General features: G+C 64.8%; 56 protein-coding genes and 2 pseudogenes (2 of these 58 only partly in view). 36 read left to right on the forward strand and 22 right to left on the reverse strand.

Going from position 1 to position 55440, the window contains the following annotated elements:
- On the reverse strand, nt 1–714 hold the 5' portion of the coding sequence (locus KVG96_RS13695; protein WP_225927404.1) for an aldo/keto reductase. The gene continues 240 nt to the left of window position 1, outside the view; only the first 714 of its 954 coding nucleotides appear in the window; its start codon is at nt 712–714; its stop codon lies off the left edge, out of view.
- On the opposite strand from KVG96_RS13695, the gene KVG96_RS13700 reads away from it, so the two are divergent.
- The 8 genes and pseudogenes from KVG96_RS13700 to KVG96_RS13730 all read left to right on the forward strand — a co-directional run bounded on the left by KVG96_RS13700 (nt 677) and on the right by KVG96_RS13730 (nt 9089).
- Complete coding sequence (locus tag KVG96_RS13700) at nt 677–1447, forward strand: alpha/beta hydrolase (RefSeq protein ID WP_217892626.1); 771 nt, start codon at nt 677–679, stop codon at nt 1445–1447. The genes KVG96_RS13695 and KVG96_RS13700 overlap by 38 nt on opposite strands.
- A gap of 331 nt (nt 1448–1778) precedes the next feature.
- A complete protein-coding gene (locus KVG96_RS13705; protein ID WP_217892627.1) occupies nt 1779–2645 on the forward strand; it encodes a CAP domain-containing protein in 867 nt (288 codons plus the stop codon).
- A 118-nt stretch (nt 2646–2763) separates the two neighbouring features.
- Nucleotides 2764–4687, forward strand: a pseudogene (locus KVG96_RS27530) (type VI secretion system Vgr family protein); the annotation flags it as partial.
- 225 nt (nt 4688–4912) lie between these two features.
- Nucleotides 4913–6250, forward strand: a complete 1338-nt coding sequence (locus KVG96_RS27535; protein WP_367617498.1) for a T6SS phospholipase effector Tle1-like catalytic domain-containing protein — start codon at nt 4913–4915, stop codon at nt 6248–6250.
- Nucleotides 6243–6890: a DUF2931 family protein gene (locus tag KVG96_RS13715; RefSeq protein ID WP_217892628.1), complete on the forward strand. Its 648-nt coding sequence runs from the start codon at nt 6243–6245 to the stop codon at nt 6888–6890. The genes KVG96_RS27535 and KVG96_RS13715 overlap by 8 nt, the downstream gene beginning before the upstream one ends.
- A gap of 26 nt (nt 6891–6916) precedes the next feature.
- On the forward strand, nt 6917–7564 hold the full coding sequence (locus KVG96_RS13720; RefSeq protein ID WP_217892629.1) for a DUF2931 family protein: 648 nt from the start codon (nt 6917–6919) through the stop codon (nt 7562–7564).
- A 180-nt stretch (nt 7565–7744) separates the two neighbouring features.
- Complete coding sequence (locus KVG96_RS13725; protein ID WP_217892630.1) at nt 7745–8293, forward strand: hypothetical protein; 549 nt, start codon at nt 7745–7747, stop codon at nt 8291–8293.
- 367 nt (nt 8294–8660) lie between these two features.
- A complete protein-coding gene (locus KVG96_RS13730; RefSeq protein WP_217892631.1) occupies nt 8661–9089 on the forward strand; it encodes a nuclear transport factor 2 family protein in 429 nt (142 codons plus the stop codon).
- 93 nt (nt 9090–9182) lie between these two features.
- On the opposite strand, the gene mqo is transcribed toward KVG96_RS13730, so the two are convergent.
- The 3 genes and pseudogenes from mqo to KVG96_RS27795 form a co-directional block, all read right to left on the reverse strand.
- Entirely contained in the window at nt 9183–10829 is a 1647-nt protein-coding gene (gene mqo / locus KVG96_RS13735) for a malate dehydrogenase (quinone) (RefSeq protein WP_217892632.1), read from the reverse strand.
- A gap of 502 nt (nt 10830–11331) precedes the next feature.
- Complete coding sequence (locus KVG96_RS27790) at nt 11332–12195, reverse strand: methyl-accepting chemotaxis protein (RefSeq protein WP_437180517.1); 864 nt, start codon at nt 12193–12195, stop codon at nt 11332–11334.
- Nucleotides 12187–13119: pseudogene (locus tag KVG96_RS27795) on the reverse strand (MCP four helix bundle domain-containing protein); the annotation flags it as partial. The pseudogene KVG96_RS27795 and the gene KVG96_RS27790, both read right to left, overlap by 9 nt.
- A 30-nt stretch (nt 13120–13149) precedes the next feature.
- Between KVG96_RS27795 and KVG96_RS13745 the strand changes: the two are divergent.
- Nucleotides 13150–13464 (forward strand): DUF2388 domain-containing protein, encoded by a 315-nt coding sequence (locus KVG96_RS13745; RefSeq protein ID WP_217892634.1) that lies wholly within the window; start codon nt 13150–13152, stop codon nt 13462–13464.
- Nucleotides 13465–13578: 114 nt separating this feature from the next.
- On the forward strand, nt 13579–13980 hold the full coding sequence (locus KVG96_RS13750; protein WP_217892635.1) for a hypothetical protein: 402 nt from the start codon (nt 13579–13581) through the stop codon (nt 13978–13980).
- Between the two features lie 9 nt (nt 13981–13989).
- Here the strand turns inward: KVG96_RS13750 and KVG96_RS13755 are convergent, their stop codons facing one another.
- A complete protein-coding gene (locus tag KVG96_RS13755; RefSeq protein ID WP_217892636.1) occupies nt 13990–14718 on the reverse strand; it encodes a tellurite resistance TerB family protein in 729 nt (242 codons plus the stop codon).
- A gap of 218 nt (nt 14719–14936) precedes the next feature.
- Here KVG96_RS13755 and pcsA point away from each other — a divergent pair, with 218 nt between their 5' ends.
- A complete protein-coding gene (gene pcsA / locus KVG96_RS13760; protein ID WP_217892637.1) occupies nt 14937–15659 on the forward strand; it encodes a phosphatidylcholine synthase in 723 nt (240 codons plus the stop codon).
- Nucleotides 15660–15668: 9 nt separating this feature from the next.
- A complete protein-coding gene (locus tag KVG96_RS13765; RefSeq protein WP_217892638.1) occupies nt 15669–16055 on the forward strand; it encodes a DUF488 domain-containing protein in 387 nt (128 codons plus the stop codon).
- A 200-nt stretch (nt 16056–16255) separates the two neighbouring features.
- On the opposite strand, the gene KVG96_RS13770 is transcribed toward KVG96_RS13765, so the two are convergent.
- The 5 genes from KVG96_RS13770 to KVG96_RS13790 all read right to left on the reverse strand — a co-directional run bounded on the left by KVG96_RS13770 (nt 16256) and on the right by KVG96_RS13790 (nt 19493).
- Nucleotides 16256–17068: a class I SAM-dependent methyltransferase gene (locus KVG96_RS13770; RefSeq protein ID WP_217892639.1), complete on the reverse strand. Its 813-nt coding sequence runs from the start codon at nt 17066–17068 to the stop codon at nt 16256–16258.
- 30 nt (nt 17069–17098) lie between these two features.
- Nucleotides 17099–17371: a DUF4242 domain-containing protein gene (locus KVG96_RS13775; RefSeq protein WP_217892640.1), complete on the reverse strand. Its 273-nt coding sequence runs from the start codon at nt 17369–17371 to the stop codon at nt 17099–17101.
- 218 nt (nt 17372–17589) lie between these two features.
- Nucleotides 17590–18804 (reverse strand): cytochrome c biogenesis protein DipZ, encoded by a 1215-nt coding sequence (locus tag KVG96_RS13780; protein ID WP_217892641.1) that lies wholly within the window; start codon nt 18802–18804, stop codon nt 17590–17592.
- Nucleotides 18805–18867: 63 nt separating this feature from the next.
- Nucleotides 18868–19194: a hypothetical protein gene (locus KVG96_RS13785; protein WP_217892642.1), complete on the reverse strand. Its 327-nt coding sequence runs from the start codon at nt 19192–19194 to the stop codon at nt 18868–18870.
- Nucleotides 19195–19223: 29 nt separating this feature from the next.
- Nucleotides 19224–19493: a DUF2790 domain-containing protein gene (locus KVG96_RS13790; protein WP_217892643.1), complete on the reverse strand. Its 270-nt coding sequence runs from the start codon at nt 19491–19493 to the stop codon at nt 19224–19226.
- 305 nt (nt 19494–19798) lie between these two features.
- Between KVG96_RS13790 and KVG96_RS13795 the strand changes: the two genes are divergently transcribed.
- Together KVG96_RS13795 and KVG96_RS13800 are read left to right on the forward strand one after the other, a co-directional pair.
- On the forward strand, nt 19799–20539 hold the full coding sequence (locus KVG96_RS13795) for a response regulator (RefSeq protein WP_085586710.1): 741 nt from the start codon (nt 19799–19801) through the stop codon (nt 20537–20539).
- On the forward strand, nt 20536–21843 hold the full coding sequence (locus KVG96_RS13800; protein WP_217892644.1) for a sensor histidine kinase: 1308 nt from the start codon (nt 20536–20538) through the stop codon (nt 21841–21843). The genes KVG96_RS13795 and KVG96_RS13800 overlap by 4 nt, the downstream gene beginning before the upstream one ends.
- 60 nt (nt 21844–21903) lie before the next feature.
- Here KVG96_RS13800 and KVG96_RS13805 read toward each other — a convergent pair whose 3' ends face one another.
- A complete protein-coding gene (locus tag KVG96_RS13805) occupies nt 21904–22647 on the reverse strand; it encodes an HvfC family RiPP maturation protein (RefSeq protein WP_217892645.1) in 744 nt (247 codons plus the stop codon).
- Nucleotides 22634–23479 (reverse strand): HvfB family MNIO-type RiPP peptide maturase, encoded by an 846-nt coding sequence (locus KVG96_RS13810; RefSeq protein ID WP_217892646.1) that lies wholly within the window; start codon nt 23477–23479, stop codon nt 22634–22636. The genes KVG96_RS13805 and KVG96_RS13810 overlap by 14 nt, the downstream gene beginning before the upstream one ends.
- A gap of 350 nt (nt 23480–23829) precedes the next feature.
- Between KVG96_RS13810 and KVG96_RS13815 the strand changes: the two genes are divergently transcribed.
- Together KVG96_RS13815 and KVG96_RS13820 are read left to right on the forward strand one after the other, a co-directional pair.
- Nucleotides 23830–24876, forward strand: a complete 1047-nt coding sequence (locus KVG96_RS13815) for a class I SAM-dependent methyltransferase (protein ID WP_217892647.1) — start codon at nt 23830–23832, stop codon at nt 24874–24876.
- 81 nt (nt 24877–24957) lie between these two features.
- Nucleotides 24958–25815, forward strand: a complete 858-nt coding sequence (locus KVG96_RS13820; protein WP_217892648.1) for an NAD-dependent protein deacetylase — start codon at nt 24958–24960, stop codon at nt 25813–25815.
- Nucleotides 25816–25854: 39 nt separating this feature from the next.
- On the opposite strand, the gene KVG96_RS13825 is transcribed toward KVG96_RS13820, so the two are convergent.
- The gene (locus KVG96_RS13825; RefSeq protein ID WP_217892649.1) at nt 25855–26763 is read right to left on the reverse strand and encodes a LysR family transcriptional regulator; all 909 of its coding nucleotides are present in this window, start codon (nt 26761–26763) and stop codon (nt 25855–25857) included.
- A gap of 175 nt (nt 26764–26938) precedes the next feature.
- On the opposite strand from KVG96_RS13825, the gene KVG96_RS13830 reads away from it, so the two are divergent.
- The 3 genes from KVG96_RS13830 to KVG96_RS13840 are packed head-to-tail and all read left to right on the forward strand — an operon-like array spanning nt 26939 to nt 29520.
- The gene (locus KVG96_RS13830; RefSeq protein WP_217892650.1) at nt 26939–27637 is read left to right on the forward strand and encodes a CoA transferase subunit A; all 699 of its coding nucleotides are present in this window, start codon (nt 26939–26941) and stop codon (nt 27635–27637) included.
- Between the two features lie 24 nt (nt 27638–27661).
- Nucleotides 27662–28327, forward strand: coding sequence for a CoA transferase subunit B (locus tag KVG96_RS13835; RefSeq protein WP_114882207.1), 666 nt, complete (start codon nt 27662–27664; stop codon nt 28325–28327).
- Between the two features lie 11 nt (nt 28328–28338).
- On the forward strand, nt 28339–29520 hold the full coding sequence (locus KVG96_RS13840; RefSeq protein ID WP_217892651.1) for an acetyl-CoA C-acetyltransferase: 1182 nt from the start codon (nt 28339–28341) through the stop codon (nt 29518–29520).
- Nucleotides 29521–30587: 1067 nt separating this feature from the next.
- Here KVG96_RS13840 and KVG96_RS13845 read toward each other — a convergent pair.
- Complete coding sequence (locus KVG96_RS13845) at nt 30588–31856, reverse strand: Nramp family divalent metal transporter (RefSeq protein ID WP_437180518.1); 1269 nt, start codon at nt 31854–31856, stop codon at nt 30588–30590.
- Nucleotides 31857–32087: 231 nt separating this feature from the next.
- Between KVG96_RS13845 and KVG96_RS13850 the strand changes: the two genes are divergently transcribed.
- A complete protein-coding gene (locus KVG96_RS13850; protein WP_217892653.1) occupies nt 32088–32873 on the forward strand; it encodes a hypothetical protein in 786 nt (261 codons plus the stop codon).
- Nucleotides 32874–32942: 69 nt separating this feature from the next.
- Here the strand turns inward: KVG96_RS13850 and KVG96_RS13855 are convergent, their stop codons facing one another.
- Nucleotides 32943–33242, reverse strand: coding sequence for a hypothetical protein (locus KVG96_RS13855; RefSeq protein ID WP_217892654.1), 300 nt, complete (start codon nt 33240–33242; stop codon nt 32943–32945).
- A 186-nt stretch (nt 33243–33428) separates the two neighbouring features.
- On the opposite strand from KVG96_RS13855, the gene KVG96_RS13860 reads away from it, so the two are divergent.
- A complete protein-coding gene (locus tag KVG96_RS13860) occupies nt 33429–33992 on the forward strand; it encodes a DcrB/PsbP domain-containing protein (RefSeq protein ID WP_217892655.1) in 564 nt (187 codons plus the stop codon).
- A gap of 3 nt (nt 33993–33995) precedes the next feature.
- Here the strand turns inward: KVG96_RS13860 and KVG96_RS13865 are convergent, their stop codons facing one another.
- The 4 genes from KVG96_RS13865 to KVG96_RS13880 all read right to left on the reverse strand — a co-directional run bounded on the left by KVG96_RS13865 (nt 33996) and on the right by KVG96_RS13880 (nt 37662).
- Nucleotides 33996–34712 carry an alpha/beta hydrolase gene (locus KVG96_RS13865; protein ID WP_217892656.1) on the reverse strand — a complete coding sequence of 239 codons (717 nt, stop codon included), beginning with the start codon at nt 34710–34712 and terminating at the stop codon, nt 33996–33998.
- 167 nt (nt 34713–34879) lie between these two features.
- On the reverse strand, nt 34880–35992 hold the full coding sequence (locus tag KVG96_RS13870) for a succinylglutamate desuccinylase/aspartoacylase family protein (RefSeq protein ID WP_217892657.1): 1113 nt from the start codon (nt 35990–35992) through the stop codon (nt 34880–34882).
- A 156-nt stretch (nt 35993–36148) separates the two neighbouring features.
- A complete protein-coding gene (locus KVG96_RS13875; RefSeq protein WP_217892658.1) occupies nt 36149–36928 on the reverse strand; it encodes an ABC transporter substrate-binding protein in 780 nt (259 codons plus the stop codon).
- A 299-nt stretch (nt 36929–37227) separates the two neighbouring features.
- A complete protein-coding gene (locus tag KVG96_RS13880) occupies nt 37228–37662 on the reverse strand; it encodes a rhodanese-like domain-containing protein (RefSeq protein WP_217892659.1) in 435 nt (144 codons plus the stop codon).
- A 99-nt stretch (nt 37663–37761) separates the two neighbouring features.
- On the opposite strand from KVG96_RS13880, the gene ftrA reads away from it, so the two are divergent.
- Nucleotides 37762–38736 (forward strand): transcriptional regulator FtrA, encoded by a 975-nt coding sequence (gene ftrA / locus KVG96_RS13885; protein ID WP_217892660.1) that lies wholly within the window; start codon nt 37762–37764, stop codon nt 38734–38736.
- Nucleotides 38737–38761: 25 nt separating this feature from the next.
- Here ftrA and cobF read toward each other — a convergent pair whose 3' ends face one another.
- Together cobF and KVG96_RS13895 are read right to left on the reverse strand one after the other, a co-directional pair.
- On the reverse strand, nt 38762–39517 hold the full coding sequence (gene cobF / locus KVG96_RS13890) for a precorrin-6A synthase (deacetylating) (protein ID WP_217892661.1): 756 nt from the start codon (nt 39515–39517) through the stop codon (nt 38762–38764).
- A complete protein-coding gene (locus KVG96_RS13895) occupies nt 39517–40086 on the reverse strand; it encodes a histidine phosphatase family protein (protein ID WP_217892662.1) in 570 nt (189 codons plus the stop codon). Before KVG96_RS13895 ends, cobF begins: the two co-directional genes overlap by 1 nt.
- A 318-nt stretch (nt 40087–40404) precedes the next feature.
- On the opposite strand from KVG96_RS13895, the gene KVG96_RS13900 reads away from it, so the two are divergent.
- The 11 genes from KVG96_RS13900 to KVG96_RS13950 all read left to right on the forward strand — a co-directional run bounded on the left by KVG96_RS13900 (nt 40405) and on the right by KVG96_RS13950 (nt 50453).
- On the forward strand, nt 40405–41259 hold the full coding sequence (locus KVG96_RS13900; RefSeq protein ID WP_217892663.1) for a MurR/RpiR family transcriptional regulator: 855 nt from the start codon (nt 40405–40407) through the stop codon (nt 41257–41259).
- Nucleotides 41260–41261: 2 nt separating this feature from the next.
- Nucleotides 41262–41906 (forward strand): cysteine hydrolase family protein, encoded by a 645-nt coding sequence (locus KVG96_RS13905; RefSeq protein ID WP_085633873.1) that lies wholly within the window; start codon nt 41262–41264, stop codon nt 41904–41906.
- On the forward strand, nt 41903–43234 hold the full coding sequence (locus KVG96_RS13910; RefSeq protein ID WP_217892664.1) for a type I glutamate--ammonia ligase: 1332 nt from the start codon (nt 41903–41905) through the stop codon (nt 43232–43234). The genes KVG96_RS13905 and KVG96_RS13910 overlap by 4 nt, the downstream gene beginning before the upstream one ends.
- Nucleotides 43218–43970, forward strand: a complete 753-nt coding sequence (locus KVG96_RS13915; protein WP_217892665.1) for an N-formylglutamate amidohydrolase — start codon at nt 43218–43220, stop codon at nt 43968–43970. Before KVG96_RS13910 ends, KVG96_RS13915 begins: the two co-directional genes overlap by 17 nt.
- A gap of 77 nt (nt 43971–44047) precedes the next feature.
- Nucleotides 44048–45397 carry an APC family permease gene (locus tag KVG96_RS13920; RefSeq protein ID WP_217892666.1) on the forward strand — a complete coding sequence of 450 codons (1350 nt, stop codon included), beginning with the start codon at nt 44048–44050 and terminating at the stop codon, nt 45395–45397.
- A gap of 118 nt (nt 45398–45515) precedes the next feature.
- A complete protein-coding gene (locus tag KVG96_RS13925) occupies nt 45516–46532 on the forward strand; it encodes an arginine N-succinyltransferase (RefSeq protein WP_217892667.1) in 1017 nt (338 codons plus the stop codon).
- 49 nt (nt 46533–46581) lie between these two features.
- Nucleotides 46582–47616, forward strand: a complete 1035-nt coding sequence (gene astA / locus KVG96_RS13930; protein ID WP_217892668.1) for an arginine N-succinyltransferase — start codon at nt 46582–46584, stop codon at nt 47614–47616.
- 157 nt (nt 47617–47773) lie between these two features.
- Nucleotides 47774–48643 carry an isocitrate lyase/PEP mutase family protein gene (locus KVG96_RS13935; RefSeq protein ID WP_217892669.1) on the forward strand — a complete coding sequence of 290 codons (870 nt, stop codon included), beginning with the start codon at nt 47774–47776 and terminating at the stop codon, nt 48641–48643.
- A 186-nt stretch (nt 48644–48829) separates the two neighbouring features.
- Nucleotides 48830–49603, forward strand: coding sequence for a hypothetical protein (locus KVG96_RS13940; protein WP_217892670.1), 774 nt, complete (start codon nt 48830–48832; stop codon nt 49601–49603).
- Complete coding sequence (locus KVG96_RS13945; RefSeq protein WP_217892671.1) at nt 49600–50280, forward strand: transposase; 681 nt, start codon at nt 49600–49602, stop codon at nt 50278–50280. The genes KVG96_RS13940 and KVG96_RS13945 overlap by 4 nt, the downstream gene beginning before the upstream one ends.
- Nucleotides 50277–50453 (forward strand): hypothetical protein, encoded by a 177-nt coding sequence (locus tag KVG96_RS13950; protein ID WP_217892672.1) that lies wholly within the window; start codon nt 50277–50279, stop codon nt 50451–50453. Before KVG96_RS13945 ends, KVG96_RS13950 begins: the two co-directional genes overlap by 4 nt.
- Nucleotides 50454–50556: 103 nt before the next feature.
- Here KVG96_RS13950 and KVG96_RS13955 read toward each other — a convergent pair whose 3' ends face one another.
- Complete coding sequence (locus KVG96_RS13955; protein WP_217892673.1) at nt 50557–51639, reverse strand: diguanylate cyclase; 1083 nt, start codon at nt 51637–51639, stop codon at nt 50557–50559.
- A gap of 177 nt (nt 51640–51816) precedes the next feature.
- On the opposite strand from KVG96_RS13955, the gene KVG96_RS13960 reads away from it, so the two are divergent.
- The 3 genes in view from KVG96_RS13960 to glcD are tightly spaced (at most 22 nt apart) and all read left to right on the forward strand, a layout consistent with a single transcriptional unit that may run on beyond the window.
- On the forward strand, nt 51817–53271 hold the full coding sequence (locus KVG96_RS13960) for a flavin-containing monooxygenase (RefSeq protein WP_217892674.1): 1455 nt from the start codon (nt 51817–51819) through the stop codon (nt 53269–53271).
- A 22-nt stretch (nt 53272–53293) separates the two neighbouring features.
- A complete protein-coding gene (locus KVG96_RS13965) occupies nt 53294–54220 on the forward strand; it encodes an alpha/beta fold hydrolase (RefSeq protein WP_217892675.1) in 927 nt (308 codons plus the stop codon).
- On the forward strand, nt 54217–55440 hold the 5' portion of the coding sequence (gene glcD, locus KVG96_RS13970) for a glycolate oxidase subunit GlcD (protein ID WP_217892676.1). It continues 276 nt past the right edge of the window; the window shows 1224 of its 1500 coding nt (coding positions 1–1224); the start codon lies at nt 54217–54219; its stop codon lies beyond the right edge, outside the window. The genes KVG96_RS13965 and glcD overlap by 4 nt, the downstream gene beginning before the upstream one ends.

A 55440-nucleotide genomic window follows, 5' to 3' on the forward strand; every position in this document is an offset into this window, starting at 1 on the left:
CGGCCGGTTGCAGATCACCGCCACCCCGCGCTCGCGGCACAACGGCAGGATGCGTTTCTCCACGGCGCGGTCGTCGAGGGCGTAGTTGATTTGCAGGAAGTCCACCTGTTCGGCCTTCAGCACCGCTTCGACCTCGTCATGGGCCGACGGCGCGTAATGGGTGATGCCGATGTAGCGGATGCGCCCCCGGGCCTTCCAGTCGCGCAACGTCGGCAGGTGGGTCTGCCAGTCCAGCAGGTTGTGGATCTGCATCAGGTCGATGCAGTCGGTGCGCAGCAAATGCAGGGAGCGCTCCATCTGCGCGATGCCCTCTTCGCGGCCGCGTGTCCACACCTTGGTGGCCAGAAAGGCCGGCGAGCGCGGTTCGTGGATCGACAGCAGCCCGCCGACGGTCTCTTCGGCGCGGCCGTACATGGGCGAGCTGTCGATGACCGTGCCGCCCTTGTTGAACAGCTCGCCGAGCACCGCCGGCAAAGGCCGGTGCAGCGGATCGCCCGGCGCGGCGTCAAAGGCCCGGTAGGTGCCCAGCCCTACCGTCGGCAGCGCTTCGCAGGTCGAGGGGATGGCGCGGGTCTGCATGGTCTGGCCTCCTGCGGCACTGGGCGAGGCGCTGGGGCAAGGATCCGCTGGGCTACACTGCGACAACCCGCCTGCGCGCCCCGTTAAAGTTAGCCGAATGTCACGAACCCTGATGTCACTCGTCGCCTTGGCCATCGCCGCGTACCTGATCCTGTGCGCGGCGCTGTTCGTGTTCCAGCGTGCGCTGATCTATTTCCCCCAGCCTGCGGCGGTGGATTCGCCGGATACGCGACTCACGCTGGCGACGCCGGACGCCGACATCCGCGTGAGCGTCCGGGAACACCCCGGCCCCAAGGCGCTGATCTACTTCGGCGGCAATGCCGAAGACGTCTCGCTCAGCCTGGCGACGCTTGCCCGGGCCTTTCCCGGCCATGCCGTGTACCTGCTGCATTACCGGGGGTTTGGCGGCAGCGGCGGTTCCCCGTCCGAAGAAGCCATTGCCCGGGATGCCCTGGCGCTATTCGACCGGGTGTACGCCAGCCATCCCCAGATCGCGCTGATCGGGCGCAGCCTCGGTTCCGGCGTCGCCGTGCGGCTGGCCAGTCAGCGGCCCGTGCAGCGCTTGGTCCTGGTCACGCCTTACAACAACCTCGAGGAACTTGCCGCGCGCCAGTATCCGTGGGCGCCGGTCAAGTGGCTGCTCAAGGACCGTTTCGAGTCCGGTCGCTACGCGGCGCACATCCAGGTGCCGACGCTGCTGCTGGCGGCGAGCGACGACGAGGTGATCCCCCGCGCCAGCACCGAGCGGCTGTTGCGCAGCTTTCCCGAAGGCGTGGCGTCGCTCCGGGTGATCGCACCTGCGGGGCACAACTCGATTGCCGAGCGGCCGGAGTATCTGGAGTGGATCGGCGAGGCGCTGAACCGGTGAGGGTTGCCGGGCTGTAATCGCGCAATCGGCGCAGAACCTGTGGGAGCAACTGTCGCCCCCTGCGGCACCTGAACGGCCGCCATCGCCAGCAGGCGGGTTCCCACAAGGGATCCCGGTACACCCCAACAACCTGTGGGAGCAGGCTGGCCTGCGAAAGGCTGGAAAAAACACCGCAACGGCCTACAGGAACGCCCGTCCCAGACACTTCGTCGGCCCGCCGCGATTCTCACCGCCGCCCCGTGAACCAAGCCCCAAAAGCCCAGTCCTACCCGCGCCGCTTCCCGCGGTTCATTTCAATCAAGCGCCGTCCCCCTTCAGAGCCGCCCGTCCCATGCGCCACGCCGTTCGTTCGTCCCGCTTCGTTCCGCTGTGCCTGCTGTTCCTCTCGCCGCTGCTCGCCGTCCCCGCCCATGCCGGTGCGGAACGGCAATTGGCAACCGCCATCAACGACTTGCGCGCCCACCCCCAGCGATGCGACCGACGTCCGGCACAACGCCTGGCGCCGTTGTCGCTCAAGCAGAACCTGGCGCTGCCCATCGGCTACGGCTACGGCGGCGGGCTGCGGGAACGCCTGAAGGATAAGGGGTACGCGGCGGTGTCCGTGCGCAGCATCCGGATCGTCGGGGCCGAAGACGCCGAAGAGGCGTTCGACCAGTTGCAGGACGACTACTGCGGCGCCCTGCTGGACGCCCAATACGCCGACATCGGCATCAGCCGCGCCCGCAACGAATGGCAAGTGGTGCTGGCGCGGCCGGTGCTCGACAGCCGGGTGGGCGACAACCGCAGCGTCGGCAAGGCCCTGCTGGCCGAGGTCAACGCGGCCCGCGCCCGCCCGCGGATGTGCGGGCGCCAACGGTTCGCCGCCGCCCGCCCCTTGAGCTGGAACCCGGCCCTCGGCGCCGCCGCCCAAGGGCACAGCAAAGCCATGGCCTATGGCAACTACTTCGCCCACCGCGACCCCGATGGCGACATGCCCTCCGACCGCGCCCGCGCCGCCGGCTACCGCGGACGGCAGATCGGCGAAAACATCGCCGCCGGCCAAGGCTCGCCGGGCAAGGCCATGGCCGGCTGGCTCGCCAGCCCCGGCCACTGCGCCAACCTGATGAACCCGATGTTCACCCAGGTCGGCGCCGGCTTCGCCAGCGATGTACGCAGCGATCAAGGGGTGTACTGGACGATGCTGTTCGGCGCGCCTTGACCGCCCCTGGCGAAGGCGGAGAAAGGCGTTCAATGACGCAAGCCCGTTCCATCGGTTTTTGATAGCATCCGGGCCTTCCTGCACTTCAATGCTGCTATTCCAAGGGACGGATTCGGGCATGCTGGACGCCAACGCTACGCACATCACCCTCACCCTCGAAGGCGCCAACGCGGACTTCCAGGTGCTCAGCTTCACCGGCCGCGAAGCCCTCAACCAACCTTTTTGCTTCGACCTCGAACTGGTCAGCGCCCGTCCCGACCTGGCGCTCGAGGAGCTGCTGCACAAGCCCGGCGTCCTCACCTTCGGCGCCACCGGCGAGGGCACGATCCATGGCCTCGTGTACCGCATCGAGCAAGGCGACTCCGGCCGCACCCTCACCCGCTACAGCCTGAGCCTGGTGCCCCAGCTGGCCTACCTGCGCCACAACCACGACCAGCAGATCTTCCAGCACCTCACCGTGCCCAAGATCATCGCCCGGGTCCTGGAGGACCGCGGCATCCTCGCCGACGCCTACAGCTTCCAGCTCGGCGCCGAGTACCCCGAGCGCGACTACTGCGTGCAGTACGACGAGTCCGACCTGCACTTCATCCAGCGCCTGTGCGAGGAGGAAGGCATCCACTTCCATTTCCAGCACAGCGCCGGCGGCCACAAGCTGGTGTTCGGCGACGACCAGACCGTGTTCCGCAAGCTCAAGCCGGTCAGCTACCAGCAGGACTCCGGCATGGCCGCGGACAAGCCGGTCATCAAGCGCTTCAACCTGCGCCTGGAGACCCGCACCCGCCGCGTCGCCCGCCGCGACTACGACTTCGAGAAACCCAAAATCCTGCCCGAGGCCGCCGCCAAGTCGGCCTTCATGCCGGACCTCGAGGACTACGACTACCCCGGCCGCTTCACCGCCCGCGAGCGCGGCAAGCAGCTGGCCACCCGCGCCCTCGAACGCCACCGCAGCGACTACGCCCTGGCCGAGGGCAAGGGCGACGAGCCGACCCTGGCCTGCGGCCACTTCCTCACCCTGGCCGAGCACCCGCGCGCCGAGTGGAACGACCTCTGGCTGCTGCTGGAGGTGATCCACGAGGGCAAGCAGCCGCAGGTCCTCGGCGAGAACGTCACCAGCGACGTCACCGACGCCAAGGACGACTTCCACCAGGGCTACCGCAACACCTTCCTCGCCACCCCGTGGGACGCCCACTACCGCCCGGCCCTCGAGCACCCCAAGCCTCGCGTGCTCGGCAGCCAGACCGCCGTCGTCACCGGTCCCGCCGGCGAGGAGATCCACTGCGACCCGTACGGGCGGATCAAGGCGCAGTTCCACTGGGACCGCGACGGCCAGGCCGACGACAAGACCACCTGCTGGCTGCGCGTGGCCAGCGGCTGGGCCGGCGCGGCCTACGGCGGCATCGCCATCCCCCGCGTGGGCATGGAGGTGCTGGTCACCTTCCTTGAGGGCGACCCCGACCAGCCGCTGGTCACCGGCTGCCTGTACCACAAGGAAAACGTCGTCCCCTACGACCTGCCGGCGAACAAGACCCGCAGCACCTTCAAGACCTTGAGCTCCCCCGGCGGCAAGGGCTACAACGAACTGCGCATCGAGGACCGTAAGGGCGCCGAGCAGATCTACCTGCACGCCCAGCGCGACTGGGACGAGAACATCGAGCACGACCAACGGATCCGCATCGGCAACGAACGCCACGACACCGTCGAGGCCAACGCCTACAGCGAGTTCAAGGTCGAGGAACACCGCATCACCCACCTGGACCGCAAGAGCGAGATGCGCGCCGACGACCACCTCACCGTCGCAGTGACCCAACACGTGAAGGTCGGCACCGGGCAGTTCGTCGAGGCCGGCACCGAGATCCACTACCACGCCGGCGAGAAGGTCGTGGTCGAGGGCGGCATGGAACTGACGGCCAAGGCCGGCGGCAGCTTCGTGAAGGTGGATGCGGGGGGGCGTGACCATCAGCGGGGCCGAGGTGAAGGCCAATACCGGCGGCGCGCCGGGGGTGGGGAGCGGGATTGCGGTGTTGGCGCCCTTGATTCCCGGCATCGCGGCAAAAGACGCGAAAGGCAATCTGCTCAGCGCGCCCCCGGTCGGCAAGTTCAGTGCCGAGCCGGATGCGCCGAGCACGCTACCGTCGGAAGAAGAGCTCGAAGAAGAGGAAGAAGAAGTCGAAATCGAAGACATCACGCTGCGGGTGGGCATGTTCTTCGATGGGACGGGCAACAACCGCAGCAACAGCGAACGCGTTTATGGCTGCTTTGCGCCAGACGTGAACCTGCAAGAGATGGCGGAAGAAATCCGCAAGTACTGCGCCTCTTACGGCTACGACGGTAAGGGCAGTTCGCCGGACAACAGTTATGGCAACGACGTCAGTAACGTGGCCCGATTGTACGACCTCTACATCAACCAATCCGACGAAGAGATTCCGGCGGATGCGGAAATGGCGAGCGTGTCGATCTACGTAGACGGGATCGGTACGAGCAGTACGGGTGAAGATTCTATCTACTCACAGGGGACGGGGCTTGGGGCGCAAGGGGTCAGGACGCGGGTTGAGGAAAGCCCTGCGCTCCTCATTAAAGCTCTACGTTCTTTCGGAACAAACAATCCGGAAAAAAGAATCAAACGGATCGAGTTTGACATCTTTGGCTTCAGCCGCGGGGCGGCAGCTGCACGCGACTTTGCAAATGAGGTTCTCAAAGGTGAAAAAAGCATTCTAGCCAAGGCCTTGCCAACTGGTACTCCCGGCTTATCGGACTCCTTTTCTTGGGCATCTAAGTCTGGGACTTCAATCAATTTCATTGGGATTTTCGATACCGTAGCAGCAATTGCAAACCCACTACTCGGAGACTTCACCGGGCACAACGCCAGAAACCCAGGAATCAACATATTCCTGCCCCCTGATGCTGCAAAAAAAGTTGTACATCTTGTAGCAAGAGATGAGCGTCGCTACAACTTCTCCCTCAACAGCGCAGGGGCATCTGACATCGTTCTCCCTGGTGTTCACTCTGACCTGGGTGGTGGGTATCTACCTAAAGCCATAGAACGTGTACTTGTCAGCAAACCACGCAAAAGTGATGTGGATTTGACAACACCTACATCCGCAGCTAACAGCTACAAGCTAGCGCAACAAGATTTACGACGGCTTCAAGATCAAATGGCTCATTACAATCTGCCACTTGAATTGAGAACATGGGAGGTGCCTTTCACCAGCCGTGATCGAGACGATCGCACTCCTAAGAAACATGTCTATGCTGCTGTAAGCAGTCAGCGTGAGGTGCGAAGCGACCTTTCCTTGGTTTACTTAAGAATCATGCGAGAGCTTGCGACAGAAAACGACGTTCCTTTCCGTCAGATCCCTGATGCAGAGCCACGCCTCAAGCTCCCAGCAGAGCTGATTCCTATTTCTGAAAAACTGACAGCTTATGCCCTTGGCAAAAGTAAAATGATTGGCCTCACCCCACAGGAAGAACAACTGCTTTTTCAACGGTATGTTCACCTCTCTGACAATTGGAACGCGGCAAAAGGCATGAACAACAGCGACTTGGAAGTTGTTTTCATTAACCGACCAACCGACAACAACCTACGAACGGTGCATCCAAATGAATAAAATTTTTCATTTCATTGTCGCTGTTCTGCTTAGCAGTTCTGCGCTGGCAAACGATAGTTCGTTACCTTACGACGCTTGGCGATTGGGTTTCTCAGCGCCTAACTACATGGAAGTCTGGATCGAAACGGCAGATGTCGTAGATATCCAAGGGCAGGTCTATCGCAGAGCCATGAGCGGAACCTCTGCGATACAAACTCCGCCAAACAACTCTGGGAATCCGAAAGGCTGGCCAAAGAGGCCAGGATGGGGGAAAGGAAAATACGTGACAGGGGCTGACCTACCGAAAAGAATCTATGTCCGTTGGCAATCATTAGTGGAGCCACAAACGTACCAGGTGGCTATCGATATCCCGGAGTCCACCAGGGAAATCATGCGCCGCAAAGAAAAGGTTTTCTGCGCCTTTGACGGAAAATTGATAACAGACTATCGAGAAGCGTTGGTTGTAGGGTTGGCACCTGGTGGCATTGCTAAGGTATGGGTGCTCGGCCCCTGCTTGCCACCTATCGAAGTAACACGAGTGAAGGCCGAAATTGATCCTAGAGGCCCTTATGAAGGAAAATCCGGCGGTGAATATGACTCGCTCTCTGACGCTTCAAAGGCCTACATCGATAAGTTCGGCGTTCCTTACGGGTCTTGGTAAATCATATTTGCGCTTCGATACCGCACATGAATAAAACTCTTGCAGCCATCGCAATTGCGCTCACCCTCAGCAATATAAATTCAGCAAATGCCACTCCTCCATTTGAAGCTTGGCGCTTGGGCTTTTTAGCTCCAAATTACATGGAGGTATGGATTGAGACCGCTGATGTTGTAGACATTCAGGGGCAGGTTTATCGACGAGCGATGAGTGGTAATGCAGCCATACAAAGACCCCCTAATAATTCTGGAAATCCAAAGGGATGGCCTGAGTCGCCTGGTTGGGGGAAGGGGAAGTATGTGACGAGAGCAGATCTTCCCAAAAAAATCTATGTTCGCTGGCAGTCCTTGGTCGAGCCGCAAACCTATCAAATGGCAATTGACATACCTGAGTCGACAAGGGAAATCATGCGCAAAGGCGAAAAGACCTTCTGCGCTGCCGACGGAAAATGGATTACAGGTTATCGAGAAGCATTGGTCGTTGGCCTTGCGCCTGGCGGCATAGCAAAGGTTTGGGTGCTAGGCCCTTGTCTGTCGCCCATTGAGGTCACGAGAGTAAAGGCCGAAGTTGACCCACGAGGCCCATATGAAGGGCAATCCGGCGGCAAATATGACTCACTCTCCGATGTGTCCAAAGCCTACGTCGAAAAAAAGGGTGTCCCGTACGGCTCCTGGTGAGTTTTCGATACTCACACCATGGGAACCTGGTTCAAGCCAGCAGATTCAGCAGCGAATGGACAATAGACGGTCGAAACTCGTGGAAGGTGTAGCTGCTGGGCTGGCTGTTTTTTCTCACTGCCTGCAACGGCAGCGCATCCGACAAAACAGAAAACACAAACACTCCACAGATGCCCTTCGATGAAACACATTCTGCTGGTGTTGGGCCTGTGCGCAGCCAGCCTTGACACCCTCTGCGCCGAACCGGCCTTTAGCCGACTGACCGAGTGCCAATTGGCCGGTGCCCTTCATTCCGTTTCGCTGCTTCGGGGCCAGCCGATTCTCGACGACTACGTCTACAGGATTCAGCAGAGTCGCAAGAGCGCGTTCCTGTACGAAGACCTGGACAGCTCACGGGGCAGCAACGTGCACTGGAGGTGCATTGCCCTCAAGAAAGGCGTGAACGTGCTGCTGGTGACCGGAGAGTTCAGTTCGAACTACCTGCAAAGCGTCCTGTTCCATTACGACCAGTCCGCTGCGAAGGTCCGCCGCATCAGCTCCACCGAACGGAACCGCCCCGGTTGGATCGGTCTGACCCGGCACGGGCCACAGGTGATCTACGAGAACACGGGATTGGAGAGCCCGCACCGGTACTTGATCTACGGCCCCCACGAGACCTATCTGGAACTGGACAGCCTTCCGACCTTCTCAGGCGCACGCGGTGAAGTGCTCATGAAGCTGTCGCCGTGACGCCCCTTCCTTCGGCCTCAAACCGGAGAGATGGTCGCCAGCACACCGATCAGAATGGTCAGCGTCAGAAACCCACCCAGGAAAATCGCCATCTTCGCCATGTTGCTCTCCTCAATGCCAGGTTTGCGGTGCACCGGGCGCTTCGGGATGAAGGCCGCCGCGGATGACCGAACTGCCGGGCTATTTTGAGCGTGTGTCTGTTTGGGTTACAGAGGCAGATTGCGACAGAAAAAGCGGATCAGATGGGCATCTGATCCGTTTGCGCGATGCCCGGACATTCAGCGCGGCATAGAAAGGTGTCCATTCCCGCCCGTTGATCTAGAGTCATGTTCGCCTTTCGAAGAACAACAACAGACAGGAGTGAACCATGGCCGACCTCAACCTGCACCCCAACGCCGCCCGATCCCTGGACCGCTGGCACACGATGATCCGCACCGGCGACCTCTCCGCACTGCCCGAGCTGCTCGACCCCAAGGCGGTGTTCCGCTCGCCGATGGCCCACACGCCCTACCCGGGCGGCCCCGTGGTCGCCATGATCCTCAACACCGTGAGCACGGTGTTCGAGGACTTCGCCTACCACCGGGAACTGGCCACGCCGGACGGTCTGAACGTGGTGCTGGAGTTCAGCGCCAAAGTGGGGAACAAGGAGCTCAAGGGCATCGACATGATCCGTTTCGATGAACAGGGGAAGATCATCGAGTTCGAGGTGATGGTGCGGCCCATGAGCGCGCTGCAGGCGCTGGGAGAGGAAATGGGGCGCCGGCTCGGGGCTTACCTGGCGGCGGCCAGGGCCTGATTCGTCGCCCCCTTCGCCACAGGCAAGACGCCAGGCACAAAAAAGCCCACTGACCGTCACCGGTTCAGTGGGCTTTCTCAATCTGGCGGCTGGTTACAGCGCCATGTCACGTGCAGCGTTTTCCTTCGGCGCCTTGGCCTTGTCGGCCGCAGCGTCCGCCGCCGGGGCAGCCTGGCCGATGACCGGCGGGGTCGGCAGTTCCAGGACCTTGGCGGTGTAGGCCCACTCTTCGGCCACTTTGGCCGGATCGCTGTTCAGCTGGGTGCCGTAGCTTGGAACGATCTGGTGCAGCTTGGCTTGCCACTCGGGGGTGGCGACCTTGTCCTTGAAGACCTTCTGCAGCACGCTCAGCATGATCGGTGCAGCGGTCGAAGCGCCTGGCGATGCGCCCAGCAGACCGGCGATGGTGCCGTCCTGCGAAGCGACGATCTCGGTGCCCAGCTTCAGCACGCCACCGGCCTGCTCGTCGCGCTTGATGATCTGCACGCGCTGGCCGGCCTGCCACAGGCGCCAGTCTTCGGCCTTGGCGTTCGGGAAGTATTCCTTCAGCGCGTTCAGGCGGTCTTCATCCGACAGCATCAGTTGGCCGGCGAGGTACTCGACCAGCGGGTATTCCTTGATGCCGACCTTGGTCATAGGCCAGATGTTGTGGGTGGTGGTGCTGGTCAGCAGGTCCAGGTACGAACCTTCCTTGAGGAACTTGGTGCTGAAGGTCGCGAACGGCCCGAACAGGATGACGCGCTTGCCGTCCAGTACGCGGGTGTCCAGGTGAGGAACGGACATCGGCGGCGCGCCGACGGACGCCTTGCCGTAGGCCTTGGCCAGGTGCTGCTCGGCGATGGCCGGGTTCTCGGTCACCAGGAACGAACCGCCCACCGGGAAGCCGGCGTATTCCTTGGCTTCTTCGATGCCGGACTTCTGCAGCAGGTGCAGGGCACCGCCGCCGGCGCCGATGAACACGAACTTGGCGTCGGTCTCGGTCTTGGTGCCGTCCTTCAGGTTCTTGTAGCTGACGCGCCAGCTGCCGTCGGCGTTCTTGGTGATGTCCTGCACTTCGCTCGACAGCTTCAGGTCGAAGTTCGGCTTGGTCTGCAGGTAGCCGGCGAACTGGCGGGTGATCTCGCCGAAGTTCATGTCGGTGCCCAGCGGGCTCCAGGTGGCCGCGATCTTCTGGTTCGGGTCACGCCCTTCCATCATCAGCGGAACCCACTTCTTGATCACTTCCGGATCTTCGGAGTACTGCATGCCGGCGAACAGCGGGCTCGCCTGCAGGGCTTCGTAGCGTTTCTTCAGGAACTTGATGTTGTCGTCACCCCACACGAAGCTCATGTGCGGCGTGGTGTTGATGAACGAGCGCGGGTTCTTCAGCACGCCCTGGCGAACCTGCCAGGCCCAGAACTGACGGGACACCTGGAACGCTTCGTTGATCTCGACGGCTTTCGGGATCGACACCTTGCCGTTCTCGTCTTCCGGGGTGTAGTTCAGCTCGGCCAGCGCGGAGTGGCCAGTACCGGCGTTGTTCCAGCCGTTGGAGCTTTCCAGGGCGACGCCGTCCAGGCGCTCGACCATCTCCATCGACCAGCCCGGCTCCAGCTCGTTGAGCCACACACCCAGGGTGGTGCTCATGATGCCGCCGCCGATCAGCAGCACGTCCACTTTCTTCGCTTCTTCCGCGTAGGCGGACGACAGCCCCATCGACAAAGCCAGCCCCAGCAAGGCCGTGTTCACTTTCTTAAACATCTGTTGCACCTATGATAAAACGCCTTCCGCCCGCCGCTGTTGTGCGTGTGCGGCCCCTTGTTCGCGACGCTCAGGCCAGCGGCGCGGGTTGCGGCACACTTCAAAATTGACGGGTGGGCACACAAGGCCGACATGCGACATCGGCCTCAGTTATATGTCCCTTCTGAACTGACTTCTTATCATTATTGGCTTCAGCTACTTGAGCGACAGTGATTCCGCCGGCCCGCGAATGGCGGGCCGAACCGAATGAGGTCAAACCAAGTTGGCGCGAAGAATATCACGTCAGGGCCAACCCGCGCGTCTGTTCCCGACTTGGCGGTCTCTTTGCGCCTGCCCCGTTATCGGCCGCGCGGGGCGGAACATGACGGTGGGCCGGGCTCTGACTGAAGCCTTTCAGCCATTTCCACCCCATTTCCGGGTGTCCCATCGCGAGCAGGCTCGCTCCCACAGGGTTCACCGGTGATTCGGCAATGTGTTACTCCGTGTTAACAACGGAAGCCCGTCACAGCCGGAACCGGTCCACCGACTGCGCCAAACGCCCCGCCAGGCTCGACAGTTCATCGGTGGTGCCCGCCGTCTCGCCGATCACCTTGCTGTTGCCCTCGGACATTCCGGCGATCATCTCCACCTGATGGGCGATTTCGTTGCTGGCCTGGCTCTGCTCGCCGATGGTGCGGGTGATGTCGTTGACCAGTTGCGTGGTGTTGAGGGTGGCCTCGAGGATCTCGCGGATGGCGCGCTCGACATCGGCCGTGACCGCCATGCCCTTGTCGACCTGGGCCACGCCGGCCTCCATGCTGCTGACCGCCTCGCGGGTGCTGTTCTGGATGCGTTCGACCATGGCGGCGATTTCCTGGGTCGAGGCGCTCGTGCGGGCCGCGAGGCTGCGCACCTCGTCGGCGACCACTGCGAAACCGCGCCCCTGTTCGCCCGCCCGGGCGGCTTCGATGGCGGCATTGAGCGCCAGCAAATTGGTCTGGTCGGCGATGCTCTTGATCACCTGGATGATGTTGAAGATCCCTTCCGACTCCTGGTCCAGCGTCCGGATGACCTGGGCCGAGCGCTTGGCCGAATGGGCGATGTCCTCCATGTCGCTGACCACCTGGTGGATCACCTGCCCGCCGTTCTTGGCCAGGGTCTCGGCCTGGCTCGCCATGTTCAGGGCCCGCTCGGCGTGGCGGGTGATCTCTTCGATGCTGGCGGTCATCTGGCCTGCGGCGGCGGCCATGGTGCCGGCGGCGGCGCTCTGCTGCTGGCTGCTGTCGGCGACCTGGTGGCAGCCGTGGCTGAGCTGCTCGCTCATGCCGCTGACGCCGTGGGCGTTGCGCCGCACCACGTCGATCATGTCGCGCAGGTCGCGCTGCATGGTGCCCAGGGTGCGGATCAGGCTGCTGGCTTCGTCCCGGCCGGCGGGCTCGGCGATCGGTTCGCTGAGGTTGCCGTGGGCGATGCTCTCGGCGATGCGGCTGGCGGCCCTCAAGGGCCCGGTGATGCCCAGGTACACCCAGCGGCCCTCGGCCAACAGCAGCAGAAGGCTGGCCAGCAGCACGGCGCCGAGGGCGATGTTGGCGCCGCGGATCGCTGCGCCGGTGCCTTCGCCGGTCTGGCGGGTGTTGCTCTCGATCAGTTCGCTGAGGGCGGCCATGCGCTCCTCCAGTTGGCTGAACGCCGTGTTGAACGTGCCCAGTTCCTGCTGCGCCGCCTCGGGGTCGTCCAGCGCCAGGCCGACGATCCGTTCGCCCGCGCCGATGTAGGTGTCCAGGCTCGGCTTGATCTGCTCGAGCGCGGCGCGGATAGTCGGGTTGACCGGCAGCTTGAGGTTCTCGCCCAGCACCTCGCGAAAATGCGCCGCGTGTTCGTTCACCGACTGGCGCACCTCGTCCGCCGTGCTGGTGCTTTTGCCAAGCCCGGTCAGCATCGCCGAGAACACGTCGGCGCGCAGGGCGTCGTGCATCATGTCGGCTTCCAGGTGGTTGCGCAGCGCGGACATGCTCACCGCGCTGTCGTCGAAGGCGGCGGACATCCGCCCGTTCCCCACATAGCTCACCAGACTGACGATCAGCGCCGTCACCAGGCTGGTCGCTATCAGCAGCATCAAGCGCAGTTTGATCGACACCGTGGTTTCCTCCCTGGTCACGCCGCCAATTGAGCCGTCAGTGTTTGAGTTAAGCCTATTTCCGCCGGCCTGCCGCACCGGAACGTCTGCGCGTGTGCCGGCGCCCCGCCGTCCGCCCTCCGGCACGGAACTCCCGCGCCGCCGCGCACCTCTCACATTATGTGGTAAGCCCATTTAGCCGCTTGCTGTTGGAGGTACACCGCCATGCGCCACTTAGTGCTCGTTTCGTCCCTCATCCTCTGCCTGCCCTTCGGCTCGGCCCTGGCCCGCGTGGACGCGGGCGACGTCGCCACTTCGGCAGGGATCTCCGCATCGCTCTACTCGACCTTCAAGGATCACAAAATGGTGATTCCGGCCCGTGACGACCTGTCGGCCTTCGTCGCCAGCGGCGGCGCCATCCGGGGCGTGTACCTGGAATCGGTGCTGCAGCAGGTGCGCCAGGACAACCCAGGCCTTACAGCCAGCGACGAAGAACTGGCCAACGCCATCCTGGCCCATTACGAAGGCCTGTCGCAGTAGGCCCTCGCTCCCGGCAGCGGTGGCCGACCGGATCAGCCACCCTTTCGCCCTGCCGATGGACGGCAGGCGGGCGAGCATGGGCAAAACCGTCGGACGGCCTCTATGATGGAGGCCATGACGATTTGCGCACCGATCCGTTCCCCCTGCCCTCCCGGCGCCTGCAATTGCGGGCGCGATCCGCTGCTGGAGAATCCCGGCGCGGATGTGCGCATCCTGATGCTGACCCGTCAGGAGGAAAAGCGCCTGCTCGAGCGCCTGGAGAACCTGCAGAGCCTGGCCGACCTCGAACGCCTGCAAGGCCGGATGTTCGAGCAGTTGGGCATCCGCGTGAGCATCTCGCCGGGCGCCAGCGAAGTGCGCACGATGCGCGGCATCGCCATCGACATCGATGAGCTGCCCGGCCTGTGCCGCAAGACCCGCCAGTCGATTCCGGCCGCCATCCGCCGCGGGCTGGAGCGCCATCCCGAAGTCGCCTTCGCGCTGCTCAACGCCCACGACCTGCTGCGCGACGCCTGACGGCTCCGGTCAGGCACCGCCGCCCTTGGCCTGCTGCTCCAGGTGCACCTGCAGATCGGGATCGATCCCCAGGGCCGCCGCCAGCTCGTCCAGATAATTGCGTTCGGCCTCCTGCTGATCGTCCACCAACATCACACTGGCCAGGTACATCTCGGCGGCCATCGCCGGATCGCCCTGGGCCGACTGCGCCACCTCCGCAGGATCCAGCGGTTTGGCCACTTCGGCGTCGAGCCATGCCTGCAGTTGCGGATCATCGGTGTGGCGGCCGATTTCGCTGCTGATCATATGTTTTTCCGACTCGTCGATGCGCCCGTCGGCCTTGGCCGCGGCGATCAGCGCACGCAGCACCGCGTGGCTGTGTTCCTCGACCTGCGGGCCGGAGAGCATGTCCGCGGTCTGCGGCGTCTGTTGCGGGGCGGCGCTGGCCTGGCTGCGTTGCCAGGCCTGGTACGCCTGGAACGCCATCATCCCGAGCGAGGCCAGCGCCGCGTAGTTGGTGCCGCCGGAGCGGCCCTGAGCGCCACCGCCCAACGCCCCGCCCCCCAGCAGCCCGCCAAGCAACCCGCCCAGACCGCCCAACCCGCCGGCGGGCGCTCCGCCTCCGCTGTTGCCGCCGCCCAGCAAGCCACCGAGCAGGCCGCCGAGTCCGCCCAGGCCGTCGCCGGCCGAAGCGCCGCGTTGTTGTCCCGCAGAGGCCTGGCCCCGCAGCAGTTGTTCAAGCAAATCGCTGGTGTTCATGACGGTGTCCTCCGTAGGCGCGTATGCGTCTGGCAACGATAGTCCTGCGCTGCCGCAGCGCCAGCACCGTTTGGCTGAAGCGCCGGGCCGGGGGGCGATTTCTCCAGCGTCATTTTTGCGCAGCCAGCTAACATTCATTGAGGGTGAACCTTATCCCGGCCCCACCGGTCGATACCTGCAACCCGACCCGGCCCGCTTCACTTTCTGGAGAACGCCCCGTGATATCGACCGTCCACATCGCCAGGCTCAAGGCCTGGGGCGCCCACGGATTCACCGCGACCGGCGTGGTCACCGCTTTCCTGGCCACCCTCGCGCTGCTGGAGAACCAGCCGACCCATTGCCTGATGTGGCTGGGCGTTGCGCTGATCGTCGACGGCCTGGACGGGGCGCTGGCGCGCAAGGTCAACGTGCAGTCGGTGCTGCCGAGCTTCGACGGCTCGATCCTCGACCTGGTGATCGACTACCTGACGTACGTGTTCATCCCCGCGCTGTTCATCTACCGCTACATTCCCCTGCCCGACTACACCCTGTTGCTGACGGTGTCGCTGATCCTGGTGTCGTCGCTGTTCTGCTTCTGCAACGTCAACATGAAGAGCAAGGACAACTACTTCGTCGGCTTCCCCGCCGCGTGGAACGTAGTCGCGCTGTGCCTGTACATCATTGCGCCAGGGCCGTGGCTCACCCTGCTGACGGTGGTCGGCCTGGCGCTGCTGACCGTGACCCGAATGAAGTTCCTGCACCCGTTCCGCGTGCGCCGGTTCATGCCGATCAACATCGCGGTGACGGCCATCTGGCTGCTGTGCAGCCTGTCGCTGGTGCTCAACCATCCGGTGATCAACCCGTTCGTGATGGGGCTGTGGCTGCTGATGTCGGCGTACTTCCTCGGGATCTGCGTCTGGCGCACGGCGCTGGAGTGGTTCGACGGCGCTCACCTGAAATAGAGGTTTCTCATGCCGATCCGCATCGTGCGCCTGGGCTCGCCCCGCGCACCCGAAGAAGGCCTGCGCCTGGGCACCGTGCGCCGCCCGCCGCGCGGGGTGCCCAAGGCCGAGTTCGCCCGCCGTGATTTCTATGATGTGTGGCAGCCGCTGCTGTCGCCCAGCGCCGACCTGGTGGCCGAAGCGCTGCACGCCGAGGACGCCAAGGCCTGGGCCGCGTTCGTGCGCAAGTTCAAGGCCGAGATGAAACAGCCGGCGGCGAGCCAGATGCTGGATCTGCTGGCGGCGCTGTCGCACCAGACTTCGTTCGCCCTTGGCTGCTATTGCGAAGAGGAGTCCCACTGCCACCGTTCGGTGCTGCGCGAATTGCTGGTGGCGCGGGGGGCGCAGGTCAGCTGAGCGTTGCCGCGAGTCCTTCGTTGCCTGCCCCGCCGCTATCGCTGGCAAGCCAGCTCCCACAGCATCCGGGGCGTTCGCATCAACGGCGGACAACCGCAGTCCCTGTGGGAGCTGGCTTGCCAGCGATAGCGATGGCCGCCTCGATGCAGGCAACCGCTCTACCGGCACTCGTCGCAGCACCTCACTTGCAGGAACAGGCCTCAGCGTTTGGCGATGACCACCTCCAGGTATTCGCTCGGCACCACCAGCGACTTTTCCCCGCCCCGGTTCAGGCTGTTGAGCAATTGGGCCAGATCGCTTTCCAGCGCCAGCCCGCTTTCCGGCGGCAGCGCGGCGAAGGCTTTGTGCACCGGTCCGTACCAGTGGCGGAAAATGTCGATGAAGTGCGCCGCCGAGCGGTAGCGGAAGTTGAAGTGGCGCCGCGTCACCTGAACCGCAAAATGGCGATCGTCGAAACGGGCGTGCAACCAGGCTTCCGTCCCCCAGTTCGAAGGCGGCTGGGCGCCGGCCGGCGGCGGCAGGTGCCGGCCCAGGGTCTTGAACATCTGGCCGACGAACCCTTCCGGGGTCCAGTTGGCCAGGCCGATCCGCCCGCCCCGTCGGCAGACCCGCCCCAGTTCGCTGGCCGCCTTGTCCTGGTCCGGTGCGAACATCACGCCGAAGGTCGACAGCACCGCGTCGAAACTGCTGTCGGCGAACGGCAGCGCTTCGGCGTCCGCCACCTGAAAGGTCACGTCCAGGTGTTCGGCGCGGGCCCGGTCCTGGCCGCGTTCGAGCAGCGCCGCGACGTAGTCGGTGGACGTCACCAGCGCGCCGCGCCGTGCCGCCGCCAGCGTCGCGTTGCCGTTGCCGGCGGCGACGTCCAGCACTTCTTCGTCGCAGCGCAGGTCGCAGGCCTCGGCGAGATTTTCGCCGACGATCTGCAAGGTGGTGCCGATCACGGCGTAGTCGCCGCTGGCCCAGGCGACTTTCTGGCGTTCCTTCAGGGCAGAGAGATCAATGGGGGTACTCATGATGCGCAGCTCCGCTGACGGTGGCCCGGCTCATTCGGCCGTGGTCGGGTCGATGATGCTCGTCACCTGCGACACGCTGTTGGCGGGGAATCCGCCCAGCCTGGCGTGCTCGCGAACCAGCGCTTCATCGGGGGCGATGTACACGCAGTAGATCTTGTCGCCGGTGACGTAGCTGTGCAGCCACTGCACCTGCGGCCCCAACTCACGCAACACCTGGCAGGACGTCTGCGAAACGGATTTGAGTTCTTGCGGCGAGAGCTTTCCGGCCCCTGGAATCTCGCGTTCAATCACAAACTTCGGCATGGCAACCTCGCTTGCTTCTCATCGGTGCTTGCGCCGGCAGTGGCGCAACCCGATCACTATCGCGCCGGGGGCGGCCGGCGTCCTTGCCAATCGTCCGGAGAGCCCGCAAAACCGGGGCTTTGCCGATGAGCGGCGGGGTTTTGTAAAGGCGCCGAAACACAACCGCGCCAACGGAAAACGGCCCGGGGCTTTCGCCTGCGGGCCGTCGGCTTGCGCGGTCATGCGGCCGGCGCTTTCGCCTCTTCCAGCAACTGCCGGATCAGCTGCTCCTGGGCCTCGTAGCGGCCTTCGCCGAAGTGGGTAAAGCGCACCTGCCCCTTGGCATCGATCAGGTAATGCGCCGGCCAGTACTGGTTGTCGAAATGGCGCCAGATCGCGTAGTCGTTGTCGATGGCCACCGGGTAGGTGATGCCGAGCTTCTTCACCTGATCCTTGACGTTGTCGATGATCCGCTCGTAGCCGTATTCCGGCGTGTGCACGCCGATCACCACCAGGCCGTCCTTGCCGTACTTCTCTTCCCACGCCTTGACGTACGGCAGGGTGTGCTGGCAGTTGATGCAGTCGTAGGTCCAGAAGTCCACCAGCACCACTTTGCCGCGCAGGGATTCGGCCGTCAGCGGCGGCGAGTTCAGCCACTGCACGGCGCCGGACAGGGACGGCGTCGTGCCCTTGCCTTCATCCTCCATGGCCGAGTCCGCGCGCACCTTGCTGATGAAGTAGTCGACCACCTTCGGCACGTTCTCCAGCACGCCCTTCTCGACCGACGCCACACCTTCGGACGACGTGCTGGCCAGCAGGGGCTTGTCGGCGCCGGTGGCGATCACGGCGGCGGTGGCCAGCACCGCCACGCCGGCACCGCGACGCAACCAACCGGTGAACGGGATCGACGGTTTGAGCCGGTTGACCAGCCCGCGTCCGGCGAAGATCAAGGTGCCCAGCGACAGCGCACTGCCCGCGCCGTAGGCCAGCAGCAACAGGCTGGTCTGGGCGTTGGCGCCTTGCAGCATGGCACCGGTGAGGATCACGCCCAGGATCGGCCCGGCGCAGGGTGCCCACAACAGGCCGGTGGCGACGCCGAGCATGATCGAGCCCATGGGCCCGGCCTTTTTCCGGGCGTCCGGATCGAGGCGGTTGCCGAGCAGGACGAAGGGACGCGACAGCCAGTCGCCGACCCGTGCCGAGATCAGCGACAGGGCGAACAGCACCATCACGAACAGCGCGATGTGGCGGCCGGTGTTGCTGGCCTGGATCACCCACTCACTGCTGACCACCGCCAGGCTGGAGACCAGCGCAAAGGTCAGGGCCATGCCGCCGAGGGTCAGCAGAATCGAGGAACGGCTGCGGTGGGCGCCGGCGAACAGGAACGGCACCACCGGCAGGATGCAGGGGCTGAGGACGGTCAGCAGGCCGCCCAGAAAAGCGATGAGGAGCATGGGAGTCACCTTGATGTCGGGCGGTGGCGAGGGAACTCGGGCCCTCGCCACAGGGGTTGGCGGTCAGGCGTTCTGGCTGTCCAGCCATTGGCTCTGGGGTGTGCGGCTGGCGCCGTTCTCGGCCACCATCTGGCCCTGCGGCGTGCGGCTTGAGCCGTCAGCGGCCACCATCTGGCCCTGCGGCGTGCGGCTTGAGCCGTCAGCGGCCACCATCTGGCCTTGCGGCGTGCGGCTGGAGCCGTCGGAAGCGAGGCCTTGCTTGGCCAGCGGCGTCAGTTGGAAGCAGGTGCCGTTGCCGCAGTTGTGCTGCTCGACGGCGGCGTTGGCGTGGGCGGCGACGCCGGCGAAGGCAAAGGCGAAAGCGGTCAGAAAGCGCGATACGTTGTTCATGGCGTGGATCCTTAAATGAAAGTGGGCACTCAGTTTTCGTTGTGGCAGCCGTCGCCGAATTTGCTGTAATCGAGTACACGGGTCTGCCCGGCCGAGTCGAGGTAGGTCATGCGGGCGTCGACGATGCCGCAGGTCCCTGGGTTGCTTTCTTTCATGGAGATCACTTTCCGGATGTCCAGATGCGTGCCGTAGGTGTAGGTTTGCGCAGCGACATCAGTCTCGGCGCGGGCCGACAGGGTGCAGATGTTCAGGGCGGCGAACAGGCAAGCGGCAGCGATGGTCTTGGTCTTGGCGTTCATGGCGTTTTCCTCGGGCGTCAATGGATGATTCGTTGTCCGGGCCCGGCGTCTGTGCCGTGCCTCGATGGAGCTCATTGAACGCTGGCGAGGTATCGCGCTTGTGTCGGCAAACGGCCGCGTATCCATGGCTGTGTATCTGCGCAGGCCGGGGATACACAGCGATACAAAACCCTGGAAAAATCCGCTTTTTGCGTCAGCCTGTATCCGTCTGCGCGCCAGATACACTGCAATACAAACCCAGGCAGGCGGGCCCTTCGGGGCTCGATAGACTGCGCGTCATCCCCCTTTGATTGAGGTTTGGCCCCATGGATCATGTCGATCACATCCTCATCGTCGACGACGACCGCGAGATCCGCGAGCTGGTCGGCAATTACCTGAAGAAGAACGGCCTGCGCACCACCGTGGTCGCCGACGGCCGGCAGATGCGCAGCTTCCTGGAAGCCAACACCGTGGACCTGATCGTGCTCGACATCATGATGCCCGGCGACGACGGCCTGCTGCTGTGCCGCGAGCTGCGCGCGGGCAAGCACAAGGCCACGCCGATCCTGATGCTCACCGCGCGCAACGACGAGACCGACCGCATCCTGGGCCTGGAGATGGGCGCCGACGACTACCTGACCAAACCCTTCGCCGCCCGCGAACTGCTGGCGCGGATCAACGCCGTGCTGCGCCGCACGCGCATGCTGCCGCCGAACCTGGTGGTCACCGAGACCGGCCGCCTGCTGGCGTTCGGCCGCTGGCAGCTGGACACCTCCGCCCGCCACCTGCTGGACAAGGACGGCACCCTGGTCGCCCTGAGCGGCGCAGAGTACCGTCTGTTGCGGGTGTTCCTCGACCATCCGCAGCGGGTGCTCAGCCGCGACCAGTTGCTCAACCTGACCCAGGGCCGCGAGGCCGATCTGTTCGACCGTTCCATCGACCTGCTGGTCAGCCGCCTGCGCCAGCGCCTGCTGGACGACGCCCGCGAACCGGCCTACATCAAGACCGTGCGCAGCGAAGGCTATGTGTTCTCCTTGCCGGTCGAAGTCCTCGGAGCCCCTGCATGAACCTTGCCCTGCGCTGGCCGCGCACCCTCGCCTCCCGGTTGTCGCTGATTTTCCTGATCGGGCTGATCCTCGCCCAGGCGCTGTCGTTCGGCGCGCAGTACTACGAGCGCTACGAAAGCGCCAAGCACACCATGCTCGGCAACCTGGAGACCGACGTCTCGACCTCCATCGCGATCCTCGACCGCCTGCCGGCCGAGGAGCGTCCGGCCTGGCTCAAGCGCCTGGCCCGGCCCAACTACGGCTACCTGTTGAGCGAGGGCGAACCCGGCACTCCGATCGGCGCCGGCGACGTGCCGGTGGCGGTCACGTCCATCACCGACGCCATCGGCGACGCCTACCCGCTGACGTTCACCGACATCCCCGGCCCCAGGAAACACTTTCAGGGCCACCTGCACCTGGGCGACGGCAGCCCGGTGACCATCGACGTGTGGCCGTCGATGGCGCCGCTCTCGCCCTGGCTGCCGGTGGTGCTGATCGGCCAACTGGCCCTGATGCTGGTCTGCACCTGGCTGGCGGTGCGCATCGCGATCCGTCCCCTCACCCGCCTGGCCAATGCGGTGGAGACCCTCGACCCCAACGCCCACCCGATCAACCTGGACGAAAAGGGCCCCAACGAAGTGGCCTACGCGGCCCGGGCGTTCAACGCGATGCAGGCGCGCATCGCCGCCTACCTGAAGGAGCGCATGCAACTGCTCGCGGCGATTTCCCACGACCTGCAGACCCCGATCACGCGGATGAAACTGCGGGCCGAGTTCATGGACGACTCCGCCGAGAAAGACAAACTCTGGAACGACCTCGGCGAGATGGAGCACCTGGTGCGCGAGGGCGTGGCCTACGCCCGCAGCATCCACGGTTCCACCGAAGAGAGCCGGCGCACCCACCTGGACTCGTTCCTCGACAGCCTGGTGTTCGACTACCAGGACATGGGCAAGGACGTGCAACTGGGCGGCAAGACTGATGCGGTGATCGACACCCGTCCCCATGCCTTGCGCCGGGTGCTGGTCAACCTCACCGACAACGCCTTGAAGTTCGCCGGCGCCGCCGAACTGTGGGTCGAGCGACAGGACGGCAATCTTTCGGTGAAAGTCATGGACCGCGGCCCCGGCATCGCCGAAGAGGAACTGGCCCAGGTGATGGAGCCGTTCTACCGCGTGGAGAACTCGCGCAACCGCAGCACCGGCGGCACCGGCCTGGGCCTGGCCATCGCCCAGCAACTGGCGATGGCTTTGGGCGGCTCGCTGAACCTGAGCAACCGCGAAGGCGGCGGACTGTGCGCCGAACTCAGGCTCCCCCTCCAGGCGTGAGGCAAAAATGAGCCCGCGTTGAGCGGGCTTTTTGGCCGACGTAGCGGGCAGGCCGGCGTGTCACCCCACCACACCGTCGTCATGCAACTGGCGCAGCAACGCCAGCCCACTGTCCAGGAACACCGCTGTGGCGGGCAACCCGGCTTCGCTCGCCAGCGCCTCGAGGTGCTCGACCCCGGTCATCTGCGGCCACTCGCCGATCCGTTGCAGCAGACGCCAGGCCAACGGGCTCAACTCGGAAAACCTCACGCTGAAATCCGCCGTGCGCCTGACCAGCAACAGGGTGGGTTCGGCGGGCGGCGCAATCGGCTGATAATCCGGGCCAAGTTTCTGCACCGGCCAGGCGTAGGCCAGCGGCCAGGCCAACGGCGACACCTGCAACGGGCGGGACAGCAGCGACTCGACGTCGCCCGGCGGCAAGGGCTGCGCATCGGACTGCTGCAACACCATCTCCACCCATTCGTAATGGGCCAGTTCCACCAGGAACCCTGGCCACGGGCCTTCGCCCGGCACGTCCGCCCGGTCGGCGAGGTAGCCGACAAAGGTTTCGGCGATTTCACCGAACTTCGGTGTCTGCGCACGGTGGTCCCGCAGAAAGCCGCGGATCAATGTGCGCCAGGCGTCCTGGCCGATGATCCGGATCAGCACCGGAAAGGTGCCGCCCAGCAACTGCGAAACATTGTTGAACACCAGGTCGCGGTACACCTCGACCCGCGCCGCCTTCATGCCGGGCGGAGGCGACTGGTTGTCCGGATCTCGCAGATAACGGGTCAAGGCCAGTTGTTGCCGCTCAAGGCTGTCCATGCTGACCTCCTTCAGCTTGCAGGCGGCGGATGGTCCGCAGTTCAGCCACCAGGTCGGAGAACGCCGGGAAGTTGAAGTCCCGTTCGAGCAGCGTCGGCTGCACGCCGAAACGGGCGTAGGCCCTGGACAGCAACGACCACACCACCGGTTTCACCGGGGCGCCGTGGGTGTCGATCTTCAGCGTGTCGGACTCATCGAAATGCCCGGCCACGTGCATGCCGACCACCCTGCCCGGCTCGATGGCATTGAGCAGGGTCAACGGGTCGAACCCGTGGTTGACCGAGTTGACGTAGACGTTGTTGACGTCCAGCAGCAGGTCGCAGTCGGCCTCGCGCAGCACGGCGTTGGTGAAGGTCGCTTCGTCCATGTCCTGCCGGGGGGCGGCGTAATAGGAAACGTTTTCCACCGCCAGCCGCCGGCCGAGGATGTCCTGGGCCTGGCGGATCCGCGCGGCGACGTGGTGCACCGCCTCTTCGGTGAACGGCAACGGCAGCAGGTCGTAGAGGTGGCCGTCGTCGCTGCAGTAGCTCAGGTGTTCGCTGTACAGCGGCACTTCGTAGCGGTCGAGGAACGCGCGCACCTCGTGCAGGAAACCGGTGTCCAGCGGCGCCGGGCCGCCCAGGGACAGCGACAGGCCGTGGCACGACAGCGGGTAGCGTTCAGCCAGTTCGCGCAACGCCGCGCCATGGGCGCCGCCGACGCCGATCCAGTTTTCCGGCGCGACCTCAAGGAAGTCGAAATCGCCGGTGCGGGCGGCCCGCAGGTCTTTGATCAGGCCACGGCGCAGGCCGAGCCCGACACGGGGCGGTACGGTGGGGTGTTGAGTCTGCATGGGCAAAGTCTCGGTTGAGGCGCCGCCGGGGATGGCGGTTGACCGGCCCAGTAGGCACCCTGGCTGTGTCGCGGCTGTGTGGCCGGCCGGGCGAAGGTCGGCGGTTTTGTATCGCAAGCGGGGCCATACACACTGGGATACACGCCGGCGGTGGCCCCGGGGCAAAAATCCGACGTCCGCCCTCGGTTCGGGGTGAGTGTTTTGCCATCACGGGACTAGACTCAAACATTACCCAGTCGAGGGGGCCGCAGGGCGCCGCTTGCGCCCGATTCCATGACCACCGCCCGGTGGCGATCGCCTCGACGCCCGCACAGCCGCCGGAGCGTGATCCTGCAACAGGAGCACCTGTGATGGACGAGGCCAGACTCAACGAGTTCATGGGCAAACTGGTCAACGACATGGGCGGCGCGGCGATGCTGGCCAATGTCATCGTCGGCGAAGAGCTCGGCCTGTACCGGGCGATGGCCGACAGCCAGCCGATCAGCCCGGAAACCCTCGCCGAAAAGACCGCCTGCAACACCCGCCTGGTGCGCGAATGGCTCAGCGCCCATGCCGCCTCCGGCTACATGGAACACCTGGACGGAAAATTCCGACTCCCCGAAGAACAGGCCCTGGCCCTGGCCATCGAAGATTCGCCGGTGTACGTCGCCGGCGGCCTCGGGGTGGTCGCGTCGTTTTTCCACGACAAGGACAAACTGGTCAAAGCCATGCGCGGCAACGGCGCCCTGCCCTGGGGCGACCACCATCCGTGCATGTTCACCGGCACCGAGCGGTTCTTCCGCCCAGGCTACAAGGGGCACCTGATCGCCGAGTGGCTGCCGGCGCTGGACGGCGTGGTGGCCAAGCTTGAGGAAGGCGCCAAGGTCGCCGACGTCGGCTGCGGCCATGGCGCCTCCACGGTGATCATGGCCCAGGCCTACCCCAATTCGAGCTTCATCGGTTTCGACTACCACGCGCCCTCGGTGACCGTCGCCACCCAACGCGCCGAAGAAGGCGGAGTCAGCAGCCGGGCGCGGTTCTTCCAGGGCACGGCGAAAAACTTTCCCGGCGACGGCTACGACCTGATCTGCTACTTCGACTGCCTGCACGACATGGGCGACCCGGTCGGCGCGGCGCGCCACGCGTATGACTCGCTGAAGGACGACGGCACGGTCTTGCTGGTCGAGCCGTTCGCCAACGATACGCTGGACGACAACATCAACCCGGTCGGCCGATTGTTCTATGCCGCGTCGACGTTCATCTGCACCCCGAACTCGCTGTCCCAGGAAGTCGGCCTCGGGCTCGGCGCGCAGGCCGGCGAGCTGCGTTTGCGCAAGGTGTTCAGCGAGGCGGGGTTCAAGCAGTTCCGGCGGGCCACGCAGACGCCGTTCAACCTGATACTGGAGGCGCGCAAGTAGCGCGGCCGTGGAGAGGGAGCACGCTCCCTCTCCACGGCAGGTGCTAATCTGCATGCACCTTCTGCCTGCGGAGCCTCGGTCATGACCGACCGTTCCTGTCCCGAAAGTTCCAACCCCGACGCCTTCACCCACTTGCTGGAAGCCATGGCCGGCGGTGACTTCGTGGTGCTCACCGGCGCCGGCATCAGCACCCCGTCCGGCATCCCCGACTACCGCGACAGCGACGGCGTGCGCCGTGGCCGCCAGCCGATGATGTACCAGGAGTTCCTCGCCGCCCCCGAATCCCGCCGCCGCTACTGGTCCCGGGCCATGCTCGGCTGGCCCCGGGTGCGCCAGGCCCGGCCGAACGCGGCCCACCAGGCGCTGGCCAGCTTGCAGGAGCACGGCCTGATCAACGGGGTGATCACCCAGAACGTCGATACCCTGCACGACCGCGCCGGCAGCCGCGACGTGATCGAACTGCACGGCAGCCTGCACCGGGTGCTCTGCCTGGACTGCGGCCGGCGCAGCGAACGGGACTCGATCCAGCAATGGATGGAAACGCGGAACCCTTACCTGGCCGGCGTCGATGCGGTGCAGGCGCCGGATGGCGACACCCTGCTCGATCCGGCCTTCGAGGCGCGTTTCCAGATGCCCCGCTGCCCCCATTGCGACGGCGAACGGATGAAGCCGGACGTGGTGTTCTTCGGCGAGAACGTCGCCCAGCCCACGGCGGCGCAGGCCATGGCGGCAGTGGAACGGGCAGCCGGGATGCTGGTGATCGGCTCGTCCCTGATGGCGTTTTCGGCCTTTCGCCTGTGCCGGGCGATCGCCGACCGGGGCAAGCCGCTGATCGCGATCAACCTGGGCAAGACCCGGGCGGATGATTGGCTGGACCTGAAGATCGAAGGTTCGTGCGAAGTGTTGTTGCCGCGCCTGGTGCAACGCCTGACCCCATGACGGCCGTTGTGGGAGCCAGTTTACTGGCGATGGCGTCCGTCAAGGCATCGCAGGCCCCAGGCGCTGGCCGAGGTTTTCCTGGCGCAGGATGTCGAACAGCGCCTGCGCCGCCGCCGACAGTTCGTTGCCCGGCTCGGTCAGCACACCGATGGCCCGCTCCACCACCGGTTCGCGCAAGGTCAGGCAGCACGCGCCCAGTTCCTGCATCTGCACCGCACACAGGGCCGGCACGGCGCTCACGCCCAGGCCGCTGGCGACCATCCTTCCGACCGTCGCCAGTTGATGGCTTTCGAACTCCACCGGCAGTTTCATGCCCCGGGCCTGCAAGTGCTCCTCGAGCATCACCCGCACCGTGGACGGTCGCTGCAACGTGATGAACGGTTGCTCGAGCAAGGTCAGCCAGTCGATCTCCTGGCGCCCGGCCCAAGGCGAATCCTGCGGCACCACCGCCACGAAGCGGTCGGTGTACAGCGGCGTGAAGCTCAACGACGTGCTCTGCATCGGCTCGAACGCCACCCCCAGTTCCACCTGGCGGTCGCGCACCATCTCCAGCACCTGTTCGTTGATCACATCGTTGACCGTGACGTTGACGTTCGGGTAACGCGCACGGAAATTCTTCAGGATCGGCGGCAGCAGGTTGCCGGCGAACGACGGCATCGCCGCCAGCGTCACCCGCCCCCGCTGCAGGCTGAAGCGCTGGCGCATTTCGTCCTCGGCGTTGTCCCAGTCGGCGATCAGGCGCCGGGCCAGCGGCAGCAGGGATTCGCCCTCCGGGGTCAGCGCCACGTTGCGGGTGTTGCGGCTGAACAGGCGTCCGCCCAGCCCCTCTTCCAGCGCCTTGATGGTCAGGCTCAGCGCCGACTGCGACAGGTGCAGGCGCTCGCAGGCCACGGCGAAGCTCAGGCTCTGGGCCACGGCGAGGAAGGCGCGGATCTGTTTGATGGTCATGGTCGCGTTGCTCCAGTTGTAAGCCGCAAGCGTTAAGCTGCAAGACGAGGGACGATGATTAATTGAGTTTTATCAATCAATCCACCCTAAAAATCAACTTAACAAATATATCGTCCGGCGAGACACTCCAACCATCCGGCTAGCCAGCCGCCTACCCACAATAAAAGAGGTGCCTATGGCAGGTTTCGACAAGCGCGTGTACTCCTACGAGGAGGCTCTGGCCGGCCTCAAGGACGGCATGACCGTGATTTCCGGCGGCTTCGGCCTGTGCGGCATCCCCGAAAACCTGATCGCCGAGATCAAGCGCAAGGGCACCCGCGACCTCACCGTCGTCTCCAACAACTGCGGCGTCGACGGCTTCGGACTCGGTGTGCTGCTGGTGGACCGGCAGATCCGCAAGGTGGTGGCTTCCTACGTCGGCGAGAACAAACTGTTCGAAGAACAGCTGCTCAACGGCGACATCGAAGTCGTCCTCACTCCGCAAGGCACCCTGGCCGAGAAAATGCGCGCCGGCGGCGCGGGCATCCCGGCCTTCTTCACCGCCACCGGCGTCGGCACCCCGGTGGCCGAAGGCAAGGAAGTGCGTGAGTTCCACGGCCGCAAATACCTGATGGAAGAGTCCATCACCGGCGACTTCGCCATCGTCAAAGGCTGGAAGGCCGACCACTTCGGCAACGTCATCTACCGCCACACCGCCCAGAACTTCAACCCGCTGGCCGCCACCGCCGGCAAGATCACCGTGGTCGAGGTCGAAGAGATCGTCGAACCCGGCGAGCTGGATCCGTCGCAGATCCACACCCCCGGCATCTACGTCGACCGGCTTATTTGCGGCACGTTCGAAAAGCGCATCGAACAGCGCACCATCCGCAAATAACTCAGGCTGACGGAGAACAAGAACATGGCACTTTCCCGCGAACAAATGGCTCAACGCGTCGCCCGCGAAATGCAGGACGGCTACTACGTGAACCTCGGCATCGGCATCCCGACCCTGGTCGCCAACTACATCCCCGAAGGCATGGAAGTCATGCTGCAATCGGAAAACGGCCTGCTCGGGATGGGCCCTTTCCCAACTGAAGACACCATCGATGCCGACATGATCAACGCCGGCAAACAGACTGTGACCGCGCGGATCGGCGCGTCGATCTTTTCCTCGGCCGAGTCCTTCGCGATGATTCGCGGCGGTCACGTCGACCTGACTGTGCTCGGCGCGTTCGAAGTGGACGTACAAGGCAACATCGCCTCGTGGATGATCCCCGGCAAACTGGTCAAGGGCATGGGCGGCGCGATGGACCTGGTGGCCGGCGCCGACAACATCATCGTCATCATGACCCACGCCTCCAAGGACGGTGAATCCAAGTTGCTCAGCCAGTGCAGCCTGCCGCTGACCGGCGCCGGTTGCATCAAGCGCGTCCTGACCGACCTCGCCTACCTTGAAATCGAAAATGGCGCTTTTGTCCTCAAGGAACGCGCACCTGGCGTCAGCGTCGAGGAAATCGTCGCCAAAACCGCTGGTAAACTTGTCGTCCCGGATCACGTACCGGAAATGCAGTTCGCTGCCGAGTGAGGAATTCGAAAATGCAAGACGTCGTCATTGTTGCCGCCACGCGTACCGCGATCGGCAGTTTCCAGGGTTCGCTGGCCACCGTCTGCGCCGTGGATCTGGGCGCGGCGGTCATCCGCCGGTTGCTTGAGCAGACCGGCCTGGACGGTGCCCAGGTCGATGAAGTGATCATGGGCCAGGTGCTGACCGCCGGCGCCGGCCAGAACCCGGCGCGCCAGGCTGCGATCAAGGCCGGCCTGCCCCACGCCGTGCCGGCCATGACCCTGAACAAGGTCTGCGGCTCGGGCCTCAAGGCCCTGCACCTGGGTGCCCAGGCGATCCGCTGCGGCGACGCCGACGTGATCATCGCCGGCGGCCAGGAGAACATGAGCCTGGCCAACTACGTGATGCCCGGCGCCCGCACCGGCCTGCGCATGGGCCACGCCCAGATCGTCGACACCATGATCAGCGACGGCCTGTGGGACGCCTTCAACGACTACCACATGGGCATCACCGCCGAGAACCTGGTGGACAAGTACGGGATCAGCCGCGAGCAGCAGGACGCCTTCGCCGCCGCTTCGCAGCAGAAAGCCGCTGCGGCCATCGAGGCCGGGCGCTTCGCCGATGAGATCACCCCGATCCTGATCCCCCAGCGCAAAGGCGACCCGGTGGCGTTCAAGACCGATGAGCAACCGCGCGGCGACACCACCGCCGAATCCCTGGCCAAACTGCGCCCGGCCTTCAAGAAGGACGGCAGCGTCACCGCCGGCAACGCATCGTCGCTCAACGACGGTGCCGCCGCCGTGATCATGATGAGCGCCGAAAAGGCCAAGGCCCTGGGCCTGCCGGTGCTGGCGAAAATCGCGGCCTACGCCAACGCGGGCGTCGACCCGGCGATCATGGGCATCGGCCCGGTCTCGGCCACCCGCCGCTGCCTCGACAAGGCCGGCTGGTCGCTGGACCAACTGGACCTGATCGAAGCCAACGAAGCGTTCGCGGCCCAATCGCTGGCGGTGGCCAAGGACCTGCAATGGGACCTGGCCAAGGTCAACGTCAACGGCGGCGCCATCGCCCTCGGCCACCCGATCGGCGCATCGGGCTGCCGCGTGCTGGTGACCCTGCTGCACGAAATGCTCAAGCGCGACGCGAAGAAGGGTCTGGCGACCCTGTGCATCGGCGGCGGCCAAGGCGTGGCGTTGGCGCTGGAACGGGCGTAAGCCCAAAGCGTTCATCAGCGGTCGGCGGATCCACGACATCCGCCGACCTCTGGCAACAAACCCGGCACGGCTTGCGTCGTGCCGGGTTCTTTTTTGCCTGGGTTGCGGTGAACCCCTTCAACTTCGTCGGTGACTGCCCCACCGCCATCGCCAGCAGGCTGGCTCCCACAATTTTTTGCGGTGGCCTGCCAATGCTGCGAACACCACCGGCCCCTGTAGGCGCTTGCCTGCAAGCGATGGCGGTGGGTCAGGCAATGAGGAGTCGGCTGTGCTGGCCTCATCGCCAGCAAGCTAGCTCCCACAGGTTTTTGCGGTGGCCTGCCAATGCTGTGAACACCACCGGCCCCTGTAGGCGCTTGCCTGCAAGCGATGGCGGTGGGTCAGGCAATGAGGATGCCGGCTGTGCTGGCCTCATCGCCAGCAAGCTAGCTCCCACAGTTTTTTGCGGTGGCCTGCCAATGCTGCGAACACCGCCGGCCCCTGTAGGAGCTTGCCTGCAAGCGATGGCGGTGGGTCAGGCAATGAGGATGCCGGCTGTGCTGGCCTCATCGCCAGCAAGCTAGCTCCCACAGGTTTTTGCGGTGGCCTGCCAATGCTGTGAACACCACCGGCCCCTGTAGGCGCTTGCCTGCAAGCGATGGCGGCGGGTCAGGCAATGAGGATGCCGGCTGTGCTGGCCTCATCGCCAGCAAGCTAGCTCCCACAGGTTTTTGCGGTGGCCTGCCAATGCTGCGAACACCGCCGGCCCCTGTAGGCGCTTGCCTGCAAGCGATGGCGGTGGGTCAGGCAATGAGGATGCCGGCTGTGCTGACCTCATCGCCAGCAAGCTAGCTCCCACAGGTTTTTGCAGTGGCCTACCAATGCTGCGAATACCACCCCTGTAGGAGCTTGCCTGCAAGCGATGGCGGTGGGTCAGGCAATGAGGAGTCGGCTGTGCTGGCCTCATCGCCAGCAAGCTAGCTCCCACAGGATTCCGCGTTGGGCTGCCATTTCTGTAAACGCCGCTGACCCCTGTGGGAGCTAGCTTGCTAGCGATAGGGCCGGTGCGGCCCCCGCAATTGTGAAGGTCAAGCAAGCAGCTGCAGGATCAGCCAACTGTTGGCCCCGCTGATCACCGCAAACAGCCCCCACGCCAACACCCGGGTCGGCAAGCGGTTCACGAACGGCCCCATCAGTCGCCGGTCATTGGTCATGCGGATCAGCGGGTACAGGGCGAACGGCAGTTGCAGGCTCAACACCACCTGGCTCAGCACCAAGAGCTTGCCCACCGCCCCGTCGCCCATCAGCCACACGCCGATGAACGCCGGGATCAGCGCCAGCCCCCGGGTGATCAGGCGCCGCTGCCAGCAGGGGATCCGCAGGTTCAGGAACCCTTCCATGATCACCTGGCCGGCGATGGTGCCGGTGAACGTCGAACTCTGCCCGGACGCCAACAGCGCCACGCCGAACAGCACGCTGGCCAGCGCCCCGCCCACCAGCGGGTCCAACAGGTGATAGGCGTCCTGGATGTCCGTGACGTCGGTGTGCCCGGACTGGTGGAACGCCGCCGCCGCGAGAATCAGGATCGCCGCGTTGACCAGCAGCGCCAGCGCCAGTGAGCCGATGGTGTCGATGCGCGCCAGTTTCACCGCGTCCTGCTTGCTGGCCTGGTCCTTGCCGATCAGCCGCGTTTGCACGATGGACGTGTGCAGGTACAGGTTGTGCGGCATCACCGTGGCGCCGAGGATGCCGATCGCCAGATACAGCGGCGCCGCTTCGCCGATGGCCGACAACGACGGCTTGAAGCCCTGGGCGACGTCCGGCCAATACGGTTTGATCAGCAGCAGCTCCACGAAAAAGCACACGCCGATGGTGCCCACCAGCACCAGCATGATCGCCTCCAGCCGCCGGAAACCACGGTTCTGCAGGGCCAGCACCAGCAGCGTGTCGAACGCCGTGAGGGCGATGCCGACACTCAGCGAGCACCCCAACAGCAAATGAAACGCCAGCGCGCAACCGAGCACTTCGGCCAGGTCGGTGGCGATGATCGAAATTTCCGCCAGGCCCCATTGCAGCCGCGCCGTGCCGGTGCTGTAGCGCTCACGGGACAGTTGCGCCAAATCCCGCCCCGTGGCGATGCCCAGGCGCGAACACAGGCATTGGACGACCATCCCCGCCAGGCTCGCCAGCAGCACCACGAACAGCAGGCTGTAGCCGAACCGCGACCCGGCCTCGATGGCCGTCGCCCAGTTGCCCGGATCCATGTAGCCGATGGACACCAACAGACCGGGGCCGGCGAAGCGCAGCACACGCTTGAAGAATGAAGCGCTCGGATCGACCGTGACGCTGCCGGCCACTTCCGGCGGGCAGAACGGCGCGGTGCCGACCTTGGGCAGACTGAATTTCACGCACACATCCAGAAACAAGTGGGAAAGGCTCGCAGCTTAGACGTTTCGCCCGCCGCGCCCAAGGGACGATGTGCCGAGTTTGCCGGGGTCGATTTTTTGTATACAAAAATTGTATTTTCCTGAAGCAATCCCTTCGCCGCGGTGCTACCGTGGCCGCACCCACCCGACGGAGCCCTTCGCGTGCTGATCCTCAAACTGTTGCTGATCCCCGGTTTCCTGCTGCTGATCTCTCTGGCCGGCAAGCGCTGGGGGCCGAGCGTGGCCGGTTGGCTGTCGGGGCTGCCGGTGGTGGTCGGGCCGATCCTGCTGTTCCTCGCCCTTGAGCAGGGCCCCGCGTTCGCCGCGCAATCGGCGGTGGCGGCGCTGTCGGCCATGTTTGCGATGATCGCGTTCTGCGTCACCTACGCGCAGGTCGCGCAACGGGCGAACTGGCCGTGGGCGCTGGCGGTTTCCCTCGGCGTCTGGGCACTGCTGGCGGTGGTGCTGTCGCTGATCCCGCCATCGCTGCCGTTCTCGGTGGCGACTGCGGCGACGGCGTTGCTGGCGGCGCCCCGGCTGTTCCCCAAGGTGCATCCGCTGGTGGGCGGTTCGGCGCCGAAGTCAGACAGGTTGGTCTGGCGGATGGTCGCCGGCGCGGCGTTGACGCTGGTGGTGACGATGCTGGCCAGCACCGTCGGCGAGCGCTGGAGCGGCCTGCTGGCGGTGTTCCCGGTGCTGGGCAGCGTGATGGCGGTGTTCTCCCAGCAGACCCGCGGCCCGGCGTTCACCGCCGCGCTGCTGCGGGCGACGGCAACGGGGATGTATTCGTTTTCGGCGTTTTGCCTGGTGCTGGCATTGACGCTGCCGAAGTTGGGCTGGTGGGGATTTGCGATGGGGGTCGCCGTCTCTCTGGCCATGCTGCTCGTGACCCGACAACTGGTGACAAGCGCGAACCACAAACACACCGGATTGGCCAACCGGCCTTGATTCAAGCCCAGGCGCCCATCGCTGGAATGGGAGCCTGAAACTCGTCCCTATCTGAACTCGGCTCAATGCTCACCAGTTGCCGAAGTCGACGAAATCATAAGGGTATGGATCTGAACACTCCGGGCTTGAAGGAGCATCCTTGGGGCAAACCTTCACATCGAACTTCCCCTTGGCCGGAGGATTGGTCAGATGGATCTGAAAATCCCGGCTGTCGTACTTCTGTGCATTCCCCATCGGGATCCATTGGCCCGAAGCATTTTTGTAGGTGGCCTGCAGATCCTGTGCGGCCGTCGTGGGAGTAGTGCCGTAGACAGTCTGGAAAAACCCTTCCTGCTTGATGGTGCTGATGATGATTTTTTCGTTGGCCATGTCCGTGACTCCAATGCTGATCGCCGTTCGATCAGCTACGCAGCCATTCTTCAAGCCTGACAGACCTCCGTGCACCTGACAGAAATCACAGTTCCGACGGACGGGCACTTGCCCGCCCCGCACTGGAATATCACGCGCCTGCCATGGGATGATCCACGCCACACGTGAACATCCTTGGAGATTCGAATGTCGTTGCCTCTTAAGAAAGCCGCCGTTTTACTGCTGGCGGCTGTCACAGCCTTTGGGGCGCTCAACGCTCAGGCTGCCGCCAAGGACAAGGCTGTCGGCGAAAAGGTCTCGATGCTCGACGGCAAGCTCACCTTCACCCTGCCCAAGGGCTTCGTCGCCGACCCGCTGCCGCCCGGCCCGACCGGCGCCAAGGGCACGATGTACACCAACCAGGCCACCCGCACCGTGGTCATCGCCGCAGAGAACCAGATTCCCGAAGGCAACAACGTCAAGGACAACGACAGCGCGTTCCTCGACGCCACCGTGACAGACTTCATCGAAGGCCAGCGCAAGGCGCTGCCGGACTTCAACAAGCTCAGTGAGAAGAGCATCACCCGCAAAGGCAATGGCCTGGGCCTGCGCCAGGTGGACAGCACCGCCACCCAGGGCGGCGGCCAGACCCTCAACACCACGCTGATGGCCGGCTCCGGCACCCGGATGGCGCTGGTTCAGGTGATCTCGCGGGCCAGCGACAAGAGCGGCCACGAAACGCTGGTCAACACGATTCTCAAGGAGAAGTGACCGTCAGGGATTGAGCCCCTGGAGCCAGGCGTTCAGATCCCGCAGTTCCGCCGCGCCGATGCTGTGGCCCACGCCGGGGTAGGCGTGGAACTGCGGCGCGTAGCCCAAGCGCTTCAACAGCGCGTCGGCCTGCGTGCCGTCATGGTAGGGCACACGGTCGTCGGCGGTGCCGTGGCCGATGAAGACCTGCACCGGCGCCGCTGCTCCGGCGGATTCAAGTTCGGCCTTGAGCACCGGCAGCAAGCGCCCGCTCAACGCAGCGAATCCGCCCACCACCGCTGGCTGGCGCAGCCCCACTTCGTAACTCATCATCGCGCCCTGGCTGAAGCCGATCAGGTACACCCGGGTCGGGTCGGCGTGGTACTTCTGCGCCGCAGCGGTCACGAAAGCCCGCAGTTTCTGTCCGCTGGCCTTCAGGTCATCGGGCTCGCCGTTGTAGGCCCCTTCGCCCTTCTTGCGAAACCACTGGAAACGCCCTTCACCCAGCGCCATCGGCGCTTGCACCGACAGGTAGTTGTACTGCGCGGGCAGCTGAAATTTCATGCCGATCAGGTCGGCCTCGTTGCTGCCGTAGCCGTGCAGGAAAACCACCAGCGGACGCGGTTCGGCATCCGGGTGGACCTGGGCCAGGTAATTGAGCGGCAGATCGGTCTGCAGCGAGGTCTGGGCCTGGGCGGTGCCGCAGGCCAGGAGGGTCAACAGGGCTAGCGTCTTGAGCATGGGGCGTCCTTGGCGGTGGGCCGGGTCAGGGGCTGAGCCTGGCAGGATCCGCATTCTGTGTCACGGCGAACACCGCTATCGCGAGCAGGCTCGCTCCTACAGGGGAACGCGGTCGACTGTGGGAGCGAGCCTGCTCGCGATGAGGCCCTTGAGTCAAACGCACACACTCAGTCGTTGATCAGCTTCCCGGCCCGGATCGGCTCGCGCCCGGCCACTTTCGCCTGCCAGATCCCCGGCTGGGTGTAGCGCCCGCGGTCGAGGGCGAACAGCACGCCGCTGGTGCCGGCGCGCACGGTGGTGACCCGGTCGCTCAGCGGATCGACCACTTCGAACAGCGCATCCCCCTGCTCGACCCACTCCCCCGCGTCACGCAGGAAGCTCACCACGCCATGGTGCGGCGCGAACAGGTATTGGGTGCCTTCGAACGGCATGCCTTCGCAGCATGCCTGCGGCGCCGCCGGCCAGTCACCGCCGATGAAGCCTTGTTCCGCCAGGAAGCCCAGGATCGCCTCGCAGTTGGCCCGGGCCTGTTCGACCCGGGTGTCGCCCATGCTGCCCAGCTCCAGGGTGGTCGCCAGGTTGGCCGGCGGAATCGCCGCGTCGGGGAACGCCCGCGCCAGACGCAGCCACGGCGACGAGCAAGATTCGTCGAACGAGCTGCCGCCGGAATCCTCGCACAGCAGCGCCACGCCGGCCTTCAGGCGGGCGGCCAGGGATTGCCACTGCGGCCAGTGCTGCGGCAACGCATACAGGTGAATGGCCGCTTCGAAGTCGCAATGCAGATCCAGGGTGATGTCGGCGTCGCAGGCGTGGCGCAGCAGCAGACGGTGCAAGGCTTCCAGCTGCGAGGCCGGGGCCGGCAGGTCGTCGAGCACCTGGCCCATGGTCTGGCGGATCAGCGCGATGTTGGCGACGGCGTCATCGCCCAGACGCTCGCCGACCAAGGCCGCCACCGGCGCGCTCAGTTCGACGAACGCACGGTTGAAGTTCTTGCCGCTGCCCAGTTCGAAGCGGCCCATGTGGGCGCTTTGCAGGTGCTGGTCCAGGCCGATGGGGTTGGCCACCGGCACCAGCTCGATCACGCCTTGCAGGCGTCCTTCGCGCTCCAGCTCGCCCAGGCGCTGCTTGAGCTCCCAGGCCGTGCGCATGCCCGGCAGTTCATCGGCGTGCAGGCTGGCCTGGATGTACACCTTGCGCGGGCCTGCGCCGAAGCGGAACACACTGAGGGAACGTTCGCTGCCCAGATGGCTCCAGGGCAGCCGGTGGTCGATGCGTTGCATGGGGAACTCCTGAATCTCGAAGCGGCGGTAAACGCCTGTGGGAGCGAGCCTGCCCGTAGGCCATCGCTTGCAGGCTCGCTCCCGCAAGGGTCTCTTGCAATCGCGAAAACAAAAAAGTGGCCCCGCCGAGGCGCAGGCCACTTTATCTACAGCGTATTAATGGCCGTACACGTCAAAGTCGAAGTACTTGTCCTGCACTTGTTTGTACTTGCCGTTGGCGCGGATTTCGGTGATGGCGGTGTTGAATTTGTCCGCCAGCTCCTTGTCGCCCTTGCGCACCGCGATGCCGGCGCCGCCGCCGAAGTACTTGGCGTCTTCATAGGTCGGGCCGACGAATTCGAAGCCTTTGCCGGCGTCGGTCTTCAGGAAGCCGTCGCTCAGGTTGACCGAGTCGGCCAGCATGGCGTCGATGCGGCCGGACACCATGTCCAGGTTGGCCTCTTGCTGCGAACCGTAGCGCACCAGCTCGATCCCGGCCGGCACCAGCACTTCGGTGGCGTAGCGGTCGTGGGTGCTGGCGCGCAGCACGCCGACTTTCTTGCCCTTGAGCTCGGTCAGCGGATCCTTGACGCCGGAGCCCGACTTCATCACGAAGCGCGCAGGGGTGTGGTAGTACTTGATGGTGAAATCGACGTTCTTCTTGCGGTCGTCGGTGATGGTCATGGACGACAGGATCGCGTCGATCTTCTTCACTTTCAGCGCCGGGATCAGGCCGTCGAATTCCTGCTCGACCCAGGTGCATTTGACTTTCATCTGTTCGCACAGCGCGTCGCCGATGTCCACGTCGAAACCGGCCAGCTTGCCGTCGGGGGTTTTCATCGAGAACGGAGGGTAACCGGCCTCAATGCCGATGCGGATCGGCTTGGCGTCGTCGGCCACGGCGGTCAGGGACAGCATCGACAGTGCCAGGGCACCGAACATAACCAGCTTTTTCATTTATTTCTCCCGTGTGCGGAGGCTTTTATTGGCAGCTTTCGATTGTCAGGGTTCGGCCTTGCCGGTGATGGCAAAGAAACCGAAGTGGCCGGCAGTCTATGGCGGCTTGCACGGGGCAAATTGTGTTTAAGCGACAAATACTTACAGAAAATCGGCGAGTGCCTGGCAGGTGGGAAAGGTGTGCGCCATCACGGTGCAAGGACTGTAGGACAAACCCTCAATCTCACCAGGATCGAGGGCTTTTGTGGTGAGGGAACGGGCTTCCTCACCACAACGGACGTTCGTCCTTCAGGCCAGGATCAGCACTCGCAACCGATCGCGGCGTTCGCCGGGCGCTGCGCCGCCACGCTCAGCTGGAACCCTTCGTCCAGCCAACCGGTGACGCCGCCGATCATCTCTTTGACCGGATACCCCAACGCCGCCAACTTCACCGCCGCCTTGTTGGCGCCGTTGCAGTGCGGGCCGGCGCAATAGACGACGAACAAGGTGTCCTTCGGATAGCCGGCCAGGTGCCCGGCAGTGAGCAGACGTCCCGGGAGGTTGACCGCACCGGGCACATGCCCGCGCTCAAACGCCAGCGGGCCGCGCACATCCACCAGCACGAAGTCCGTTTCGCCGGCCTCCTGGCTGCTGAAGACGTCGGAGCAATCGGTTTCGAACGTCAGACGGTTGCTGAAATGCATCAAGGCGATGGCCGACGAAGCGGCCGGGATTTGGCGAACCAGGCTGGTCATGGGGAAAGCTCCTGCGTCTGTGGGTGTGAACAGACTTTATCGGGGTGCCGCTTGCCGCTACAGTGGCGCACAAGACACTCATCGGGAAGTTTCCGCCAAATGACTGACTCGCCCGGACGGGTCGCCATCCTCGCCTACGATGGCCTCTGCACCTTCGAATTCGGCATCGCCGTCGAGATCTTCGGCCTGGCCCGGCCGGAATTCGATTTCCCGTGGTACGAGCACTGCATCGCCGCCGTCGATCCGGGTCCGATGCGGGCCATGGGCGGCATCCGGGTGCTGGCCGACGGCGGCCTGGAACTGCTGGAACAGGCGCGCACCGTGATCATCCCCGGTTGGCGCGACCGCAGCGCCCCGGTGCCCGAAGCCCTGCTGACCGCGCTGCGCCAGGCCCACGCCCGCGGCGCGCGGCTGCTGTCGATCTGCTCCGGGGTGTTCGTGCTGGCGGCCAGCGGCCTGCTCGACGGGCATGGCGCCACCACCCACTGGCGCTACACCGCGGAACTGGCCGAGCGCTATCCGGCCATCGAGGTCGACCCGGACGTGCTGTACGTCGACGCCGGGCAGTTGATCACCTCGGCCGGCAGTGCGGCGGGCATCGACGCCTGCCTGCATCTGGTGGCCCGCGACTTCGGCACCCAGGTCGCCAACTCGGTGGCGCGGCGCTTGGTGATGTCGCCGCAGCGCACCGGCGGCCAGGCCCAGTTCATTCCCGCCCCGGTCAGCCCGACGCCGCGCAGCGACCTGTCGCGGGTGATGCAATGGGCCCGCGAGCGGCTGCATGAACCTTTGGAAGTGCGCGACCTGGCCAGCGAGGCGGCGATGAGCGAGCGCACCTTCTTGCGTCGCTTCACCGAGGCCAACGGCCAGCCGCCCAAGGCCTGGCTGCAGCATGAACGGCTGGCCCGGGCGCGGGAACTGCTGGAAAGCAGCCAGCAGAACACCGAGCAGATCGCCTTGCGCTGCGGCTACCGCTCGGTGGAAAGCTTTCGCGTGGCGTTCCGCAACGTCGTGGGGGTGCCGCCGTCGGTGTACCGCGAGCGGTTCGGGCGCGAGGTGCGGGCACTGTCCTGAGGCCTTGAGGTCGGCTGCGCCGGACTCAAGGCTTGCGCAGCAGGTAGGTGTCCATGATCCACCCGTGCTCCGCCCGCGCCGCCTGGCGCACCCGTCCGATCTCATCGGCGACGTCCTGGAGCCGGCCGCTGATGAGGATCTCGTCCGGCGTCCCCAGATAGGCCCCCCAGAAAATCTCCGTCTGCGGATCCGCCACCTGACGGTAAGCGTCCTGCGCATCCAGCATCACCACCACACTGTCCGCATCGCTCACCTGCCCCGCCGCCAGGCGCCGTCCCGTGGTGATTTCGACCGAGCGGCCGATGCCGTTCAACGGCACCTTGTGCTGCGCCGCCAGCGCCTGGACGCTGGTGATGCCGGGGATCACCTCGAACTCGAACGCGCATCGGCCCGACAGCAGAATCGCCTGCAGGATGCGGATCGTGCTGTCGTACAGCGCCGGATCACCCCACACCAGAAAACCGCCGCACTGGCCGTCAGCCAATTCTTCGTTGATCAGCCGTTCGAAGGTTGCCTGCTTGGCGCGGTTCAGGTCATCGACGCTGGCGTTGTAGTCCACATCCCCACGTTCGCGTTCAGGGCTGTGGGCTTCGACGAAACGGTACGCAGGATCGGTGATGTAGCGCTCGCAGATGTCGCGGCGCAGGTCGATCAACGAGGCCTTGGCCTGGCCCTTGTCCATGAGGAAAAACACGTCCACCCGGTTGAGCGCCTTCACGGCCTGCAGGGTGATGTAGTCCGGATGGCCGGCGCCGATGCCGATGACCAGCAAACGTTTCATCAAAGGACTCCTCCCGGATCGATGCCGGGCAAGCGTAGCCGCCAACGGCCGGCGAAGCGCAGATCGACCAGGGCCAGCGGCTCGACATCGATGCAGTGGGACGCCTGGCCCTGAATCACGTGGGCCAACGCCGCCCGGATCACAAACGGATGGGTGATCGCCACGGTGTGGCCAGGGCGGGACGGCAGGGCGGCGAGCCAGGCCGCCACCCGTTCGCCCAACTGCGCCACCGACTCGCCGCCATGGGGCGCGGCACCCGGATCCTGCAGCCAGGCGTGCAGGGCCTCGGGCTCGTTCTGCTGCAACGCCTTGATCGATTGCCCCTGCCAGCGCCCCCAGTCGCAATCGCGCAACGCCTCATCGACTTGCGCATCACGGCCAAACCCTTCGGCAGTCTGACGGGTGCGCAATTCGGGGCCGCAGACCAACCGGTAAGGAGCGTCGAGCCGGGCGGCCAGCCCCGCATCGGCCAGCGCCCTCTGCTCGATCGGCTCGTCCGTAGGAAAACGCGCCAGTTTTTGTGCGACGGTTCGCGCGTGGCAAACCAGGGTCAAGCGAATGGCCAGCACGGTAGATCACTCGTTGAGGAGGAGAATGCGAGAACGGCAGAACGCCACGATGGCGGCCATTGTGCCGTAAACAAAAGGTTTGCGGAGTGTGGGATGACCGAGCCCACCGCGACAAAGCGACAATGTCTGACACGAGAATGGGCAATGGACTACAAGCCAGGAAGAAACTCGCCTAGCCCTTACGCTTCGGGCATCTCGCCCCATTCTGGCGCTTGCAGACATACGCTGAAAATTCACTAGACATGTAACGTGAGTTACATAAATACTGTTTTAACGGATTGTGAAACAAATTCTACACCCCATCCAGCAGGAGCCCGGATGCCCCCTCTCAGAGACCTGATCACCGATCCCGGCCTCGACCTGACGCCCTCGGAGCGCAAAGTCGTGCGTGCGCTGCTGGATCAGTACCCGCGCAACGGCCTGGGGCCGATGGCACGCCTGGCCGAACACGCCGGCGTCAGCGACCCGACCATCGTGCGGCTGGTGAAAAAACTCGGTTTCGGCGGTTACGCCGACTTCCAGGACGCGCTGCTCAGTGACATGGATCATCGCCTGCGCTCGCCCCGCACCCTGCTGCAACCGCGTTCGCAGCAGAAAAGCGACGACCCCTGGAGCCACTACCTGAACCACAGCCACGGGCTTTTGGTCGAGACCCAGGCCCTGACCCAACCCGAAGACGTGCGGATCCTGGCGGACTGGCTGCTCGATACGCGCCATCAAGTGCACTGCTTCGGCGGACGCTTCAGCAGCCTGATGGCCACCTACCTGCTCAATCACCTGCGCCTGCTGCGCCCCGGCTGCTTCGCGCTGGAAGACAACGCCCAACTGCCGGATCGGCTGTTCGACCTGCAACGCCAGGACGTGGTGCTGGTGTTCGACTACCGCCGCTACCAGACCCAGGCCCTGCGCGTGGCCAGCGCGGCCAAGCAGAACAACGCCCGCGTGGTGCTGTTCACCGACATCTACGCCTCGCCGCTGCGGGAACTGGCCGACCTGATCATCAGCGCCCCGGTCGAGTCCGCTTCGCCGTTCGACACCATGGTGCCGGCGCTGGCGCAGGTCGAAGCGCTGATCGCCAGCCTGACCCCGCGCTGCCCTAACCTGGCCGAACGCCTGGAGGGCATCGACGCCATGCGCAACGACTTCGACACCCACCTGCTGGAGGATAAATAAGGATGTTCAGCCTTCCCCACCGCTCGCCACGGGATCTGCCGTTCGTCACGGGCCACACCGCACTGCTGCTGGTGGACATGCAGCGGGCCTGGCTCGAACCGCAGTTCGACCCGCACCTCGAAGGCCCGGACGCCGCGTACTTCCTCAACCGCACCCGCGCGCAGGTGGTGCCCAACCAGCAGATGCTGCTCAACGCCTTTCGCCGGGCACGGCAGAACGTGCTGCACACGATCATCGAAAGCCTGACCGCCGACGGCCGCGACCGCTCGCTGGACCACAAGCTGTCGGACATGCACCTGCCCAAGGGCAGCGCCCAGGCCCGGGTCATCGCTGAACTGACGCCTTCGGAAAACGAAATCGTGCTGCCCAAGACCTCGTCCGGGGTCTTCAACTCGACCAACATCGACTATGTGCTGCGCAACCTCGAGACCCGCCACCTGATCGTCGCCGGCATCGTCACCGACCAGTGCGTCGACATGGCCGTGCGCGACGCCGCCGACCGCGGCTACCTGGTGACCCTGGTGGAAGACGCCTGCGCCACCTACTCCGCCGAGCGGCACGAAGCCTGCCTGAACGCGATCAAAGGCTACTGCTGGATCACCGACACCCAGACCGTGCTGGGCCGCCTGCGGGAGATGCAGCCATGAGCGAACGCCTGTCGCCCCTGCCGATGACCACGCTGGTCACCACCGACCTGACCGGCATCACCCGGGGCCGCTCCTTCCCCACCGATGAGCTGGAACATTACCGCGCCGCCGGTTGCGGCTGGGTGCCGGCCAACAGCGCGCTGACCCCGCAGGACATCATCGCCAGCACCAACCCCTGGGGCGCCTACGGCGACCTGCGGCTGATTCCCGACCTGGCCAGCCGCGTCACCGTCGGCAACGGCCCGGACGCAGCGGCCCCGGCGCTGGACTTCATCCACTGCGACATCCGCGAAACCGACGGCCAGGCATGGGGTGCCTGTCCGCGCACCCTGCTGCGCGATGAAGTGGAGCGCTATCGCGACGGGCTCGGCCTGCAGGTCAATGCCGCGTTCGAACACGAATTCAACCTGCACGCAGGCTTTGCCGAACACCTGGCCTTCTCCCTCGAGTCCCAGCGCCAGGGCGCCGAATTCGGCGGCTGGCTGCTCAGCGCGCTGCGCGCCGGGCAAGTCGAGCCGGAGATGTTCCTGCCCGAATACGGCAAGCACCAGTACGAGATCACCTGCCGCCCGGCCCTGGGCGTAGCGGCGGCGGACCGCGCCGTGAACGTGCGCGAGATCACCCGCGAGATCGCCCGGCAGATGGGGCTGGACGTCAGCTTCGCGCCCAAGACCGCCGCCGACGCCGTGTGCAACGGCGTGCACCTGCACCTGAGCCTGCTCGACCTCGAAGGCCGGCCGATGCTCTACGACGCCGGCACCAGCAACGGGCTGTCGACCCTCGGCCAGCACTGGGCGGCGGGTGTGCTGCACTACCTGCCGGCGCTGTGCGCGTTGACCGCGCCGACGCCGGTGTCCTATGAGCGCCTGCAGCCGCACCACTGGAGCGCGTCCTACGCCTGCCTCGGCCAGCGCAACCGCGAAGCGGCGCTGCGGATCTGCCCGACGGTGACGCTGGGCGACAAGCCTGTGGCGAAGCAATTCAACCTGGAGTTCCGCGCCATGGACGCCACCGCGTCGCCGCATCTGGCGATGGCCGCCCTGCTGATCGCCGGGCGCCTGGGCATCGAGCGCAAGTTGGCGCTGAACGCGGTCACCGACGAAATTCCCGATTCACTCAACGACGAACAGCGCAAGGAGCGGGGCATCGTCGCCCTGCCCGGCTCGCTGGCCCAGGCGCTGGATTGCCTGCGCAACAGTCAAGCGCTGGCGCTGGCCCTGCCGACGCCGCTGCTCGACACGTATTTCGCCCTTAAGACCGAGGAACTGGCGCTGACGGAACAGCTCTCGCCCGCTGACCTGTGTGAGCACTATGCACGCCTGTACTGAACCTGCCGAGCTGGGGTTGTATACCCGGCCGGTCTACAACCTGAGCCGCGAAGACTCGACGCATCCGCTGATCCTGGTGTGCGAGCACGCCAGCCGCTACATCCCCGAGGCCCTGAACGGCCTGGGCCTGGATGAGGCCGCCGCCTGCGAGCACATCGCCTGGGACATCGGCGCGCTGGCGCTGGCCGAGCGGCTGTCGGAGCAATTGGGCGCGACGCTGCTGAGCGCCAACTATTCGCGGCTGCTGATCGACCTCAACCGGCCCCGGCACGCCCCGGACAGCATTCCGGCGCAGAGCGAGATCTATCAGGTGCCGGGCAACCGCGATCTGGATGAAACCACCCGCGAATACCGCCGTCAGACATTGTTCAAGCCCTTTCATTCGCGGTTGCAGCAATTGATCGACACCCGCCTGGCCGAAGGCCGTCCGGTGCGGGTGGTGGGGATCCACAGTTTCACCCCGGTGTACTACGGCCAGCCCCGCGAGCTGGAAGCGGGCGTGCTGTTCGGCCAGGCCAAGGCCTACGCCCACCGCCTGCTCGAAGGCCTGGGCAAGCACCCGCTGAAGGTGGCGGGCAACCAGCCCTACCGGGTCGACCCGCTGGGCGACATGACCGTGCCGGTGCACGGCGACGCCCGGGGCCTGGAGTCGGTGCTGATCGAGGTGCGCAATGATCTGCTGCGCAGCCCCGACGCGGTGGCGCGCTGGGCCGGTTATCTGGCCCCTCTGCTGTAGTTTTTTTGCTGTTGCCGTAAACGATGGACCGACATAACAACTAAAACGAACGATTGGCTGACAAGGAGTTGCGCTTCATGGAAATAGAAGAGTTCGGCTACAAGCAGGAGTTGAAACGTAGCCTGACGCTGACCGACCTGGTGGTGTACGGGATGATCTTCATGATCCCCATCGCCCCGTTCGGCGTTTACGGCTACGTCAACGCCGAAGCGCCGGGGATGGTGCCGCTGGCCTATATCATCGGCATGGTGGCCATGGTGTTCACCGCACTGAGCTACGGCAGCATGGCCCGGGCCTTTCCGATAGCGGGTTCGGTGTACTCCTACGCGCAACGGGGCCTGAACCCGCACGTTGGGTTCCTCGCCGGCTGGCTGATGCTGCTCGACTACCTGCTGATCCCGCCGCTGCTGTACGTCTACGCGGCCATGGCCCTGAACCATCTCTACCCTGAGGTTCCCAAGGTCGGGTTCATCCTGGCGTTCCTGGTCAGCGCGACCTTCGTCAACCTGCGCGGCATCACCTTCACCGCACGCATGAACATCCTGTTCCTGCTGGCGCAGCTGGCGGTGCTGGGCATCTTCCTGTTCTATGCCTGGAACGCCCTGCACAACGGCGCCGGCAACGGCCAGTTGACCCTGGCGCCGCTGTACCACCCGCAGACGTTCAATTTCGCCCTGCTGATGCAGGCGGTGTCCATCGCGGTGCTGTCGTTCCTGGGCTTCGATGCGATCTCCACCCTGGCCGAAGAGATCAAGGGCGACCCGGGCCGCAGCGTCGGCAAGGCCGCGCTGATCACCCTGGTGGTGATGGGCGCGATCTTCGTCGTGCAGACCTGGATCGCCACCGACCTGGCGGCCGGCATGGGCTTCAAGTCCGCCGACACCGCGTTCTACGAGATCGCCGAAATCGCCGCCGGCAGCTGGCTGGCGACCCTGACCGGCGTCGCCACCGCACTGGCCTGGGGCGTGGCGGTCGCCATCACCTCGCAGGCGGCCGTCTCGCGCCTGCTGTTCGGCATGGCCCGCGACGGCAAGCTGCCGAAGGTGCTGGCCAAGGTGCATCCGACCCACAACACGCCCTACCTGAGCATTTACCTGGTGGCCGTGCTGTCGCTGGTGATCTGCTACCTGTTCATCGATTCGGTGGACACCCTGACGTCGCTGGTCAACTTCGGCGCCTTGAGCGGCTTCATGCTGCTGCACCTGACCGTCATCAACCACTACTGGCGCCGGCAGAAGTCCGGGCAAGTGGTCCGTCACCTGATCTGCCCGGTGATCGGCTTCGGGATCGTCGCGGCCATCATGTACAACATGGGCGTCGATGCGCAGAAGCTCGGCCTGATCTGGATCGCGCTGGGCCTGGTGTACCTGTTTTTCCTGAACCGCCTCGGCGCCGGCACCGCCCTGCCTGACCCGAGCAATGGCTGACAAGAAAAAGAGCGGCGTCTGACAAAGAATCAGGCGACCGCCGATTTAACGCGTGGAAACCGACAGTGATAGTCAGGTTCGGCGATGACGCCGGACCGTTCGATACAGGAGTGCATCCATGCTGGTCTTACGCCCAGTCGAGCCAACCGACCTGCCCCACCTGCAACAGCTGGCCCGCGACAGCCTCGTGGGTGTCACCTCCTTGCCGGACGACAGCGAACGCCTGCGCGAAAGGATCGCCAGCTCCTGCGCCTCGTTCGACAGCGACACGCAGGCCCAAGGCTCGGAGAACTACTTCTTCGTGCTGGAAGACCAGGAACAAGGGCGGCTGGTCGGCTGCTCGGAAATCGTCGCCACCGCCGGCTGCGACGGCCCGTTCTACAGCCTGCGCAACCGCCACTTCACCAGCGCCTCGCGGGAACTGAACATCGAGCACGGCGTGCCGGCGCTGTCGTTGTGCCAGGACCTGAACGGCCACACCCTGCTGCGCGGCTTCCACATCGACGCCGCACTGGTGCGCTCGCCCCATTCCGAACTGCTGTCGCGGGCGCGGCTGCTGTTCATCGCCATCCACGGCCGGCGCTTTGCCGACGCGGTGATCACCGAAATCGTCGGCTACAGCGACGACCAGCAGCGCTCGCCGTTCTGGGACGCCCTGGGCAAGCACTTCTTCGATCTGCCCTACGCCGAGGCCGAACGCCTGTGCGGCCTGCAGAACCGCACGTTCCTGGCCGAACTGATGCCGCAATACCCGATCTACGTGCCGATGCTGCCCCAGGCCGCCCAGGACTGCATCGGCCGGGTGCACCCCGACGGCCAGGAAGCGTTCGACATCCTTGAGCGCGAAGGCTTCGAGACCAACAGCTACATCGACCTGTTCGACGCCGGCCCCACCCTGTACGCCCGCACCGCGAACATCCGCTCGATCGGCCAGAGCCGGGCCGTCACGGTGCGGCGCCAGGCGCAGATCGACGCCCGGGGCCATTACCTGGTCTGCAACGACGCCTTGAAGGGATTCCGCGCGGTGGTGGCCGAGCTGGACGACCGGCCGGGACAGCCGCTGGCCCTGACACCGTCGCTGTGTGCGGCACTGGGCGTCACCGATGGCGACAGCGTGCGGGTGACCGCACTGTGAACCCCGCCCCGAACCAGCGTCCCCGCAGGCGCGCAGAAGGAGTTGCAACATGATTGTCCGCCCGGTTCACGTCAACGACCTGTCGGCCTTGATGGCGCTGGTGCGCCAGGCCGGCCCGGGGTTCACCACCCTGCCGGCCAATGAGGACCGTCTGGCCCATCGGGTTCGCTGGGCCCGGCGCGCCTTCTGCGGGCAGGTCGAGCGGGCCGACGCGGACTACCTGTTCGTGCTCGAGGACGACGAGCAGCGCGTGGTCGGCGTCAGCGCCCTGACCGGCGCCATCGGCCTGCGCGAGCCCTGGTACAACTACCGGGTCGGGCTGACCGTCAGCTCGGCACCGGACCTGGGCATCCAGCGGCAGATCCCGACGCTGTTCCTCAACAACGAACTGACCGGCCAGTCGGAGCTGTGCTCCCTGTTTTTGGGCCATGACCAGCGCCACGGCAGCAACGGCCGCCTGCTGTCGCTGGGGCGGCTGCTGTTCGTCGCCGAGTTTCCGCACCTGTTCGGCGAAAAAATGATCGCCGAACTGCGCGGCAGCGCCGACGAGATGGGCTGCTCACCGTTCTGGGACAGCCTGGGACGGCACTTTTTCCAGATGGACTTCAGCCACGCCGATCACCTGTCGGGGCTGGGCAACAAGTCCTTCATCGCCGAACTGATGCCGCGCCAGCCGCTGTACACCTGTATGCTCACCGAGCAGGCCCAGGCCGCCATCGGCCAGCCGCACCCCAACACCGAGCCGGCGCTGAAGATCCTTCAGGCCGAGGGCTTCACCCACAAAGGCTACATCGACATCTTCGACGGCGGTCCGGTGATCGAAGCCCCCGTCCACAGCATCCGCACGGTGCGCGAAAGCCTGGAGCTGACCCTGGCCCTCGGCACGCCGGACGACCAGGCACCCCAATGGCTGATCCACAACCGCCGACTGGAGAACTGCCGCATCACCGCCGCCCGGGCCCGCCGGGTCGGCGGCAGCCTGGTGGTCGACCGCCTCACCGCCAAGCGCCTGCAACTGCAGCCGGGCGACTCGGTGCGGGCGGTGCTGCTGCCCAACCAACAACAGCAGGCCGCCGCAGCCTGACCCTTAGTGGTGAGGGGGCTTGCTCCCGCTGCGGTGCGCTTCTCCCGCCTTGCAAATTCGTCATGATCCTTGACCCATTCGCGTGATAGCCTCTTGATTCTTCGGCGTTGACACCTTTGCTCAAGCCTTTCCATTCCCTTGTATTGGTGGAATCAGTATGTCCAGGCTTTCCCATCAAGATTTGCGCCGTAACTTCCGTCAGCTGCTGGCCTCCGGCAACTGCTACCACACCGCCTCCGTGTTCGACCCGATGTCCGCCCGTATCGCGGCCGACCTGGGCTTCGAGGTGGGGATCCTCGGCGGCTCGGTCGCGTCCCTGCAGGTGCTGGGCGCCCCGGACTTCGCCCTGATCACCCTGAGCGAATTCACCGAGCAGGCCACCCGCATCGGCCGCGTCGCCCAATTGCCGGTGATCGCCGACGCCGACCACGGCTACGGCAACGCCCTCAACGTGATGCGCACCATCGTCGAGCTGGAGCGCGCCGGCGTCGCCGCCCTGACCATCGAAGACACCCTGCTGCCGGCCCAGTTCGGCCGCAAGTCCACCGACCTGATCTCGGTCGCCGAGGGCGTCGGCAAGATCCGCGCGGCGCTGGAGGCCCGGGTCGACTCGGAAATGGCGATCATCGCCCGCACCAACGCCGGCATCCTGCCCAATCAGGAAATCATCAGCCGCACCAAGCAGTACCAGGCCGCCGGTGCCGACGGCATCTGCATGGTCGGCGTGCAGGACTTCGACCAACTGGAGCAGATCGCCGAGCACCTGAGCGTGCCGCTGATGCTGGTCACCTACGGCAACCCGGCGCTGCGCGACGACAAGCGCCTGGCCGAACTGGGCGTGCGCGTGGCCATCGACGGCCATGGCGCCTATTTCGCCGCCATCAAGGCGACCTACGACAGCCTGCGCGAACAGCGGCAGATCTTCACCCAGGCCTCGGACCTGAGCGCCACCGAACTGACGCACACCTATACGCAGCCTGAGGACTACATTCTCTGGGCGAAGGAATACATGAGCGTCAAGGAGTAACTTTTTCAAGTTTGAAACGCACTGTTTGATCCGACCGGTCGACGCAATGTCGCCGGGCAGGGTCAATGCAGCCTTGGACTTACATAAAACATAACAACTCCAAACATCCGATAACAACCCAAACATTGCACAAACAACTCTTCAACAAGAGAATGGAGGCATATAAACAAACACATAAATACCACCATGATCAGCCTGCTAAAACACAACAACTCAGCACCCGCAGAATTAGCGAATGCATTAAAAGACATCAACTTAACAAAAGAAATCCAAAAACTTTCAACCCATCTCTACAGCCATATCAAGACCTCTGCCAAACAGCAGCAACGGGCCACCATTCTCGACACCGTCAATCCGTACACCCATACGCTGACATTGCACTGCACCGATGACGCGAACATCAGCGTCAGAACCCTGAGCAATACCTGCTCGACCGCTCTTTATTCAGTACCGGGACACAGCATCCTTTTTCCCGTGCACTCTCGGCCCTTCACTGTCCAACTGTACGGCATCGAAGGCGACCGGCTGAGTCTCGCCAGGCGCGTGACCGTCACGGACCGCGATCCATTGCTGGTCGACGGCCGTCATGCCCTGTATGAGTGCGTCCCGCCCGAAGGCCCTACGCCCGTGCTGGTCGGCAGCATCAACCTGCCCGTTCGCAGCGCCGACATCAGCGTGTTTGACCGCTCCTCGCTACGCAAGGTCGCCTGGTTCCCCCACGACGACAGCGCCGCACGCTACCTGGTCAGCCTCGAACTGCTTGAGGCGGCACAGGATCCGGGGGCCGTCAGGGTAGCCGAAGAACTGATCCACCACTATCACCCGGCCGTTGCGTGGAAAGCGTTCCAGATCATTGACCAACACGCTCAAGACGCGGCCCCGCGTTATGTGCCGCTATTGAAGAAACTGAACAACCCGCATCTCGACCATTTGCTTGAACGACGGAGCGAAGCCGCATGAAACTGCAGACGTTCATAGATCGCATGGCAAACTACGACCCCACTGCCGACAAGTCGAGCATCCTTGAAGACCTCAAACAACTTGCGACAAACCGGACACTTTTGAGCGAGCACCTCTATAACACTATTCAGTTAAACGGCTTCAATACACGCAGCAGTCTTTATAGCCCTTACGCCTTTGTACTGCACTACAACGACTTATATACGCTGCGACTTGGATTCTGGTCACCCGTGACATCAACGGATGAAAAACAGACATTCATTTATGACCTTTACCATTCGCATGATTTTGAAATGTATGCGGTCGGCTACAGCGGCGACGGCTATACGACGACTTTGCGCGCAATCCTTGACCGCACGCCTTTGAAAGCCGGCGTCAAACCCTCATTGGGGGACGAGCGCAGCGTGAAACTTGCACCCGGCCATGTTCTGCACATGTCGCCGCTGTATGACGTTCACCGGCAGCTTCCACCCGAAACGATGTCCGCCTCGCTGAGCCTGATCATTCATCCTCGGCAGACGATAAAAACCGAAGAAGCCTGGTGCTTCGACGAGAACCTGGTGCCGACTTACCCCGGCATCGCCACGCAGGAAACAGCGGTCTTTGAGAACCTGCTGTCCTTGCTCCAATGCGGACCGCACTCTGCCTCCGCTCAACCAAAAAGGAAATCTGAATGAACAAGCCACTTGAAAACTGGACCGAAACCCCACTGCTGCGCGCCGGCACCGAACTGATCAACACGCCGGTCAAGACCGCAGCCCAATCCCCGTGCGCAAGCTTCATGCCGCGCTACAACGTGGGCAACATCCACGAAATCAAGCAGTTCTGGAACTTGCCGCAACAAGGTTAAGGCCAGCGTAAACCGCCCTTCGCCTGACGGCAGTCCGCAAGGACTGCCGTCTCGCTGTCATTCCGCAATCACCAACGCGGTGGCAAACCGCTTGCCTGCCCTTTCACACCGAACCGAGCGCCTCGCGCCGGTGCTTGCCGTCGCTGTAGCACATCACCCGGTTGCGCCCGCCGCTCTTGGCCTCGTACAGCGCCCGGTCGGCGTCGTCGAGCCATTGGGTCGCCTCGGCGTGGGACGGGTCAAAGGCCGCCAGCCCGATGCTCAGGCTGACGTTCAACGCCGGGTTCTGCTCATACGCCAGAAAGGAAAAGCGCTCGCGCAAGGTCTCCATGGCCTGGGCGGCGTTGAACAGCGGCATGTCCGGCAGAATCACGCAGAATTCGTCGCCGCCGTAGCGCCCGCCCACATCGGCGCTGCGCAGGTTCTGCTTGAGCGCCTTGCCCAACTGGCGCAGCACGATGTCGCCGGCCCCGTGGCCGTAGGTGTCGTTGATGGCCTTGAAGTGATCGATGTCGATCAGGGCGATCGCCGCGCCTTTGTGCAGGCTCTTGCAGCGCTGGAACTCGATCTCCAGCCGATCCTTCCAGGCGCCGTGGTTGAGCAGCCCGGTCAGGCTGTCGGTACGGCTCAGGGCCAGCAACTCGCGCTTGTGCAGGCCCAGGGTGTAGGCCTGGCGAAAACAGATCCAGCCCAGCGCCAGCGGATACAGCATCAGCAGCGGCAAGCACGCATACAGTTGCAGCGGCGTGGTCGGCGGCACGAACGCCGGCGCGAACACCACCAGCCCGACGCCGATCCCCAACAGTTGCGCCGCCAGTCCGGCCAGCAGAAAGCGCAGCCCGCCGATGGCGACGTTGTTCATCGCCATCATCGAGACGGTGGTGGCGCTGGGCAACGGGTTGAACTGCATGGCGGCGACCCAGAAGCCGCCGAGAAACGCGTCGATCAGCAGATTGCGGTGTTCGGCATGGTAAGGAACGCGGGCCCGGCGGGCCCATTGAAAGGCCAGGTGCGGCCACAGGAGCGCATTGAACAGCATCAGCGCCCAGACCCAGGGCGGCGGACCGAGCGGATGCATCGCCGCCCCCACACACAGGAGCCCCAGCGCCAGCCCGAGGGTTCGCGACGTATGCAGCCTCCTGGCCAACGACAGTCCTTTTCTTCCCTGACCTCCCGCTTTTTCCATAGGGGCCTCTACTGCGCGCATCGGAAGACGGATGTGCTGAGAGTCTATCAGGGCACCTTCAATTAGCCATCACCGGCCAGCGGGCGGCCGATCGCACCGCCTGGGCCCGACACCGGGCAAATGATTGGCTATACATGAAAGGAGGAAAACGGAAAAACGACTATAAGAAGGAGGCGCATGCAGACCTATCAAGTGTTGATCATCGGCAGCGGTTTTGGCGGCCAGTGCGCAGCGGTGAATCTGCTCAAGGCCGGCATCGACGATTTTCGCTTGCTGGAACGGCGGGACTTCTTCGGCGGCACCTGGTGCCAGAACACCTACCCCGGCGCGGCGGTGGACGTGCCGTCGCCGCTGTATTCACTGTCGTTCGCGCCCTACCCCTGGACGCAGATGTTCGCGGGGCAAGCCGAACTGCACCGCTACACCGAACATGTGGCGCAGCGGTTCGGCCTGCGCGAGCGGGTGGAGCTGGGCGCGAACGTCGAACGCATCGAATGGGACGAGGCGCAAAAACGCTGGGCCGTGCACACCGCCGCCAAAGGGACGTTCCACGCGCAGTTCCTGATCAACGCCACCGGGCCATTGAGCCAACCGGTCATCCCACACTTTCCGGGCGCGGAACGCTTCCGGGGCAAGAGCTTTCACACAAACAACTGGGATCACGCCTACGACTACCGGGGCAAACGGGTGGCGATCGTCGGCAGCGGCGCCAGCGCGGCACAGGTGATTCCGGCGATTGCCCCGGCGGTGGCGCAACTGCATGTGTTCCAGCGCACGCCGCACTGGGTGCTGCCGCGGGCCGACCGCACCTTCGGCCGCTTCCAGCGCTGGCTGCTGGGCCTGAAGCCGGCCTACAAATTGCTGCGCTGGATGATCTACTGGCAGTTCGAAACCCGGGTGATCGCCTTCAAGTACTCCAAGCCGGCGATCCGCCTGGTGCAGCGCCAGGCCCTGAATTTCCTCAAGCGCCAGGTGGCCGATCCGCACCTGCGCCAGCGGCTCACCCCGGACTTCACCATCGGCTGCAAACGGGTGCTGCTCTCCAGCACCTACTACCCGGCGCTGACCCGCGCGAACGTGACCCTGCACAGCCGCGAACAAGGCATCGCCGCCCTCGACGAAACCGGCATCGTCACCACCGACGGCCAGCACATCGACGTGGACCTGATCGTCTGGTCCACCGGCTACGACGCCACCGACGGGGTGATCTCCTACCCGGTCAGCGGCAAGAACGGCGTCCGGCTGCGCGACGTCTGGGCGCAGTACCCGCGCGCCTACCTGGGCACCAGCCTGCCGGACTTCCCCAACCTGTTCATCGTCACCGGCCCCAACACCGGGATCGGCCACACCTCGGCGCTGTTCATCATCGAATCGCAGATGAACTACATCCTCGACTGCATCCGCACCCTCAAGGCCCGGGGCCTGCGCAGCATCGAAGTCCGCCCCGAGGCAGAACGTACCTACACTCAGATGATCCACCGGGAAATGGAGCGCACGGTCTGGAAAACCGGCGGCTGCCACAGTTGGTACCAAAGCAGGAGCGGTCATGTGATCGCGATGTTTCCGGGGTTCAGCTTCAGTTACCACCGCCTGACGCGGTCGCTGAAGCCGGCCGACCACATTCTGTCCTGAACACGTATAAGGAAGACGTCCGATGCTTGTGCTCTTTGTCGCTCTCGCGGTTTTCGTGGCCTGGAGCTGGTTGAGCTACCCGGCGGTGGGCCATTGGCTCTACGCGCTGAGCACGGCCGCCGAGGCCAAGCTGTACCGGTTGCACAAGATTGAAGTGCCCATCGCCGAAATGAGCGTCTCGACCTGGCAAGGCGGGCCCTACGAGGCCTCCAGCGCGATCCTGATGCTGCACGGCTACAGCGCCGAGAAGAACCTGTGGCTGCGCTTCGCCCGGCATTTCGTCAGCCAGTACCGGGTGATCATCCCGGACCTGGCGGGGCATGGCGAAACCGGCTTCAAGGCCGGCGGCGGCTACGACATCCCGGTGCAGGCCAAACGGATGATCCAGTTGCTCGACGTCTGCGGCGTGGAAAAGGTGCACGTGATCGGCAACTCGATGGGCGGCTACATCGCCGCGTGGCTGGCGGCGACCTACCCCGAGCGCATCGCCTCGGTGGCGCTGCTCGACCCGGCCGGCGTCACCGCGCCGGAGGCCAGCGACATGGAGCGCCACCTGGCCCGGGGGCACAACCCGTTCCTGATCAACTCCCGCGAGGAGTTCCGGCGCTTCTACGCCATGACCATGGCCTCGCCGCCCTGGGTGCCGGGGCTGGTGCTGGACGCCATCGCCCAGCGCTACGAGAACCAGCGCGACGAACTGGAAGAGATCTTCCGCGACTTCCGCGCCAGCCCGCCCATGGAGCCGAAACTGCCCGACATCAAATGCCCGGCGCTGCTGCTCTGGGGCCGCAAGGACCGGCTGATCGACGTCAGCAGCGTGCCGGTGTGGAGCAAGGGCATCGCCAACCTGCGGGTCGATGTGTGGGACGGGGTCGGGCACATGCCGATGGTCGAACAGCCGGCGAACACGGCGCGGCTGTACCGGGAGTTCCTGGGCACCCAGCGATGAACATCCTCTACGACGAGCGCCTCGACGGCCCCTTGCCCGATGTCGACAAGGGCGAACTGCTCAAGGCCTTGCAACAGGCCCTGCCGGACCTGGGTCTGCTGTGGCGCGACGAAGAGCTCAAACCCTACGAGTGCGACGGACTCAGCGCTTACCGCACCACGCCGATGCTGGTCGCCCTACCCCGGCGTCTGGAGCAGGTACAGGCATTGCTCACGCTATGCCACCAGCGACGGGTGCCGGTGGTGGCACGCGGGGCCGGCACCGGGCTGTCCGGCGGCGCGCTGCCGCTCGACCGGGGCGTGCTGCTGGTGATGGCGCGCTTCGACCGGATCCTGCACATCGACCCGGACGCACGCACCGCGCGGGTTCAGCCCGGCGTGCGCAACCTGGCGATCTCCCAGGCCGCCGCGCCGTACGGCCTGTACTACGCGCCGGATCCGTCCTCGCAGATCGCCTGCTCCATCGGCGGCAACGTCGCGGAAAACGCCGGCGGCGTGCACTGCCTCAAGTACGGCCTGACCGTGCACAACCTGCTCAAGCTGGAGGTGCTCACGGTCGAAGGCGAACGCCTGACCCTGGGCAGCGACGCCCTCGACGCCGCCGGCCTGGATCTGCTGGCGCTGTTCACCGGCTCCGAAGGCCTGCTGGGGATCATCACCGAAGTCACCGTCAAGCTGCTGCCCAGGCCGCCGGTGGCCAAGGTGCTGCTGGCCAGTTTCGATTCCGTGGAAAAGGCCGGCCGCGCGGTCGCCGACATCATCGCCGCCGGGATCATCCCCGGCGGGCTGGAAATGATGGACAACCTCGCCCTGCGCGCCGCCGAAGACTTCATCCACGCCGGCTACCCGGTGGAGGCCGAGGCGATCCTGCTGTGCGAACTGGACGGCGTCGAAGCCGATGTGCACGACGACTGCCAGCGTGTACGCGAGGTCATGCAACGGGCCGGCGCCGCCGAGGTGCGCCAGGCGCAGGATGAAGCCGAACGGGTGAAGTTCTGGGCCGGGCGCAAGAACGCCTTCCCGGCCATCGGGCGCCTGTCGCCGGACTACTACTGCATGGACGGCACCATCCCCCGCCGCGAACTGCCCGGCGTGCTGCACGGCATCGCCCGGCTCGGCGCGGAGTACGGCCTGCGGGTAGCCAACGTGTTCCACGCCGGCGACGGCAACATGCACCCGCTGATCCTGTTCGACGCCAACCGGCCCGGCGAGCTTGAGCGT

Origin of the sequence: Pseudomonas ekonensis (genome assembly GCF_019145435.1) — a bacterium.
Classification (GTDB): domain Bacteria; phylum Pseudomonadota; class Gammaproteobacteria; order Pseudomonadales; family Pseudomonadaceae; genus Aquipseudomonas; species Aquipseudomonas ekonensis.

Bases quoted from the DNA above. Each gene is read 5' to 3' on its own strand.
- KVG96_RS13720 (WP_217892629.1), top strand. From the start codon at position 6,917: ATGAATAAAACTCTTGCAGCCATCGCAATTGCGCTCACCCTCAGCAAT.
- KVG96_RS13875 (WP_217892658.1), bottom strand. From the start codon at position 36,928: ATGAAAAAGCTGGTTATGTTCGGTGCCCTGGCACTGTCGATGCTGTCC.
- KVG96_RS13960 (WP_217892674.1), top strand. From the start codon at position 51,817: ATGCAGACCTATCAAGTGTTGATCATCGGCAGCGGTTTTGGCGGCCAG.
- KVG96_RS13840 (WP_217892651.1), top strand. From the start codon at position 28,339: ATGCAAGACGTCGTCATTGTTGCCGCCACGCGTACCGCGATCGGCAGT.
- KVG96_RS13955 (WP_217892673.1), bottom strand. From the start codon at position 51,639: ATGGAAAAAGCGGGAGGTCAGGGAAGAAAAGGACTGTCGTTGGCCAGG.
- KVG96_RS13775 (WP_217892640.1), bottom strand. From the start codon at position 17,371: ATGCCGAAGTTTGTGATTGAACGCGAGATTCCAGGGGCCGGAAAGCTC.
- KVG96_RS13880 (WP_217892659.1), bottom strand. From the start codon at position 37,662: ATGACCAGCCTGGTTCGCCAAATCCCGGCCGCTTCGTCGGCCATCGCC.
- KVG96_RS13800 (WP_217892644.1), top strand. From the start codon at position 20,536: ATGAACCTTGCCCTGCGCTGGCCGCGCACCCTCGCCTCCCGGTTGTCG.
- KVG96_RS13815 (WP_217892647.1), top strand. From the start codon at position 23,830: ATGGACGAGGCCAGACTCAACGAGTTCATGGGCAAACTGGTCAACGAC.
- KVG96_RS13730 (WP_217892631.1), top strand. From the start codon at position 8,661: ATGGCCGACCTCAACCTGCACCCCAACGCCGCCCGATCCCTGGACCGC.
- KVG96_RS13825 (WP_217892649.1), bottom strand. From the start codon at position 26,763: ATGACCATCAAACAGATCCGCGCCTTCCTCGCCGTGGCCCAGAGCCTG.
- KVG96_RS13795 (WP_085586710.1), top strand. From the start codon at position 19,799: ATGGATCATGTCGATCACATCCTCATCGTCGACGACGACCGCGAGATC.
- KVG96_RS13765 (WP_217892638.1), top strand. From the start codon at position 15,669: ATGCCGATCCGCATCGTGCGCCTGGGCTCGCCCCGCGCACCCGAAGAA.
- KVG96_RS13945 (WP_217892671.1), top strand. From the start codon at position 49,600: ATGAAACTGCAGACGTTCATAGATCGCATGGCAAACTACGACCCCACT.
- KVG96_RS13790 (WP_217892643.1), bottom strand. From the start codon at position 19,493: ATGAACGCCAAGACCAAGACCATCGCTGCCGCTTGCCTGTTCGCCGCC.
- KVG96_RS13770 (WP_217892639.1), bottom strand. From the start codon at position 17,068: ATGAGTACCCCCATTGATCTCTCTGCCCTGAAGGAACGCCAGAAAGTC.
- mqo (WP_217892632.1), bottom strand. From the start codon at position 10,829: ATGTTTAAGAAAGTGAACACGGCCTTGCTGGGGCTGGCTTTGTCGATG.
- KVG96_RS13715 (WP_217892628.1), top strand. From the start codon at position 6,243: ATGAATAAAATTTTTCATTTCATTGTCGCTGTTCTGCTTAGCAGTTCT.
- KVG96_RS13865 (WP_217892656.1), bottom strand. From the start codon at position 34,712: ATGCTCAAGACGCTAGCCCTGTTGACCCTCCTGGCCTGCGGCACCGCC.
- KVG96_RS13750 (WP_217892635.1), top strand. From the start codon at position 13,579: ATGACGATTTGCGCACCGATCCGTTCCCCCTGCCCTCCCGGCGCCTGC.
- KVG96_RS13935 (WP_217892669.1), top strand. From the start codon at position 47,774: ATGTCCAGGCTTTCCCATCAAGATTTGCGCCGTAACTTCCGTCAGCTG.
- KVG96_RS13755 (WP_217892636.1), bottom strand. From the start codon at position 14,718: ATGAACACCAGCGATTTGCTTGAACAACTGCTGCGGGGCCAGGCCTCT.
- KVG96_RS13830 (WP_217892650.1), top strand. From the start codon at position 26,939: ATGGCAGGTTTCGACAAGCGCGTGTACTCCTACGAGGAGGCTCTGGCC.
- cobF (WP_217892661.1), bottom strand. From the start codon at position 39,517: ATGAAACGTTTGCTGGTCATCGGCATCGGCGCCGGCCATCCGGACTAC.
- KVG96_RS13900 (WP_217892663.1), top strand. From the start codon at position 40,405: ATGCCCCCTCTCAGAGACCTGATCACCGATCCCGGCCTCGACCTGACG.
- KVG96_RS13745 (WP_217892634.1), top strand. From the start codon at position 13,150: ATGCGCCACTTAGTGCTCGTTTCGTCCCTCATCCTCTGCCTGCCCTTC.
- KVG96_RS13785 (WP_217892642.1), bottom strand. From the start codon at position 19,194: ATGAACAACGTATCGCGCTTTCTGACCGCTTTCGCCTTTGCCTTCGCC.
- KVG96_RS13725 (WP_217892630.1), top strand. From the start codon at position 7,745: ATGAAACACATTCTGCTGGTGTTGGGCCTGTGCGCAGCCAGCCTTGAC.
- KVG96_RS13700 (WP_217892626.1), top strand. From the start codon at position 677: ATGTCACGAACCCTGATGTCACTCGTCGCCTTGGCCATCGCCGCGTAC.
- KVG96_RS13915 (WP_217892665.1), top strand. From the start codon at position 43,218: ATGCACGCCTGTACTGAACCTGCCGAGCTGGGGTTGTATACCCGGCCG.
- KVG96_RS13965 (WP_217892675.1), top strand. From the start codon at position 53,294: ATGCTTGTGCTCTTTGTCGCTCTCGCGGTTTTCGTGGCCTGGAGCTGG.
- KVG96_RS13925 (WP_217892667.1), top strand. From the start codon at position 45,516: ATGCTGGTCTTACGCCCAGTCGAGCCAACCGACCTGCCCCACCTGCAA.
- KVG96_RS13905 (WP_085633873.1), top strand. From the start codon at position 41,262: ATGTTCAGCCTTCCCCACCGCTCGCCACGGGATCTGCCGTTCGTCACG.
- KVG96_RS13940 (WP_217892670.1), top strand. From the start codon at position 48,830: ATGATCAGCCTGCTAAAACACAACAACTCAGCACCCGCAGAATTAGCG.
- KVG96_RS13820 (WP_217892648.1), top strand. From the start codon at position 24,958: ATGACCGACCGTTCCTGTCCCGAAAGTTCCAACCCCGACGCCTTCACC.
- KVG96_RS13810 (WP_217892646.1), bottom strand. From the start codon at position 23,479: ATGCAGACTCAACACCCCACCGTACCGCCCCGTGTCGGGCTCGGCCTG.
- KVG96_RS13950 (WP_217892672.1), top strand. From the start codon at position 50,277: ATGAACAAGCCACTTGAAAACTGGACCGAAACCCCACTGCTGCGCGCC.
- KVG96_RS13780 (WP_217892641.1), bottom strand. From the start codon at position 18,804: ATGCTCCTCATCGCTTTTCTGGGCGGCCTGCTGACCGTCCTCAGCCCC.
- KVG96_RS13860 (WP_217892655.1), top strand. From the start codon at position 33,429: ATGTCGTTGCCTCTTAAGAAAGCCGCCGTTTTACTGCTGGCGGCTGTC.
- KVG96_RS13835 (WP_114882207.1), top strand. From the start codon at position 27,662: ATGGCACTTTCCCGCGAACAAATGGCTCAACGCGTCGCCCGCGAAATG.
- KVG96_RS13705 (WP_217892627.1), top strand. From the start codon at position 1,779: ATGCGCCACGCCGTTCGTTCGTCCCGCTTCGTTCCGCTGTGCCTGCTG.
- KVG96_RS13855 (WP_217892654.1), bottom strand. From the start codon at position 33,242: ATGGCCAACGAAAAAATCATCATCAGCACCATCAAGCAGGAAGGGTTT.
- KVG96_RS13805 (WP_217892645.1), bottom strand. From the start codon at position 22,647: ATGGACAGCCTTGAGCGGCAACAACTGGCCTTGACCCGTTATCTGCGA.
- KVG96_RS27790 (WP_437180517.1), bottom strand. From the start codon at position 12,195: ATGCAGCGCGACCTGCGCGACATGATCGACGTGGTGCGGCGCAACGCC.
- KVG96_RS13920 (WP_217892666.1), top strand. From the start codon at position 44,048: ATGGAAATAGAAGAGTTCGGCTACAAGCAGGAGTTGAAACGTAGCCTG.
- KVG96_RS13910 (WP_217892664.1), top strand. From the start codon at position 41,903: ATGAGCGAACGCCTGTCGCCCCTGCCGATGACCACGCTGGTCACCACC.
- KVG96_RS13870 (WP_217892657.1), bottom strand. From the start codon at position 35,992: ATGCAACGCATCGACCACCGGCTGCCCTGGAGCCATCTGGGCAGCGAA.
- ftrA (WP_217892660.1), top strand. From the start codon at position 37,762: ATGACTGACTCGCCCGGACGGGTCGCCATCCTCGCCTACGATGGCCTC.
- astA (WP_217892668.1), top strand. From the start codon at position 46,582: ATGATTGTCCGCCCGGTTCACGTCAACGACCTGTCGGCCTTGATGGCG.